Raw genomic sequence first — 56407 nt, 5'->3', positions numbered from 1 at the left:
GCTTCGCTGAGTGTAAAGAGCTCACCGCCTTCCCAGGGTATCTGAAAGGGTTCCGAAGCGCGGCGCTTTTTGATTTCTTGTTTGTTTTCTGCTGGCTGGTCGATGGGTATACCTTCATTTGGTAGTGGTGTGGTTGAATTCATTGTATGGTGGTTTTATCAAAGGGGTTAAGGAATCTAATCTCTACGGGCAAATCCTATCTTTATTTGGAGATAAGGTGGCTTTTAGCTAAGTTTGTATATGATAGTACGCGAAGTAGTTACACCAACCAAACGGCAACTCACTGTCACTGTACCGGACGCGATGATAGGGAAGCCGCTGGAGGTTACCATAAGGGAAAAATCTGCTAAAGACAGCCGTTCCAAAAAGAAAACCATTGCGGAGTTGAAAGCTGAACTGGAGGGTCTTACCGTAAATATGGAAGGTTATCGCTTTGACCGCGACGAAGCCAATGACTATGACTAAAATCGCCTTGGATTCCAATGTAGTCTTATATGCATTGGATGAACAAGAAAGCGGCCGAAAGCAAACTGCCTTAATTTTATTCCAAAACTCACCGTACTTTTCTTCCCAAACCCTTAACGAGGTGCTGAATGTTTGTAGGAAACGCTGGAAGTTCAGTAAGGAAAAATTAATTCGTGTAGCTGATTTCTGATTGGAAAACGGGCGAATTGTACCTGTTGATGCAACACATTAAATCCGCCCATGCCTTGATAACGCGATACCATTTCCAATATTTCGATGCCCTCATTGTTGCATCCGCATTAGCCGCTGGGTGCGAAACACTGTACACTGAAGATATGCAGCATACATTGCTGGTTAATAAGAAACTACACATATTGAACCCCTTTCTTTAATTGTCATCGTCCTCTACTTCATTCCCTTCCCTGCTTGCCGACCGGATATGAATCAAATGTGCCGCCTCTATAACCTTCGTGAGGTATTTATGCAGGTTATACACGTAACTGCTGCCCCTGCTGTCATCTGCGTTTGTAAAATCAATGGCGACGATATACCACCAGTATAACGCATCACGGTATTGGGGCAGGTTTTGATGATTGAAGAAATCACAGATGACGCCATGCGGATATTTCTTTTCGTCGGCATCCAGATGGAACGGGTAATATTCATCACGTTCGAATTTCTTCGGATTGTGATTATTATTAAAATAACCATGCGCGGTGTTGATTTCGTCGGGAAGAAGTGTGTCGCTATTGTTGCACATTTGGCGGTAAAGTTTTTGATCTGGCATGTAGGTGCTGTCCATCAACCGCCGAATAAGTGACAGACCTTCCACCAGATACTCAATGAATTCATAACGGACGAACAATTCTACGAGCTCATCTCGGCTCAATTGAAAACCGGATTTTAGGGCGGCTTGCAGCCATTTATCAAGCTGGTTGCGCCATTCCGGCAGGTTTTCCCAATCGAAAAACTGGTGAATGGCAAGGTAAGGGTTGCCGATTTCCCGCGTGTGCAACCGGCGTGGGAAGTAGTCGTACGGGGTGTGGTTGGCAAAGGGCATAATGTTTCGACTTTAACGTTATTTATCGTTTGATTGGTCCTTTTCCCCCATCACCTCCTTAATCCGGTCTTCCAAAACGGCTTGGTGCCATTCATCGACCATCTTCTGTGCGGTTTCTTCTGCATTTTTGGGATTGGCCAGTATGGTCTTTATCAGCCGTTCTGCGAATTCGCCATATTTGGTCATAATGGCTTCCGACTCCACCTGCGCGATGACGCATTCGAGGACAAAGGTATTCGCCCAACGTGTGGGGGAATAGGGATTGCACATGAAGTCGGCAATGGACACGTTATCGATGAAATCCTGGACGATTTTTTTCGGGGTTAAATTAAAGATGTCACACACCTGTTGGAACTCGTGTGTAATGGTGATTTCTTTCAAATTAGTCATAGTCAAAAGTGGGTTTATTGATTCGTTGATAATTTTCTTCAAGCCGTTCACGGTAGGCGTCAATGCGGTCTTCAAGGTTACGATAGAAGAAGTAACGTGTCCGAAACTCCTGTGTGTCCCATAGAAAAAATTCTTTGAACGGTACTGAGCTCAGATAAGTACTATCCTGTATATTGCCGTAACCGTCCAACACGCGGATGAAAAAAGACATGGCGGGGTTGTGCTCTTCTTGCTTTAAATGGTATCGCGCAAAGAATTCCGCATACGAAACCCGTTTCATCATGGCGTTCAGCAATTCCGTTGGTGTCCGATGGTAGATAAGAGACATTAAAAGGAACTCGCTACTTAAGTTGATTTTCGTTTCCTCGTCGTAGTAAATCACACGTTTGACGTCGAGTCCCTTCGCGTAAATCTCCAGCATTTTACCGGCAAGGACTTTTACTTTATTCCTACGCGCCGAAAAGCTATAATTCCGATTCATGGTTGTTTTGAGCACTTGCTGGAATAGTTTTAGGAAGCGTTCCTGTTGATCAGTTGACAAATGCTTGGCGGGCTTAACTTCCTTTTCTACAAGTGAACGATCTGCCTCCAAAAATGCTTTCGTTGCCATGTCATATTCCGAAGTGTCGTGCATGTGGATATGGGCGTAGCTAAAGTGATTGATGATCAATTGCAAGAAATCAGGCACCGCAATCCCGACCAATTCGCAGGAGACTTTGAAGTCCCTTGGCACATCGATAAATGCTGTTTCAATCTTTGTCATACGTTATCGAACTTTTGGTGAACGAAATCAACCGCATCCGCTAAATCCACCCCGGGATGCAATACGTATCTGTAACTATAACTTCGGCGTTTGGTACGTTTCAGTGGAGCTTTTCCCTTTCGGTCTACAAGTTTTTCCAGTTCGTTTTTGAAGTAGATGGGGTCTATCTGATTTTCTGCCATGTAGTCTAAGTGCCGATAGAGTTGCTGTGCCTCAATTGGTTTGTCAAAAAAACCTTCCAACAGCATGGTATGCAGTGCTTGCTGTGACTGCCTACGATAACGTTGCACAGAATTCTTATATCGGTACTTACCTACTTCCGGATCTTCTTCACTTACTTGAAATAAGGTTATACTCTCGAACTCGCTCTTGTAACATTCCATCCGGTAGAAAATAGTCTCACCCGCCTTCCAGATATGCATTTCATGTCGCAATTCCTTTTCTCCGTGATGTTGAGGTTGGATAAAGGATGCGTGATGGAAAACTTTGCGCAACTGCTGATACAACTCTATACCTAAGTCGAATCTCTTGAACCGCTCCAGATTTGCCACAAAGTCATCATCCTGACCAAGAAGAAAGGATAGTTCCAGGGCGGAGTAGCCCCACGCCATCCGATTGAGCATAATGCAGTAGATAAAACTCGAATAGGTAAGCGAACATTCCGCTGAAAACACGCTTACCTTGTTTTCCTCGAACAGCACACTCATACAGAAACCTCCTGTTCCGGGTCTTTAGCTTTTTCCACTTTGCTTTCCATCTCAGCCCGGACATCTGCACAAAGATTTTCGAAAAAGCTAAATATTTCCTTCGCCTTATCCCGATAGAAAGATTGCGATACTTTTGACAAACCGATTTCCACATTTTTCCACCAGATCATTTCAGGCCATAATACGAGGTGCAAACGCACCTTATCGGTTTTACTCGTCGGATAAATGAAATCCAGCAGCCTTCTGTCCGTTATGCCGCTCCAGTCGATCAGTTCGGCCAAGCTGGCCGTTTTTGGCACATACCCCACCGCACAGCGCAGATAGGTATTAACGCCGATCTCTAACAGATTTCGCAACAACAGTAGTCCGGTATCAATTTTCAATACGGAAGCGTTTTGGATAACCCCAATCAGGTTGCCCATACATGCTTTCGCATTTTCCCATAGCTCAACTACAGCCTTCCGCTCTGTCATCCAATCCGGCTCAGCCAGCGTAAACGCAGGGGAGAAGGTTGACTTCTTGCGCAACACCTGGCCTCTTGTCCAGAGCGTGTAGACGAAGCGATTTCCTTCAGCCAGTTTCTTTCTTACCTGATCTACACTCAGGTACACGACCATCGCGCTTACCTCTCCTACCTCCATGCATTTAAAATGAAACGGCCCTTTGTTTTTCATCAGTACGACCAGGTAAAGCTCAGTTTTCGAACCTTCCCGTTCTTCCGCCTGTTCTTGCTGGAACGGGCTCACTCCCGAAAAACCGCCTGTGTGATAATTCAGCATCATCACCTGCTCAGGCCGGTGCGTTTGATGGATACGATCCAGCAACGCGTTGACATCCTTTTTGTATTGCTCCGGCCATGGAAAGCCGGAAAAGTCCTCACAGGTAAGCTGGGTCGAGGCGGTTGGCGCGGCTGAAGCTCCCGTTGCCTGCTGTGTAGGATTGGTATCAGGCTGCTTTTCGGCTTCCTTAGGCAATTGCTCCCGGTAGGCATGGATGCGTTCCGTCATGGTAGCAACCATTTCATCCATCGTGAATTTCGCCTGTTCGCATTTATCCAACAAAATATTAAATTCATCAAGGGAAATATCGACCGATTCCTGCTTCTTGGCTTTCACATAGCTTTGGTCCAACAGCCGGAGTAGATCGACCGAGTGACTGTCGTCGTACGGAAAAAGGGTTGTAAGCTGTGGTACAAAGCTGCGCACGGACTTCATCAGGTGTTCAATGTTGTGCGATTTTCCTCCATTCATCCCGATGGTCGCCATTAAGCCTTTCAGCCGAAGCTCCAGAAATTGATGCAGCATAAAGGTAGCTTGCCCATATTCACCCTTGATCAAGTAGTTGTCCACGCCCTTACGGAATTCGTCGGAATTCTTGCGGCATTTCGCGTAGTTGAGTGCCGAAAGCTCCAACAAACTGCTTATCACCTTACGTGAAAACAATGGGCTTTTCTTCTTCGGGTCTGCATAGAGTTCGTGCTGTGGCAGGGAAGCATATGTATAATAGAGGCTTCCATGTTTTAACTGATTTTGCCATTCTCCGGTAATGATCATATCAAAGGGAATGGCCTCGGTGTCCGAAAAGCAAAGGGAGACAATGGGTGCCAGGGCCTTCGGCGCAAGCCCCTTCACCGGATTGACGACCAACAGCAGGTGTTGTTGCTCACTATCCAGCGTGGGGTAAGAAAAGAGAAAGATACGGTCTAGGTCCATCCGGGCGGTTAACCGATCGACGAGTTGTAAAATTTGTACAAAATTTCTATACATATAGTAATTTTACCTTAACTAATGATTAGTATATATGACCAAACTGGGTGGAATTTTAGCCAAACGGTCGGTGAATAAGTCGATGGTGGCCAGACGGACAGGATTGAGCAAAGCCCGGATAAATGAACTCACGCTTAACCCATCAACCAAACTACGTGCGGATGAGCTTTACTTAATTGCCAAAGCCATTGATATGGACCCGTGCGAGCTGCTCACACTTTTATATGGCCACCTGACTTTAGTGCCGCAGGTGGATTAAGAAGATGAATCGGTTAAATTGCCCGCTTCCGAACAAAAAATGTTCGATATCGGACACTTTTGATAGCAAACATTCGATTATTTTATTGATTATAAATACGTTGTTTTCTTGGCGCAATAACTGCGGTTGAAAATTCGAGCAGCACATGATTCACAGGCCACCGAACACTAAAAGATGATCAAACAACACCTCAAAACAGCTTGGCGCAACATCATCAAGAACAAGCTGTATGCCCTGCTGAATATTTTTGGATTGGGTTTGGGAATAGCCTGCTGCCTGTTCCTTTTCCTTTACATCACCTTCCATCTCAGTTTCGACAACTACCATCCGCAAGCGGAAACAACCTACCGGCTGGTCAATGAACTGCACTTCGAAACCACAGAATATAGCAAAGGGGCTTCCTACGCCATGTACACGGCATTGAAAAGCGAAATGCCCGAGGTGGATAAGGCTGCTTTCCTGTTGAGCAACCAGGCATTCACCATCCGTATCGGGGAGCAGCTATACCATACCGGTCAGCGGGCTGCGTTGACGTCTTCCGAATGGTTTAAGCTGTTTGACTTCCCTTGGCTAAAAGGGAATCCAAAAGAACTGGATGAGGCCAATACGCTTGCCCTGACACGCAAGGCTGCCAGACAGTATTTTGGTGATACCGACCCCATTGGGCAGGTTGTCCTTGTAGAAAGCAAGCATCCCTTCAAAGTGGTGGGCATCGTCGACGACAGCTGTACCAACACCAGTCTCGGTGCAGAACTGTACCTGTCTTTCACATCCATCAAAACGCTCCAACCGGGCTTGTTTGATGATTTCTTTACTGCTTGGGGATATATCAATTCTTCCAACACTGTATTTGTCTCACTCCACGATACCAGCCAAAAGGATGCCGTCGAACGCCGGTTGAATCGCATGACCGTGCAACATTTCGGAGAGGAAACTGCCCGAATATTTAATTTTAAACTACTGCCCTTAACGGATACGCATTTCGACACGCGATACGGCGGCACGGTGCAACGGCCGCTGCTATTGGTGCTGGCCATCATCGGTGGCTGTATCATGGTGGTTGCGGGCATCAATTATGTAAACCTTTCTATTGCGCACCAAGCCCGCCGGGCTACTGAGATCGGCACCCGCAAGATCCTAGGAGGATCGCGGCGGCAATTGTTTGCCCAGTTTATGACCGAATCCACGTTTGTGACACTGACGGCCTTATGCATAGCCCTTATATTGATTTATTTGATGCTTCCGCTGGCCAACCAGTACCTCTTGTTCAGCGAACCCATCCAAGTACTGTCATGGTACCGGTTCTCGGCATTCTCAATTGGGTTTTGGATCGTCGTAAGCGTTGCCGCTGGCGCATATCCCGCATACCTGCTGGGCAGGCTGAATGTATTTGATGCCTTGAAAAACAGACTTCCGATAAGAAACCGCACCGGCAGACAAGCGTTGGTGGTCCTGCAGAATGTGGTGGCACAGGTCATATTGATGGCCACCATCGTCATCGTGCTGCAGGTGCGCTTTCTGCGCCATACGGATGTGGGCTTCGACCGCGAATCGGTGGTAACGATACCGTTGCCCAAAACGGCCGGTGACGGGCGAGATGCCATTGGCCAGTATCTTGACAGCAATCCCCGCGTGGCGGCGTTCAGTTTCTGTTTCCAACCACCGGCAAGCCGGTCGCGGTACGGGGGAACGGTACGGTTTGACGAAAGGGAAGCGTGGGAAACATGGCCCGCGCGCTATGTGTATGTGGATTCGGCATACGTCCACACATTTGGCATCCAGTTGGTGGCCGGACGCAATATCCGCCAGGATGCCGCAATGCCTGAATACCTCATCAGTGAACTGATGGTATCGAAACTCGGATTTGATAATGCTGATGATGTATTGGGCAAGCCATTGCTTGCCGGGGGGATGAACGATGAAATGAAAGGGGTGGTTGTAGGCGTGATGCGCGATTTCAACACGCAATCCCTGCTGACGCCTATCGAGCCAACCTTGGCGGGTTTTAAAGCGGATATGCAGACCATGCTGGCCGTCAAACTGGCTACAAAAGACGTCACAGGCATTGTAGCTGATTTGCAAGGGCAATGGAAAACCCACTTCCCCGATGCGGTATTCGAATACCATTTCCTCGATGAACAAATTGAGGCCCTGTATGAAAAAGAAATCTTGCAGCAACGGCTTATCTGGATTACCGCCGCGGTTGCCGTCATCATCTGTGTGCTCGGATTGCTGGGCATGGTATCGTTGATGACGCAATTGCGCATCAAGGAAATCGGTATCCGCAAGGTGCTGGGCGCATCGATGGTCGGCATCGTGCGGTTGCTTTCCACAGATTTCGTCAAGCTTGTACTGATCGCCGTAGTGGTGGCCTTACCCGTCGCCTGGTGGATCATGAGCAAATGGCTTGAAGACTTCCCTTACCGCATCGATATCCAGTGGTGGATGTTTGCTTCGGCAGGCGCTGTAGCGGTGGCTATTGCGTTAGCAACGGTAAGCTGGCAGGCTGTGCGGGCCGCGCTGGCCAATCCGGTAAAAAGTTTGAGGGATGAGTGACGAATTTCCCGACCGGTATTCCCGTCGGAGGTGCTGAGGATAAGTGACGATCCTGAAAATTCGTTCTCATCCCTGTAGCAAATGCGCGTTTAGCCGCGTCTAATAGCCAAAAACCAGTATGAGCAAGACGTATACCTTTTTATGTTTATTCAGCGTTGCCCTTTTCGGGGCATGTGAAAAGGGAGATATCGAATACGAAAGCAGCTTTGAACATAGTTATCAAACCTGGCTGAAATTCAAAGCAGCCAACGGCAATACCTACCGATACGAAGTATCGGGCGCCACCTGGGCGGGATCATCCTGGCTGACTACCCTGACCGTCAAAGAAGGAAGGGTGGTGCAACGGGATTTCCGGTATGAGGTGTTCAACGACGTCCGCATGCCGGATGACGGATGGGCGTCGATTCCGATAGCGGAACTTTTGCACGGACTTGGGTTTAATGCCGAAGATTTCCTGGAACAGGAAGGCAAGCCGTTTCATGAGGCCTTGCAATGGACAGAAACGGAAGCCGAGCTGGGACTCCACGAGAAAACACCAGCCAGCCGCTTGCAGACCCTGGATGAGGTATACGAAACGGCCCGCTCGGTATGGCTGAAAAAGCGCGGTGATGCAGAAACTTATTTCGAAGCGAAAAACGATGGCATGATTTCTTCTGCCGGCTTCGTGCCAAACGGCTGCATGGATGACTGTTTTTCGGGCATCCATATCCGTTCAATAGCCACGATTGACTAAATTGAATGTGTGCAATCCTTGCTGTCTTCTACCGTAGCGGAAGACCTAAGGGGCAGCTTTTGCATTAGTGGCTCGACCACTGATACGACCGTTCATCCGCGTCATAGACGGTTTGTCGACTCCTGCAACGCATTGTCGAAAGGCGCCGACTCGGAACATCCATCCGCCTAAATTTGCCGAAAATCAGACAATCATGATCGAAGAAGCAATAGATGCACCGAGCCCCTTTATCGAAATGTTCGGGAGGCTTGCAGAAGCAAACGCCGTCCACCACCAGAATCTTGTAAGTCACTGCGGGGCACCTTCCCGCCTGATTGAACTGGCGGGTTTTGATGAAATAGAAAGCCCAGAGGCACATTTGGTTTCCCTAATTGTTTTAGACTGATGTCAACGCACGATACGAGATGCAAGTGTTTAAAACAGTTGGCAGCAGTCATAGTAGCGTATATGTTCGTTTATATAAGCGATGGATACGGCGCACCGCAGGATACCATTGACCGATACCCGTTGTACATTGACCTCCCCCTACTGGACCTGCCTTTCCAACGGGATGCCGCACGGGCTGGCGAACTGTTTGACAGTTACTCCATGCAACAGGCGCTTGCCGTAACCCAGAACCTACACCGTGTAAACTACCACTTTAACAACAAACTCTGGCATAGCGCCATCCGCCCTGACAGCAGACGCAAGCGGGTGTACAACCGCATTGCTGCCAACGTCACTTCGGGGCTGGTAGACTATGTGTTCACTTATTATGGGGTGGTATTTTCAGCTCAATGGCTGCATGAGGAATTTCATCGAACAGGATTGACTATTCGCGGCATTCCTTCCTATGATGAAACGTATAACCGCTTCAACGGTGGGATAGCCAACGGTTCAGTGAGCCGCGTGAAGGATGAAGATCTCATCCGGCTGAAAAAGGATGCGCCCCGGGAATTGGTGCGCAGCTTCGCCGCCGGGATCGAAAGTGAGTTTTTACTATTGCGGGGGTTACAAAAGGATAATTTCTTCAGTGGTGCTGAGCATGCCAACATCGCATTGAACATCCTGCTTACGAAACACGCCGTCGACTATGTGAACCAATTCAAACGAGGCGACTACAACGCGAGCATCGACAGCATGAACGCGCATGGGCTGGCGGTGGCCGACCGCGACTTTGTGGGATGGGACTTTACACCGTGGGTGTATGACCTGCACCGCCCGGATGAACCGTATGAAGCACGGGGCACACACCCGAGCGGGGTAGGAGTAGACCGGGCTATCAAGACCTCTTCGCTTACTGATGAAGAGTACCGGTATCTCGAAAAGATGGGTAGAATGCAGTACCTCAACTTCCTCTCGCCCTTTATGATCGGCATTAGCCGTATCCGATTAAATGACCAGACCGCATTCAACGTTGCAGTAAGGCATTACCTCAATTCGTTTGGCTACGACCTGACGGCTGATTTTTTTATCGGCCATCGGGATAAACAATACCTCTTCAGCCTTCATGGATACCGCAATAAACATCGCTTACTACCCGGCGTTGAAATGGAACGGAGCCCTTATGTATTTGACATAGGGGGTAAAGACCGAATATTGCTGCAACCGGCGGCGATGCTGTGGCTGCAGCCCAAGGATTTCTATGACCGAGGAGCCAGACCGGGCGGATTGCTCCGTCTACACGGTGCTTATGCGCTTGATAAGACATGGAACATCATCGCGGTGGCAGAAGGAAAGACCGGGGGGTGGGTAGCCGGAAACCCCTATCTCGATTCGAGATTTGGATTCCGATTCGGTGTGTCCGCTTCATTTCATCATGCAAACAAATCAGAATTCAGTTTAAGATGACATTTGTTCTTCCGTCGGAGGTCGTTTCATCGCCAGAAAGAGCAATGTAAGCGGAGCGCAGCCAACCGGTCGAGTGTTCTATCGGCACCTCTTCATAAAAAGCGGCGTAGCGAGCATTCGGCCACCCCGATTTGACGGCGTCAAATGCCTCTGGATGGAGACTGTGCGGTTGTGTAAAATGTAACGATATTTAATTTTCGTTCTTCTTTTATCATCAAAAGGAGCTGATCGTATCGTCATTTATAGGGTGTTAATGCGGATACAAGTTCTCGGTAATCCTTGCGCGTCAGCCCCGGCCCATCGGTAATTTCCCATAGCGCACCCTGAATCAGCGTATAGATAATCTGCCACTCGGGAGTTTCATAATCTTCGTCGAAGAGTTCCTGCGGATTGTAATGCTGGGTAAGCCTTAGCTTGGGGTAGTTTTTCAGCAAATCCAGCAGCTTGCGGATGTTCGGGTCTGTGGTGACCATACCGGGTTCGTACATATCCTTACCGATGGGATAGTCCTGCGTGTCCCACTGCTGATTTTCTTCCCACGGGAAGGCCATGGAATAGTTGAGACACCCCAAGCCGAGGTACACGGTGGTGGTGTCTGCGGGCGTGCTTACGTCTACATAGGTGGGGGGCACTTGGATACGCACGGTTGTCGTGAGGATGCCGTTCTGGGTGCGTCCTTCGTTTTTGAACAGGCAAACGAGCCCTCCCGGTATTTCAACGGTCACCGTTACGTTCAAGCGGTTAATAAAATTTACGTCTGCATAAAATGTGTTCAGGCTCCCGTGCAGCAGTCCAAGGTCCGGATTGAACGGCTTGTCCGGCCGGGCTACTACCTCGATGCCTTCGGGCAGCTGCCAGGGCGTCCCTGCGGGAATGCCTTCCGTATCGCCGAATCCCGGCTGGTCTTTTGATGAAGGGATGACGATATCCCAATCGTTTCCCTCTTCAAGTGGATCAGGCAAGCCCGGCCCCGCTCCTTTGCCGCACCCAGCCAACAGCAACAGCGCCAAGAGGTAACGTGGCATCCTAGTCCTTTTCATTAACGTATTCATACTAGTTTACAATTTGATAAATTCAACCCTTCTGTTTTGTGCCTGGCCCGCCGCGGTTTGGTTGTCAGCCACCGGCTCCAGCTCTCCTTTGCCACTGGTCTCCAGCCTGGCACCGGCTATTTGGTACTGGGCCTGCAGCGCTTCTTTCACCGCGGCAGCTCTCCGCTCACTGAGCGCTTGATTGGCGGCGTCATCACCCACGGCATCGGTGTGGCCCACAATGCGAACACGGATATCGGGATGCTGCGTAAGCACCGCAGCGATGGTTTTGAGCACCCCGGCAGATTCGGGCTTGATGGTGGCCGAACCGGTGTCAAACAAAATGCCTGTGGTGCTGAACCTGCCTTCTTCTACCAGCTTGTGCCGGGTATCTGGCAACCCCTTGGCTATTTTGATGTTGCCGACGTATACGCCTATCTGCTCGTCTTCATAGGGGCTGCTCCCCAGCTGGAAAAACAATTGGTTGAGCTGACCGTCTTTCGGAATGCCCTTGGGTACATCGTATAACTTCTCGCCATCCACCCAGAGGCGCAGCCGCTCCTTTTGCACCTGGATGGCGACATGCGAAGATTTACCATACCACGTGCGGGCTACCTTGTTCTTGTTAGGCGGGCTGTAAAAGTGGCGGGTATACTTCTCATAACTCTCCAGCATCAGGTTGGCGGCATCCGACAACGGCGATATTTCCAGGTAAAATGACTTGTCGCCCTTCGGGTCGGACAGCAGCTTGTTGGCGGTTGTCGACTCGGCCCCGGAAGCCAACAGGCCAAATTTGATTGATGGCGGCAGCCAGCCCTTGAAATCAATTTGCAGCACCATGTCAAACTCCACCGTAAAATCAGGCCCGAATGCCTGCTCGTTGTCCGTCAATACCACGGTGCGCTGCGCCATGCGCAGCCACTGCCCCGGCAGTCCATCCAGCGAGACCACGACCGAGCTGCCGTTGCTGTTCCATCCGGTAGGCAATTCGCCGATGGCCTCCCCGCTGAAGTCGTTGGCATACAGTACCGAATCGCCAGGCACAAAATCATACCTGCTGAAGGCGTGGATGGCAGGCTGCTTGTTGGCCGCCGTATCCGGCCCGGGCGCAGCGGATACGCTGTCTATGCCAGGGGTATCTCCATCCGGCTTAGTTTTTGCCGATTCGATGGCTTTATCCATCCCTTTCGATACCGCCTTGTCGGTCTCGTTCAATACTTTCTGGGTGGCGGTCTGCTCCGCTCGGTTCTTTATTTTGTTCAGAATAGACTGGGCTTGTATAGGAAGGGGCATGGCGCCGAATACGATTCCCATAGCCGCGGCAATCGCCGCTGTTGTTCGTTGTAAACACTTCATAACACAAATCATTAATGGGCACAAAGTTACCTCCGCTGCCTTATCGCCTTTGTCCGTTTCGATGAACCGCAATATAGCGGCATGAACGTACTATAGCTTCGACGAAAGTCATGGAATTTTCCGTCGCTGTTTAAAGCGGTTCATCGACATTATCGGCGGTTCGTCGAAAGCCGTGTTTCATAAACATAAAAAGCGGCGATACTTGTGTCAAAAATGATCATGAAACGCCATAACATATGCTTGCTTACTCTGATGGGGTTCTTTTCGCTCACACTGACGTCGTCTTGCAATAAGGATACGTCTGCACCGTTAGATGAAGAAACGCCGGCCGTTTTTGGTGAGCCGGTGGCCAAGCCAAAAGGCCAACCCACTGCTAATGCCGTTTCAGCGGTTATCGGCACCGCCGGTGGGATTCTCCGATTTAGCGAAGCGGTAAAAGTGGAGGTTCTCCCCGGGGCGGTAGCACAGCCGACAACCTTTGCCATCCAGCCCATTGCTAACACGCTGGACGATGGTTCGACCGCACAGGCATTCAGACTGACGCCAGAAGGTGTTCAATTCAAAAAACCCATCAAGGTGTCATTTCTATATAACCCTGATAACGAACAAAACACCAGAACTCGAATGGTTGCCTTCCAACGGAACGACGGCGTATGGTGCGGCGTACCGACCGTGCTCGATGAACAGCAACACACGTTGACCGTGGAAACAAACCATTTCAGCGACTGGGTATGGTTTGACCAACTATCGCTACGCCGGGAGAAGGCGACCGCAGCAGCCGGAGAAACGGTAAACCTCAAGCTGATGGAACAGGTGCTTGGTGCGCTCATGCCGTCAAGGTCTATTGACAGCGTGCCGCTGGCTGCAATGGACGACATCGGCTTATCAAAAGACGTCACAGTAAGCGGCTGGAAGATCCTGTCCGGCCCTGGTAAACTGGAACCGAAAGTCAATACTCACCTTTTGCACGGTGACGCCATTTACACAGCGCCGACGATGGTCAATGAAGCGACTGATGTAGAAATCCAAGTGGAGGTTGAAAGCAAGAACGGCTACATCAGCGACCCTGCCTCACCCAATGGGCGACGCAAATTCGGAAAAATGATCCTCTTTACAACCATCCGTTTGGTACCCGAAAACTTCGTGCAGCTCAAGCTGAATGGCACGGATCAAGGGTTGCCCCAGACCGGCGATGCCCGCATCGTAAACGGAAGCCTGTATATCCGGGCGAATAACGAGCGGATAAACTTGACCCTCCAATGCAACGGCACCGAACCGGGCACCTATATCGGTGGGTTTGGAACTAACCGGTCGTTCCTTTCGTTGGCCAGGTCGCAAGGGCAAACTCGCCGGTTCTTTAACAATTTCTATCGCTCTTGTGAAACCGAAGAGGAAGTCTTCAACGGCACGGCGGTCATCAGCACGGCGGGGGACTATATTGAAGGGACTTTCACAGGTAGCCTATTTCCCATTGATGTTCAAAACTGTGATCTCCCCGAAGCGACGGCCGTGGAGCTTAAGTTTAAGATTAAACGCAATTGATCATCCATTCAAAAAAAGCCGATATGAAACAAATAAGGACGCATATCAGATGGATTTTTTTTATGCTGGTATTGGGCCTGATCATTCAGTCGCTTACCAACTGCTCAAAGGCCAAAGGTGGGGCCGAAGGCGATGGCAACGGCTCGCCGCAGGCCGGCTACCTAAGCGGGACGGCAAAGGACCAGGCCGGCAATCCGCTGGAAGGCGTACGCATCCTCGTGGACAACAGTATTTTCTTTAACTCCAATCTCTCGACATATACTGATGCTGAGGGCAGGTATAAAATTAAGTTGCCGAGTGGCTCGTGGTATGCCTTTGCTACACATAATGTTAGCTATCAGGGCAACAGTTTTTCGTTGTATCTCCACCCGGAGAATTCTGCCGGATTCGGCGGGGAGGGCGGGGTCCGGAACTTTGTATGGAAGCTATCCGGTACCATGCCACAACCGTTATCCGGCATTTACGGCGGGTTGGTGACCATTGACAACTTTCCCGGAGTCTACATTGACGAAACCGCAATTGATTTCGTCTTCACGCCAGTAGGCACGCTCATTGACGGCAGTGCGGGCGACGTAATACGCCGGCGAGCAGATGATGCTTATCACATCAAGGATATTCCTTTAGGCCGCTATAAACTGAGTGCGACCTATCAAAATAAACCTGTTGAATTCAGGCGATGGAATTCGGACGATGAATTTGCAGCTGAATACGATCTACAATTTAAGCCCCGGATTGCGGAGCATTGTGACAACTGCATGAAACTGGAATATTATTGGGAGCGGTAATCGGGGTATCGGTGTCTTTGCGTAGGCTTATACCGACCAGCACATGGCCTTTCTCATTGAGCTTGTTCTCCTGCTTGCAACCACCACATGTTGCCCTTACAAGATTAATGACTTGATATGATTTAGGTAACGCTTGCCAACGTTGATTTCCTGTCCGTTTTTCATAACCAAATACAACTTGCCGATATCCCGGTAGCAGGCATCGACACGTTCTACATTGACTATAAATGACCGATGCACCCGGATGAATAATGTAGGGTCTAATCTCCGTTCGATATTCCCGATACCCGAGGAACTCAGGAACTCCCCCTGTTCCGTATACACTACGGTGTAGTCGCCTGCAGCCTTGAGGTACCGGATGTCGTTTACCGCAATACATTGCAAGCGGACGCCATCTCCAACAAAGAGGTTTTTACGATAGGATTGAGCCGCAAAGGCGTTGTCCGGCAAACTATCCGCTGTGGGCCGACCAGTCACTCGCTGCAACGCAGCGTCCAGCCGCGCACCACCATACGGCTTCAGCAAGTAATCCAAAGCTTGATGATCAAACGCCTGTAAAGCGTGTAACTCGCTCTGAGCAGTGTAAATAATCTTAGGCAGGTGATCGGCTTGCTGAATCAAAGAAAACGCCTTACCGCCTCCCAACTGCACGTCCAGAAAAAGAACATCTGGCTCCAGTGCATTGACGTAGCGGATGGTTTCATGCTGATTGCCACATTCGCCAACCACACGGAATCCTGGACGACTACCAATATGTTGTCGGATTTGCAGGCGAAACATCGGTTCCGGGTCCGCAATTAAGATTGTATTCATGTCAACGCAAAAGTAAAGGACCGGTTACACCCTGTTCATCGAAGTTATGCCGGAAAAAGCATTTAAGTAGTACTACTCAAACCGACCGTCAACAAAGCCTTTTTCTGCGAACTACTACTGAATTTTGACGTTCCGTGGTTATGATGAAAACTGCAATCGCGTTGCTGCATACTTTTGTGATGAAAAAAATATAAATAAAATGAAGACAATTGCATTACGGGTTTTACTCATATCCATAACGTCTATCGCCATTGGAGCGGGGGCTTGGGAAAGCATCCCTATGACCACCGTGCAGGAATCGCCTTTCGGCAGTCATTATTGGGTGGTTGCATCGTCTACCATCCAGCCAGCCCTTGACGTAGATATGGACGGAAAGCCGGACACAGACCTCCTGATATTGATACCGCCCTGCGAGCGAGACGATGCCGACCGCTACCTAGACGACGGCACCATCTTAACCTCCCGGGGTTCGGCAAGTTGCGAAGCGGACGAAGAAGAGGAAGAGGAAACCGGAACTTGGTCGTATGACCCGACGACAAAGACACTGCTTTTTGAGAAATACGACGGCGGCAAACCTGTTGAAGCCCGCTTAGCGTCTGCATCGGCAAGTCAAATTGTATTAATAACAAACCACCAATCTTCCAAAGGGACGCACACGATCCGCACTACCCTAAAATCCAAGAAGATCTAACCAGCTGTAACATTCCGAACCATCGTTACGTCTATTGAGTAATTTTACGCGAACGACGTGCGCCAATGAAACCGTTTACGCTTCTGTGCTTATCGATTTTTCTACTTGCCGGGGCCAGGGGACAGACCGCCAGACACGATACTACCCGCGTTTATAGCCTGATCGATGTTGCGAAGGAAAAACAACAGCGGGGAGAGGCTGACTCTGCGGAGTACTACTTCAAACAAGCTGGAACGCTTGCCGAAAAACTTGACTTTGATAATGGGCGGTTGGCCTACACGAACAACTACAGCGCTTTCTTATATGAGCAGATCCGGTATGAGGAAGCGTTAGCGGTCGCGAAAGAATTATTGGCACTCAGTCTGAAGCTCAACAACAGGCAACGGGCCGCTTCGGGTTACAATAACATGGCTTTACAATACCAAGCGCAGGGAAAATTGCAGCAAGCCGCGGAAAGCCTGATGAAGGCCTTGGAAATTTCAGCAGAAATCGTCGAACCTTCCGAGAAAGACTTATCGGATCGCCGAAAATACTACAACAACCTGAGTTCGTTACTGCTTGACATGAACGATCTCGACAAAGGACTGAGCTATGCCTGGAAGGCATTCGAAATAGCAGAACAGCTGAAAGATACATTAGCCATGGGTAGGAGTTTGGTCAATGTGATGGTGGCAGAGGCCATGGCAAATCGACTGACCGATGCCGAGGAACACGGCTTACAATACTTGGCCATCGGGCAGTCCTTCGGTGATGTGCAGATGGAGCTGCGAGCGTACTCAAACTTAAGTGACATTTATCGCCGGCAGAAACGGTATCAACTGGCGCTCGATACCTACCAAAAGGCGCAGAGGCTTTTAAAGAAGGCACCACCCGGCAATGAAGTATATATATTAAGCGGAATTTCTTCGGTATACAAAGAAATGGGTCGGCATGCGCAAGCCGACGTGTATTTTGAGAAAGCACTCGCCATTGCTGAAAAGGAGCTTGCTAAACCTCAACTTATTGAATTGTACTTATCGGGCGCAGAAATCAAGGAAGGCATGGGGGATTACAAAGCAGCCCTTTCATTCCGTAAGCAATACGAAAAAATCAACGACTCCTTGCGCAATCAAGAAACCCACCATACGATCCAAGAGCTCGAGGTGAAGTACCAAACAGCTGAAAAAGAAAGGGCACTGGCAGAGCGTGACCTCAAAATCAGCGGGCAGCGAAGCGAGCTGGAGCGCAAGAACACGTGGGTAATTCTATCTATCTTGCTGGTCGCGATATTGGCCTTGACACTGCTTTTCAACAGGCTTATCAGCCGGCAAAAGCTTAAAACCGAGGCTACGGAGCAAGCAAATCGTCTGCTGGAAGCGCAGCTTCAGGGCGAAGAAACCGAACGAGCGCGAACCGCGCGTGAGCTGCATGACGGCGTGGCTAGCATCTTATCGGCTGCGAAACTTCGCATCAATGCAATGGAAGAACAGGATCCGTATGCAAATAGCATGCTTGGCCAGCTGATCGAAACCGCCGTGCAGGAAATACGCAATATTTCCCATAATCTTGCACCTGAAGCCATCCTCGACGAAGGTTTTGAGCATGCCGTACAAGAGTTTTGCCGACGAGTGAACCATCCGGGCATGCAGCTGGAATGTTATGTGGTGGGCGAGTTGCCGAAACTGGGTAAAAATGCCGAACTCTTGCTTTACCGTATCATACAGGAGGCAGTGGCAAACATGGTAAAACACGCGGAGGCTACGGAAGGCATCGTGCAACTTGTGGGCGAAGGCCCGCGGCTTTCCATTACTATCGAGGACAACGGAAAGGGCTTTGATCCGAAAACCCGGAAGGCGACCGGTATTGGGTTGAAAAACCTTGCCTCCAGGATACAGCTGCTGCACGGCAGCCAAGAAGTACACTCCGCTCCGGGAAAAGGGACGTCCATCTACATCGAAATCGATACAGGCAAGGTAGTGCAATCTGCCGGTGCTGGAGTTGAAGCGCAGTATACCGGATAGCGCAATTTAAGTAATGATACGGATACAGTGCAATAATAATTTGCTTTAATTTGCATAAACGTTAGGAAAAAGCCTTTATGATTACCATTGGAATCGTGGACGACCATTCGTTGATTGTGAGCGGACTAGCTCATATGTTGAGCGATGAAACGGATTGCCCCATTCTATTTACCGCGGGCAGTGGCAAACAGCTGATGGCCGAACTGGAGTGCCAGCTACCTGATGTCTTATTACTCGATATCGAGTTACCAGACCGTAACGGGATCGAATTGTGTGCGGCCATCCTCAAGCAACATCCTGCCCTGCCCATTATTGCGCTCACGAATCACGACGAGGTCGTTTACGTAAAGAAAATGATGCGCAGCGGAGCAAGGGGCTATCTCCTGAAAGGTACCGATAAATACAACCTGTTGAACGCCATCCGCACAGTATATGAAGGTCAACAATTTTTGGATCGCCAGATCGAACGGGCCATCCTGGAACAGACCATTTCGGGCAAACGCACATCGGTAGCGATTAAACTTACTAAGCGTGAAAACGAAATCCTGACGTTGATTGCCAATGAATATTCCAACCAGGAAATCGCCGATAAGCTGTTCTTGAGCGTGCGTACGGTAGAATCGCATCGACATAGCCTTAACCAGAAGCTCAATATTAAAACGGCAGCTGGACTGGTGAAAGAGGCCCTGCTCCGGGGGCTGATTTGACCTATTTCTGGCCGAAGGATTTCCGAATCCGGCTTAGGCTGTCTTGGTGAATCGCCAAAAGCGAAGCGATATACTTCAGGGGCACCTGCTGGATCACCTCCGGCTGGGTTTCCATTATTTTCTTATATCGTTCTTCCGCCGTCATGCAGATCGCATCAATCTGGTTGTCCTGCAGCCAGTTCAGCAACCGATCCATGATGGCCAACTCCATGTCGTACATCCTTGGTATTGCCTCTTTCAGCGACGTTGCACTTGCTCTGTCCCACACGAGAACATCGATCTCGGTGAGCGATTCCAGCGCGCAGGTGGATAGTTGCCCGCTCTGGAGATATAACGGCGTGGATAAGAAGTAGTTGTTGGAAACGATACCCAATGTGTGATCTATCCCTTTTTCGATCCGATATAAACGGGCGATACCGCTATTCAGGAAATACAAGGTATTGACCACCTTGCCCTGCTCCATGATAATCGTATGCGGAGGCAATATCCGGTGTTGCGTGTGGGTGGCGATAAGGTTATATTCTGCGGGTGTAAAGAATACCTGATATCGTTGGGCAAAGACACAAACATGTTGAAATAGTTTTCGTGGTACCATTGATAAACGCCGTCGTTTTCAGCTCATTCCGCCTCTAAAATAGAAAAATATCTCGACCGGGGCAATTTCTGACATACGTCAGTTGAACACGGCATTACGCTGTGTTAATTTTGTTCTCCAACGAAAAGACATCATTATGGGAAAACCGACGTTACTTATTGCCGACAAAGATCCTGATTCCCGGGCAAGGCTTCAACTTCTGATCAAAAGCTTTGGGCGCCCTGGCGTATTTTGGGAATGCTGTAATGGTCTGGAAACGCTCCGGTACTTCAACGCTTTGCAACCGGATTTGGTCTTCATGGCCGTAGAGCTACCCGGAAAAAACGGATTCGATGTTCTCGATCAAGCGGCTCATACACCCCCCGTCGTGTTACTTTCCGACTCGCCTGCATATGCCGTAAGAGCGTTTGAATACCATGCCGTGGACTACCTGCTTAAGCCGATTACGGCCGAACGCCTGGCATCGGCGCTGAAACGATCGGAACTGCGGAGTGGGCTTCTGGCCAAACCTGATTATCTAAACGTTCCGAATACCAGCTATTTCTCACGCATTTTGGTAGAAAAGGGGAAACGATTGACCAGCATTCCGGTCAACGAAATTACTCACTTAAAAGCGGACAAGGACTATACTTGGATTTACGCAGTCAACGGCGAGTCCTACCTGAGCATGAAGGGTATCGGCCATATAGAACGGAAATTAAACCCACAATCTTTCATCCGCATCCATCGGTCATACATTGTTAATATCGACTATATTCAAGAGCTATACCGCGACATCAGCAAACTTTTTGTAGCACTTCCTAACGCGGTCGAAATCAATGTTGGGCGGAACTATATGCCTATCATCAAAGAACTAATGTTTTAGCTTTTAGGCTGTTTTTAACGGGTGTTTAACAGGATAGTTTAAAAGGCCTCTTTGCGATAAACTAAGCTGCTAACCGTAAAACTACGCAAATGGATCGTTTGGTATAGCCATGCAAAAATCGATGGGATTAAGCGCCTACTTTTGCCCGAATGTCAGGAATTATTGGTATTAATAAAATGAATAAACAGATGAAAAATCAATTCGTGCTTGGGCTCATGTTCGCCGCGTTAATTGCGGGTTGCAAAAAAGACAAAACCGACAACTCCGCTGCGGGAGCCACTCGGTATCTTCAACGTTTTGTTGTCACCGAAGATGGGCAATCGGTAACTTACTCGCTAACCTATGATGATAAAAACCGATTGGTAACTTACCACAGTCAAGAAGACAGCTATCATTGCAAGGTGACTTATGGCGATAATGACAACCCTTCAACATTTGAAATCGAGTCCGAAGGGACAAAGCAAAACTTCGAAATCACGTATAATAGCGCGGGCGAACCGGTACGTGCCACTTCAAAACTGATCAACCCGGAAACACCCGAGGAGGTATTGGAAACAGAAATTACCTATGAAGTATCCAATGGCAAGGTCACCAAGTTGAATTTTGCTGATGAAGCCGGCTATGAAGCTGTCTATGAATTGACGTATGGTGGCAACAATCTCACTAAAGTCACCTATTTGACCGGAGACGGGGAGCTTGTTCTAACCTGGAAATATGGCACTAAAAAGTCCCCGTTCAGCGCGGCACGGTTTAAATACCTGGTTATTCCAGATTTATTTTCGGTTTTCTCCAGCGAAAACGAAATCATTGAAAGCACGATAGTCCTTGCTGGTTTGGGCACCGTAACGCAGAATGAGGAATACCAATATGATGCCGGGGGATACCCAACCTCATCAACCATAAAGGATGAAGATGGCAGTGTGATACAGACTGCCGTTTACCATTACAAGCCATGATATCATAACCTATACGGTCTGCATATTTCGTCGTAGATGCATTCAGCGGCCAAAAGGGCAGATATCGGAGTCTGCCCTTACTTATTTTCATGCGATATCCGATTTAGCCTAAGCTAATGTTGTTTGCGCAAATACCGTGTGAGGATGACAATGAGCTGCCCATCAACCCTTCCTTCTATCTGTTGGGGATTGTCTTCCACCAATCGGATGTTTCTGACCACTGTGCCAAGTTTGGCACTCAGGCTACTGCCCTTTACATCTAGGGTCTTCGTAAGCACTACCGAGTCGCCATTGTTAAGGACGTTGCCATTGGCGTCCTTATGCACAATCGCTTCGACCGGCTCCGATTGCTCACCCGCCGCCTTGGCCCATTCGAGCGTTTGATCGTCAAGATAGAGTACATCAAGCGCTTCTGCGGCCCAGGCTTCGCCTTTTAGGCGATTGAGCATGCGCCACGCGAGGACCTGCACGGCTGGTATCTCGCTCCACATCGCCTCGGGAAGAAAGCGCCAATCATCGGGCTTAAGTGGTTCGCTACCTTCAATTTGCGCGATGAGCGATTGACAGACCACTACATCGTTTCCCCGTCGATCATCAGGTGGCAAGCGGTACACTGCCACCTCTGCTTGTCTTCCGCATAGTTCACATTTTCCGCCGCTACTGGCCATTAGCTTATCGTTCATGGCGGCAAAGATAGCCATTCCCCGGCACCGAAAAGAAGATGTAAACTCGTTAATCAACCGCGCCGAAGACTTTCTTTAACAGCGACGTGGTTCGGAATAGCGAATTGTCCCGTATGTCACTTTCTTTTTCAGCCACCATCTTGAATACTCCGTTGATGGTTTCGTGTGTGACATACGCATTCAGATCGGTTTCAATCGACTGTCTGGTCAGCCCATTATATTGGCTAATCAGCTGCCCCCACACACGGTCGGCGCCGACTTTGCCCAGAGAACCTTCTACCTTCGGTTTAAAGGCGGCGAACAGTTGTTCGGATGTCTTTCCCATCAAATAGCTGGTTGCTGCAACGCTGTCGCCAAGTAGGATATTTTTGGCGTCGTCAAACGTCATGGATGTGATGGCATTAGCGAAAATTGGCGCACCTTCTTGCACTGCATCTTCAGCCGCCCGGTTCAAAAGTAGTAAACCTTGGTCCGCTAGTTTTCCCAATCCAACGCGACGCAGCGTGGCATCCACCTTTCGAAGCTCCTCCGGCAACAAAATCTTTACCAGCTCATTCCTAAAATAGCCGTCTTCCGCGCCGAGCTTTTGTATCCCTTCTCTCACTCCGATACTTAGCGCCTCTTTCAACGCACCGGAAACTTCCGTAGTAGACAGTCCCGATAAGTCAACGTTGCGCCTGCTGCCGTCCGCTTCCTTATCGCCGCGGCCTTCGTTCACCGCCTTTTTTAACCGGTCAAATATACCTTGAGCAGCGGCCGTAGGACAAGCCAAGAAACCCACGGCAATAACCGCGACAATACATTTTTTGAAAAACGTCATAGTGTTGATGTTAAGCATAGAACAATGTGCCGCTAACTTAGGCATATCAGCGGCCACATGCAAATATAATCCACGTGTAAGTAAAAATATGGCGCTTGCGAGCAATGTTCCGGTTGCGTTCAACAAAACCGCTGGCCAGTGAATCCCGCGCATAAGGTAGCGTCCGAGAAACCAGTTTAACGATCAGAAAATGCACGATCGAAAAAAAATGTGAAAAAATTAATATGATTTTCAGAACCTGAAAAGTTTGGCATCGTTTTGGCAATGATGTAAACAGGTTTAGGTTGATAGCCCCTAACCCCATTGGGGCGGCCGTCCCGAGTAACATCGGGACGGTTTTTTTTGTAAAGCCAACGGCCGATAGTTTGCCTGCAACAAGCGTCGGGCATACCACAGCGCTGCTGTTAGTAACAGCGAAACGACCTCTCAAAAATATGACTAGAGATTATTACATTAAACCGATCAGCCACGCCGGGTACACACCTAGAAGCAGCGTAACCAGCACGGCCACAAGTAGCACCGTCTTATATTCACCCGGCATAACAATTGGATTGCGGTCCATCGGCCGGAAATACATTGCTACGATAACCCGGAAATAATAGAAAATACCCATGGCAGCGTTGATAACTGCAAGGACGATCAACAAGATCTGGTAATCAGCCAGCACACCGGAAAACATCATGAACTTACCAATGAATCCAGCTGTGAGCGGAATTCCCGCCAAGGACAGCATAGCCACAGCAAGCGCAAGCGATAGGTAAGGGTTTTTCTTTGCAAGGCCGTTAAACGCTTCAAAATGATCGCTTCCTGTTGCCCGCTTTACCAAAATCAACGAACCGAAAGCAACAACGGATGCCAAGGAGTAAGCGCCGGCGTATAGCAGAATGGATTCCGCGGAAGCCGAGCCAATAGCAACAATAGCAAACAGCATATATCCCGCGTGTGAGATACTCGAATAAGCAAGCATCCGCTTAAAGCTCTGTTGTACGATGGCTGTGATGTTGCCCACGAAAAGGGTAATCACCGTTATCACCAGCAGAACCGGCATCCAAAAGTCCTGCAGGGGCACAAAGCAGAAATAAAATAGGCGCAAGAAGCCGCCGAACGCCGCCGTCTTAACCACAGTACTCATAAACGTAGTGATCAGTATCGGCGAACCATCGTATACATCGGGCGTCCAAAAGTGAAAAGGCGCCGCGCCCACCTTGAAGGCCAAGCCCACAATCAGCAGTAAGATGCCGGCATAAAACAACGGAGAAATAGTTTGTGGGTTGGCCACAACGTACTCTTTTATCGCAGCCAGATCGAAAGAGCCACTCGCTCCATACAAAAGGGCAATTCCAAACAATAAGAACCCCGTAGAAAACGCGCCCATTAAAAAGTACTTCAAAGCGGCTTCGTTCGAAGCGAAATCTTTCTTCCGTATACCCGCAAGGATATAAAGCGCCACAGACATAATTTCAATCCCGATGAAAAGCATTGCCAGGTTATGGAAGGATACCACAAGCAGCGCTCCAGTCAGCGAAAATAGAATAAGCGCATAGTATTCGGCAATATGTGTACTGGCCGCATCAAAATAATCCCGTGATAGGAAGAGCACCAATCCGGTTATGAAGATACACAATACGGAGAACGCTATGGCATAATGATCAAACAACACCATATTACTGTACAAGGGCTCAGCCTCTCCCCCCCATTGTACCACATAAAGCACTGCGGCAGCCAGTAAGCCCAACAAAGAAACAGGCAGCAGCGTGTTCCGGGCTCTAAACAGTCCCAGATACAACACCAGTATAGCCAATAAAGTCAGCGTAATGATCGCACTCATGTTTTAGTAAGCTTCTTTAGTATTTATTTATCACCCCTACTTTATCTATCAACTCCGTGACCGCAGCTTCCGAAAGGTTCAACAGCGGCTTAGGGAAAATACCGATGCCGATAACCAACACCACGATAATGGAAAGCACAAGCCACTCTGTCCCTTTGACGTCTCCAAAAGTCGTGGTCCGTTCATTCACCTCGCCCAGCATCACCTTTTGATATAGCCGCAACATGTAAACCGCGCCTAAAATCAAGGTGAGTCCTCCAAAAACCGCGTACCAGATGCCGTAGTCATACACACCGAGCAACAGCAAGAATTCGCCGATAAATCCGTTGGTCAATGGCAGTCCCACAGCCCCCATCACAATCACCAAAAACAAGATGGCCAAAGCCGGAGCAGGTTTGGCGATGCCGCCCATGGCCGCCATATCGCGCGTACCCACCCTGCGGGCAACAATATCCAGCGCAAAGAAGAGGCCGACAACGCTTATCCCGTGATTGACCATTTGAATAATGGCTCCCTGTAGACCTTGTACGTTCCACGCAAAGATACCTGCGCCGATCAATCCTACGTGGGCGATGGACGAATAAGCCACCAACCGCTTCACATCCTGCTGCTTAAACGCAATTATAGACGCGTAAACCACACCAATCAAGCAAAGAATCAAGGCTAACTGCCCATAAGCAGCAAAACCTAATGGCGCAACCGGAATCAACCAGCGGATTACGCCATATACCCCCATTTTCAGCATGATGCCCGCAAGCAGCATGGTTCCTGTTGCCGGAGCCTCCGTATACGTATCCGGTTGCCAAGTGTGAAATGGGAAAATAGGCATCTTGATCGCAAAAGCCAGAAAAAACGCCCAGAAGATCCAGCGCTGTGTGCTGGCGTCTAAGGCCAACTGGTAAAACGACGTCAGTTGGTAGTCGTCGGTGGGCACCTGCAAGTGCAGGTAAATAATCGCCGCCAACATAAATAGGCTGCCCAGGAACGTGTAGATGAAAAACTTCAGGTTTACCCGGATGCGGTTTTCCCCGCCCCACAGCGCACAGATGAAGTAAATCGGTATCAGCGCCACTTCCCAACCTACATAAAACGCAAAGGCATCCAGTGCCGTGAAGGTGAGCAACATCCCTGCTTGCATAAATAGCACCAATGCATAAAAGCCTCCTTTGTAATTATAGCTAAAGGACGTCAGGATGATGAGCGGAATCAGACCATTCGTGAGCAAAACCATAGGCAGGCTGATGCCGTCGATACCGATGTGGAAATATATATTCAGCGATGGTATCCAAGCAAACCGCTGCTCGAACTGCATGCTCGCATCGGGCACGAAGTTCAGCAAGAAAGGGATTGTCAGCCCAAGCGACACCAGTGACACGAGCAACGCCAGCTGTCGGGCTGTCCTTGCCTGCTTTACAAAGGCGAGCATTATTGCTCCAAGGACCGGAAGTAACAAAAGTATAAATAGATTGTCCATGTACGCGATATAACTTCGTCTCGATTAACCGTTAAAAATACCGTAGGCAACGATCGCCGCCACGGCAATGACCATCATAAAAATATAGAACCCAACGTTTCCGCTTTGCAGCAGCCGGACGCCTTTGCCCGACTCACCCACGGCTCTGCCAAGGCCGTTGACTATCCCATCAATCCCCAACTTATCCACCGTTCGGTAAAAGAAAACCGCTAAACCATTTAACGGACGCACGATCAGCGTATCGTATATTTCATCAACATAAAACTTGCGGTAAGAAAGCCGGGCCAACAATCCGCGCGCGGCTTCATCCGCAGGCGGAACCGCTGCTTTGGTCACGTATTGCCTATAGGCCACGAGTGCCATCGCCAATGCCACCAAAGCGGACGCAGCCATCAGGAGATACTCTGTGCTGTGCTCCATATGAAATTCGCCGGTCTTTGCCAGAGAATCCGCAAAGACAGGGGCGAGAAAATCAGCCAGCGCATGGCTCCCCCCCAACGCGGCCGGTATATTCAGCAGGCCTCCGATTGCCGCCAATACAGCCAACACGATCAACGGTATCGTCATCGTTGCTGGCGACTCATGCAAATGGCTTTTTTGTTCGGCGGTACCCCTAAACTGTCCGAAAAACGTAAGGAATAACATCCGGAACATATAAAATGCGGTAAACATCGCTCCGATGAAACCGACTACCCATATCAGCTTATTGCTGCCGTATACATGCAGTAAAATTTCATCTTTGGCAAAGAACCCGGAAAGAGGTGGAATCCCGGCAATAGCAATTGTACCGATTAGCATCGTCATAAATGTCACCGGCAACGCCTTCTTCAGGCCGCCCATCTTCCGCATATCCTGCTCGTCGCCCATCGCATGGATCACCGATCCTGCCCCCAAGAACAATAACGCTTTAAAAAAGGCGTGCGTGACTACCAGGAAAAACGCTCCTGTAAAGGCACCCACTCCAAGCCCCATAAACATATACCCCAACTGAGAAACAGTTGAATAAGCAAGCACTTTCTTGATGTCGTTCTGTGAAACCGCTATCGCTGCTGCCAAGAATGCTGTGCAAATACCGATGGCAACGATTACCTGGAGGGTAACGGGCGACAGTGTAAATAAAATGTTGGACCGGGCGATCATGTAGATTCCTGCCGTAACCATTGTCGCTGCGTGAATAAGTGCAGACACCGGCGTAGGCCCAGCCATCGCATCCGGAAGCCAGGTAAACAAGGGAATCTGTGCAGACTTACCGGTAGCTGCCACAAACAGCAGCAGTGTGATCAATAACAACGTCGCATCGCCGGACACCATATTGGCCGCCTGAGGAAATATCCCCGAAAACTCCAATGTTCCGAAGGTCGCGAATATCAGAAACACAGCGATAAGAAAGCCCAGATCGCCGATACGGTTCATTACGAACGCCTTCTTGGCTGCAGACGCATAGGACGAATTTTTGAACCAGAATCCGATCAGCAGATACGAACATAGTCCTACTCCCTCCCAACCGATAAACATGACGATGTAGTTGGATCCGAGCACCAACAACAGCATGAAGAAAATAAACAGGTTCAGAAATGCAAAAAACTTAGCGAATCCAGCATCATGTTTCATGTATCCAATGGAATACACATGGATGAGAAACCCGATGCCGGTAACGATAAGCAGCATGGCGGCACTCAGCGGATCAACTAAAAATGAAAGGGCAATACGCAGATCACCCGCGCTGATCCATTCAAAAACAGATTGGGTAAACGCGCCCGATTCTCCAGCTTGGCGAGCCGCATAGACAACCGAAAAGACGCCGCAGCTCAACAAAAAGGAGACCAGCACCACCCCGCTGCCGATCACACCGACGAGTGACTTTGGCAACACGTTCCTACCGAGTCCATTGATCAAAAAGCCAACCAGTGGCAGCAATGGAATCAACCAGATTAAATCTATCATGCTTCTATGTAGTAGTTCAAATCCTCAAATTGTCCTCAAGTCTCCGTCACCCGCGCAGCCGATTCAGCGCGTTTATGTCTACCGATCGCGTATTGCGGTATACCATCACGATGATGGCCAGCCCCACCGCCACCTCTGCCGCGGCTAAGGCCATGATGAAAAATACGAATACTTGTCCCGACGGGTCGCCACTGTGCGCCGAAAAAGCGGTCAACAGCAGATTCACCGAATTGAGCATCAATTCCACAGACATCATGATGATAATGACGTTGCGACGGATCAACACGCCGATGACACCGATGGTAAAAATTAGGCTGCAAAAAAGGATGTAATGATTTAGCGGTACGCCCTGTATATTTTGTACGACTGTCTCCATTTATGTTTTTTTAGGATCGTTTTTGCCCAGCAATACCGCCCCCACCATGGCGGTTAACAGTAAAATTGACGAGAGCTCAAATGGCAGCAGGAACTCGCTGAACAACACCTTGCCCAGGTTGCCCACCAAACCGATGTCCGGATTCTTTAGTGCGATGGGTTCGGATACTTCCAGCACACGCAACGATCCGGCCAAGGTAACCACCAAGCACATGCCGGCTATCACCCCCATGATTTTTACCAAATTAGACTTCAGTGGCTCGGTATCTTTATTCAAGTTGAGCAGCATCAATACAAACAGAAACAGCACCATAATGGCACCCATATACACAATGAAGTTGACCACGGCCAAAAACTGCGCATTTAACAAAATATAATGCACGGTAAAGGTAAAGAAAGTGATTACCAAATATAATACGCTATGCACCGGATTCTTGGTAAAAATGGTCATCAGCGCAAAGAATATCGAAAGAAAAGCTACGAAATAGAAAACGCTCATTAGGTTGTGGTTTCTTGTTTTTCTTTATAATCAAACCGGGGTTCAACCAATTTGTCCTTACCATAAATAAAATCTTTGCGCACGTAATCCGCGGTCACGTGGGGCCCATCCAGGTAGATGGCTTCCTTCGGACAGGCTTCCTCGCACAGTCCGCAGAAAATGCATCGCAGCATATTGATCTCATACACCGCGGCATACTTCTCTTCGCGGTACAGGTGCTCTTCGCCTTTCTGACGTTCCGCCGAAATCATGGTTATGGCTTCCGCCGGACATGATAGCGCGCACAGTCCGCACGCCGTACAGCGCTCCCGCCCTTGCTCATCGCGTTTAAGCGAGTGCAATCCACGGAAATTTTTCGAGTACGGGCGCTGTTCTTCCGGATAGCGTACCGTCGGGATACGCTTGAAAAAGTGTTTTATGGTAATGGAAAGCCCTTTGAAAATTGCCGGAAGGTAAATCCGCTCCCAGAAATTCATGGGCTTCTGTTCCAATACCTTTTTCCTATTGCTTAACGACTGCATCTTGCCTCCCTATTTATCCCAAAGTTCATTAAAAAAATGTATCATTAATCAAGGTGATGACCCCTGTCAACACGATATTGGCTATTGCAAGCGGGATCAGCATCTTCCATCCCAAGTTCATCAATTGGTCATAGCGGAAGCGGGGAAGGGTCCAACGGATCCACATGAAGAAAAAGATGAACGCAAATATCTTGGCAAAAAACACCAGTACACCGATGATGGTGATCCAGTTTTGCGACAATCCCAGGTCATACATAAACGGGAAATTGTAGCCCCCGAAATACAGGGCGGCCATCAAAGCCGAAGAAACGAACATGTGAATGTATTCGGCAAACATGAACAGTCCAAGCTTCATCGACGAATACTCCACGTTATACCCACCGATCAGTTCCGTCTCACATTCGGGCAAATCAAACGGTACGCGGTTACATTCAGCAAACGCACAGACCAGAAAAATCAGGAAGCCCAAAGGCTGCACCCAGATATTCCAATTGACGAACCCCGCTTGCTGCGCAACAATTTCCTTCAGCGACAGCGATTGGGTGATCATCAACAAAGCGATCAGGGAAAGTCCCAGCGCAATTTCATAGCTGATGCTTTGCGAAGCCGCGCGTACCGCCCCCATCAAGGAAAATTTATTGTTGGATGCCCAGCCTCCCAGCATAATGCCGTATACACTCAGCGCCACTACGCCAAACATGTACAGCACCCCCACATTAATGTCGGCCACCTGCAACTCAATAACCCGTTCACCGATCACCAACTCCTGCCCCCACGGTATGACGGCACTTCCGATACAGGCGGTAATGATGGCAATCGTCGGGCCGATAATAAACAGCGTCTTATGCGCACCTGCAGGAATTATTTCCTCCTTAAAGAAAAATTTCCCACCGTCGCACAGCGGCTGTAAAATACCGAAAGGCCCCGCCCGGTCCGGTCCAAAGCGATCTTGCATGAAGCCGGCCACTTTACGTTCAGCCAGGGTCGAATACATCGCGATTACCAGCGTAATGACGAAGATCAGACTTACCAGTAAAACTTTTTCTATAACGAATGCTAATTCCATATGTTAGACAATAGAAGACAATAGACAACGGACACAAGACAATAGACTTTGGACGACGGACGTTGGTATTTTATCATATCATTACGGTAAAAGCCGTTCCGCGCGCTCAAGCTGCTCCTTATTGGCTGCCTGCAGCGCCAAGTTTTTCTTAATCACCGGAGGCGGGTTCAACTGCTCGTAGTGGTTTGCGGAAATAACCGAAGTAGGCTTCACCTTACGGGGGCCTTCAATGACCCAGTCTGAGGTAGCCTTCTTATCGAAACGGCAGGTATTACAGATGAAATCTTCCACTTCACCGTATTCATCCTTTCTAGCTGTCACCCGCAGCACTTCCTCTCCCTTGTGCCACAAGGTTACTTTACCGCTGCATGTCGGGCAATCGCGATGTGCTTCTACGGGCTTGGTAAACCACACGCGATTCTTAAATCGGAACGTCTTATCAGTCAACGCTCCCACCGGACAAACGTCAATCACATTACCCGAAAACTCATTATCAATGGTCTTTTCAATATACGTTGAAATTTCGGCTGCATCTCCGCGGCCCAAGATACCGTGCACACGCTGCGGAGTCAGCTGATCGGCCACATACACGCAGCGGTAGCACAGGATACAACGCGTCATGTGCAACTGCACTTTGTCTCCAATGTCTATTTTATCGAATGTCCGTCGCTCAAACTCGTAGCGGGTATTGGCCGCTCCATGTTCATAACTCAGGTCCTGCAAGTGGCATTCCCCCGCCTGATCACAGATCGGGCAATCCAACGGATGGTTGATCAACAGCATTTCGACTACGCCGCGCCGTGCTTCCAGCACTTCCGGTGAGGTGACATTAAGCACCTCCATACCATCCATTACCGTAGTGCGGCACGAAGCGACCAACTTGGGCATGGGGCGCGGGTCCTTTTCAGAGCCCTTGCTTACCTTGACCAGGCAAGTCCGGCATTTGCCGCCACTACCTTTCAATTTCGAGTAGTAGCACATGGCGGGAGGTACGATATCCCCACCGATCAAGCGCGCGGCATTCAATATCGTTGTTCCCGGTTCAACCTCCACCGGGATACCATCAATACTTACCTTAAATTTTTCTTCAGCCATCTTTTTTCAGCTATCTTTTTCAGCGTTCAGCCATCGGCTTTGGGCGTTCAGCTATCAGCGTTCGGCCTAATTAAATTCGTTCTCTTACTTTACGCCACCGGCTCCAGCGGGTCGGCATAATGTGCCAAACCATAGTTGCGAACCTGAGCTTCCTGTCCGCTGGTCACGTGCCATTCAAATTCATCGCGAAAATGGCGAATCGCGCTGGCCACCGGCCAAGCAGCAGCATCACCGAGCGGGCAGATCGTGTTCCCTTCAATTTTCTTGGCCACATCCACCAATAAGTCGATATCACTTAGTGATCCATGGCCGTGTTCGATCTTGTGCAGCACTTTCTCCATCCACCCTGTTCCTTCCCGGCAGGGCGAGCATTGCCCGCAGCTTTCATGGTGATAGAACCGTGTGAAGTTCCAGGTGTTACGCACGATACATTGGTCCTCATCAAAAGCGATAAACCCACCCGAACCCAGCATCGTACCACTTTGGAAACCGCCATCGGCCAACGATTCGTAGGTCATCAGCCGCGGCTCACCTTTTGCGGTTTTCAGTATCAGGTTAGCAGGCAAAATGGGAACCGAAGACCCACCGGCAACTACTGCCTTCAGGCGTTTGCCATTGGCTATTCCGCCGCAATATTCATCGGAATAAATAAACTCTTCCACGGGAAGGCCCAATTCGATTTCATAAACTCCCGGTTTATTCAGGTTTCCACCTGCGGATATCAGCTTGGTCCCAGTACTGCGCTCGATGCCGATTTTGGCGTATTCCTCGCCCCCATCGTTGATGATGGGTACCGTCGCGGCGATGGATTCGACATTGTTTACCACCGTGGGGCAATTATAAAGACCAGACACCGCGGGAAAAGGAGGCTTTATGCGAGGGTTGCCCCGTTTACCTTCTAGTGATTCCAATAAGGCCGTTTCCTCACCACAAATATATGCCCCGCCGCCAGGCTGTACATACATTTCCAGATCATATCCGGTTCCCAAAATATTTTTACCGAGAAAGCCGGCATGCTTAGCCTCGGCGATTGCTTTTTCCAATATCCGGATCTGGGGCATCATTTCCCCCCGCACGTAGATGTAGGAAGTATTGGCCCCCAACGCATAACTTGACACGATCATCCCCTCGATCAGGGCGTGGGGGATGTAGGTCATCAAATAGCGGTCTTTAAACGTTCCCGGTTCGGACTCGTCGGCATTGCACACCAGGTAACGGGGCACCCCTTCCGGCTTAGCCAAAAAGCTCCACTTCATCCCGGTAGGAAAGCCAGCTCCACCGCGGCCACGCAGGCCGGATTTCTTTACCTCTTCCACCACCTCCTCAGGGGTCAGCGTTTTCAACGCTTTTTCCACGGCGCGGTATCCGCCCTTCTGGCGGTATACCTCAAAGGTGTTGATGCCCGGTACATCGATATGTGTCAACAATAACTTTCGAGCCATAATCGTCAGCTATAGGAAGTCAGCTGTCGGCATTCAGCCGCCAGCTGACGCCCTTTCCTTTAATTCCTCAATCAATTTGTCTACGCTTTCTTCGCTAAGGTGTTCATAAAATGTGTACTCCGGACCTATCTGCAATACCGGCCCGTAGCCACATGCAGCCAAACACTCAACACCCCGCCAACTAAATAAGCCATCAGGCGTTACTTCGCCTTCTTTCACCCCCAGGCGGCTTTCGATATGCTTCATGATACGCTCGGCACCTACCAAACAGCATGGGCCGGTCCGGCATACCTCCAGCGCATACTTGCCTTGCGGTTGGAGAAAAAACATGGTGTAAAATGTAGACACTTCATACACTTCTATGGGTTCCAACTGCAAATACGCCGCCACGCTATCCATCGCCGGCACGCTCAGCCAGCCGTATTTTGCCTGTACCTCATGCAAAATCGGCAGGAGTGCAGACTTTTGGCGTCCTTTTGGATAGCGCGCCACAATCTCAGCGAACTTGCCCAGCATCTCTTCCGTGAACACCACGGGCTCATTATTTTTCACACTAAGCATCCAATTCTCCTGCTATAATGTTTAAGCTACTTAAGTTGATGATGGCGTCTGACAGTAACATTCCGCTACTCATGGGCGCATACATTTGATAATTGACAAACGACGGCCGTCGGAAATGCAGCCGATAAGGCGATCTGCCCCCATCGCTGATCAGATAAAAGCCCAGCTCGCCATTAGCGCCCTCAACGCAATGGTAAACCTCGGTCTTCGGCGTATCGACCTCACCCATCACAACCTTGAAATGGTAAATCAGCGCCTCCATATTGTTATACACCTGCTCTTTGGGCGGAAGGTAAAAGTCCGGGACATCTGCGTGGAAAACCCCTTTAGGCTCCTTCGCGATCTTATCCAACGCCTGCTCGATGATCTTCAGGCTTTCCCACATCTCATTGTTACGCACCAAAAAGCGGTCATATACGTCACCCTTCGTGCCGACAGGGATGTCGAAATCAAATTCTTCATAAGACGAATACGGCTCATTCACGCGTACATCGTAGTCCACGCCTGTAGCCCGCAAAATCGGGCCGCTCCAGCTATAGCTGAGTGCCGTTTCCGGATCCACCGCGGCTACATTGGCAGTGCGATCGACAAAAATCCGGTTCCGGTTGAAAAGCTCTTCAAATTCTTTCAGCACCGGCGGGAAACGTTTCAGGAACTCGTGAATCTTGGCAAATGCTGTTTCGTTGAAATCACGCTCAAACCCGCCGATGCGTCCAATGTTGGTGGTGAGCCGTGCTCCGCAGATTTCTTCAAAAATCTCGTAGATAAACTCCCGCTCCTGCATGACGTAGAGGAACCCTGAAAAAGCCCCTGTATCCACGCCCAATATACCGTTGCAGATGATGTGGTCGGCAATACGCGAAAGCTCCATCACAATCACCCGCATGTACTGTACCCGCTTGGGCAGCTCGATATCCAGCAGTTTTTCGACCGTCATGTGCCATCCCATGTTATTGATGGGAGATGAGCAATAGTTGAGTCGGTCTGTGAGCGGCGTAATCTGGTAATAAGGCCGGCGCTCGGCGATTTTTTCAAACGCCCTATGGATATATCCGATCGTCGACACACCACTCACAATGCGCTCGCCATCGACCTGCAATACGTTTTGAAACACGCCATGTGTTGCCGGATGCGTTGGCCCGAGGTTAAGCGTAAAAAGCTCATCCTGCGACCCGCTATCGTTGAAAACAGGCTTATTGGGTGATATATTTGAAATCGAGTTGCTCATCGTAAAACCTCATCTGCCGAAGAAATAATCTTTCTTATCTACTTTGTTCGGATCTTCCAGGGGGTGCTCCCTGCGCATGGGAAACACCTCCATGTCGTCCACGTTCAATATGCGACGTAAATCGGGATGCCCTACAAATTGTATCCCGAAAAAGTCATAAGTTTCGCGCTCCATCCAGTTGGCGCCGTCCCACAGCACTGTCGCGGTCGGGATAGCGGGATACTTTCCATCCAGAAACACCTTAATCCGGATACGCACGTTGTTAACCCAGCTGTGTACATGATAGACCACTGCAAACTCCTTATCCAAATCGGGATAATGCACCGCTGTGATGTCCGTTAAATAGCCAAACTGCAATGCGTCGTCCGTTTTCAGAAATTCAAGCACATCTAAAATATGCGTGGCATCCGTTTCAATGGTTAGCAAACCGTAAGGTTCACTTATGTTTTGGATATGTTCGGCAAACCTATCTTGAAGACGCTGCAAAACAGCCTGGTTATCGAGTTTAGCCATTGATATTAATTCCGTATTTTTCGAGCAACGCTTTGTATTCCGGCGACTGACGCCGATTCAGTGATTCATTCTTTACAATTTCCTGCAAACGAATTACGCCATCCAAGATGGCTTCGGGACGTGGCGGACAGCCCGGCACATATACGTCTACCGGGATCACCTCATCAATTCCCTGCAATACCGAATAGGTGTCAAAAATGCCACCGCTGCTGGCACAAGCACCCACGGCAATCACCCACCGCGGTTCGGCCATCTGTGTATACACCTGCCTGAGTACCGGAGCCATTTTCTTTGCGATCGTCCCCATCACCAACAGCATATCCGCCTGCCGCGGCGAAAAACTTGGCCGTTCTGCGCCAAATCTCGCCAAATCATACGTAGACCCCATCGTCGCCATAAATTCAATCCCACAGCAAGAGGTTGCAAACGGCAGCGGCCACAATGAATTTGCCCGGGCCAACCCAATTGCTTTATCTAAAGTGGTCGCAAAAAAGCCCGATCCTTGTACTCCCGGAGGTGCTTCTGCCAATTTAATATCACTCATGCTTACTCCCTTCTTTCATAAAAAAACTCACCAGTATATCAATACAGATGAGTTACAAATTTACGGAATATTGACCGTTTATCGGGGCTATTGTATTATTTAGAAACGTTCTAACGTAGTCTAATCCCACTCAAGGGCCCGTCTTTTGATGATGTAGATAAAACCCAGGAGCAGTAGTCCCATGAAAATAAACATCTCGATCAATCCCGAAAGTCCGAACTCGCGGAAATTGACCGCCCAAGGGTACATAAAAATGACTTCGATGTCGAAAATCACAAACAAAATCGCCACCATAAAGTATTTGATGGAGAATGGCTGGCGGGCATTTCCGATTACTTCCACCCCGGACTCGAATGCCCCAAGTTTATTTTCCGTCCTTACTTTCGGCCCGATGAGGTGCGTTAGAATAATGGTTCCAACGCCAAAACCGACAGCAACGACCAACTGGATCAAAATAGGTATGTAGTCGCTGGGCATGCTTAAAGTTTCCGATTCCATAATACGATCGTTAATAGTGTGCCACAAAGCTAAAAATAAAGCGCTAATTTAGAAAATCAGCGCTTTATTTATATCCGGTGGAATAAAGCTATCGTCCTGAAGAGCCTGTCGAAGCGGCTGATTCTTGCTCCAAAAATTGCAAGGTCTGTTTAGCCCAAGCATTCTCGGGGTCCAACTTCAATATTTCACTAAGCAATTCCCTGCCTTTTTGGTACTCGCCTTGCTTGACATGCGTAACGGCCAATGTGCTATACGCGTCAACCAATTTGGTTTTGTTTTTCTGCACCTCTGCCTCTCCATCAGCTTTCACCAACTCGATAAACTTTTCCAGATAAGGCAGTGCCAACCCCTTCGGATTTTCCTGGTCATCCAAGAACTTGTTAACATTCGCCCGGTTCAGGTAAGCATCCTTGGTGTTCGGTGCTTTCTCTATAACCAGCCCAAAGGCGGTATCCGCACGACGCAACATTGCTTGATCCTCGGGTCCTCCGCGTTGATCAGCCGGCTTTGTCGCTACCGCGTAATAGCCTGCCAACCCAACGTAATAGTTATCGTAGATATAGTTACGGGACGTCGGGGTAGACGCAGGGATATCGAATATCTTCAACGCTCTAGCGTACTGTTTCTTTTCTGTGAAAAACTCGGTACCTACATCGTGCAAGTCGTCCGCAATGGAAGAATCCGCCTTCACCGCCTTTTTAAGCAGCTCGATCCCCTCATTAAACAGGGCTTCATCTTGTGGCCCAGCAAGTTTCAAGTCCACCAAACCCAAGTGCAGGTAGTCACGCGGGATGATCCGGTCGGCTTCCATCCGCGCAAACATCCGATCCAGCGCGTCCTTGGCTTCCTGATACTGCCCCTTTTCGTAGGCCGAATATCCCAGGTAACGCAAGATTTTCGGATTCACGTCCTCCAGCTTCGCCAGCTCCGCCGCTTGCACCTGCAGCTCGTCATAGTCTTTGGCATAGACCAAAAAGTCGGCATAGCGTATGCGGGACTCCACAGAATAATCTGTTTTGTCCATATACTGCTTATAATACTCGACCCCCTGCTTGTTACGAGCATTGTAATCCTCAATGGTAGTCGCGGTATTCGCCCACGCGTGATAAGTTTCTGCCAACTCACGGTAGGTCGGCGCGTAGTCCGGCGCTTCTTCAGCGATCTGTTTCAACCCATCAATAGCTTCCTGCCACGCGTGAGAACCGCGGGTAATAACCTGCATCTGCACCCGGGCGCGTATCAGTGTATTATCCAACACAGCGGCATCTCGGTAGTTCTTGAAGGCCATGCTGGCATTCGACAATCCGAAATATGCATCGCCCAAAGCCAACGAAATCAAGGGGTCTTCTGCGTTCTTCGCCTTTGCTTGATCCAGATACTCTATTGCTTTTTGATAATCGGGTTCGGGGGCATCGATATAAGCCCTTCCGATGTGGTACAATTCCAAATAATCTCGCCGCTTCAATTTCGCGGTAGCCTCAGCAAACTTGGTTGCCGCTGCATTTTTGTCGTCGTTATGCAAATCTACAATACCCTGTCCAACCTTGTTGAGGTTGTTTTTAGGATCAGCTGCCAATCCCTGCTCAAAAACTGTTGAGGCAGAATCCGGGTGATCATTGTATATATGCACAAGTCCTAAATAAAAATAATTTTCCCCATCCTTAGACTTGTTCTTTACCAATGTCTCCAACATCCCCTTGGCCCGGGCGTACTGCTCGGCGTCGATCGCTTTCTTCGCGTCGTCCAAGCTCTGTGCTTGTACTCCCGTCACCACAAAAGCAAGGGATATACCCCATATCATTGCTTTCTTCATCATTTTCATTTTATTTAGTTTTTAACTTATTTACTATTTGATAATCATGTTCACTTTCTGATAAACAACTCCCTTGGAGGCAAGCTGTCCGGCATTAATCCGGACTTCAAGATAATTCGCTGTCCGGACAGTCCGGTCAGAAATGCCGCAAACCCCATGCCCAAACCCCTGCGCGGCTCGGCATTGATCACATAGACCGGTCTAGACAAAGGGTATAAGCCTTCAGCAAGATTAGATTGCGAAGGCTTGTAATATCCATCGCCGCCCGTCTTTCCCGCTTCATTACGTACACCAAGCACTTTTACACCTTCGGCATATTTTCGTAGGCTACTATCTGGCCGAACAATCCAATTAATCCCCAAAACGCCAATGGACTGTGGTGTTTCATACACATGCCTGAGTACATCCGCGTTGGACTTCATGCCATATAAATTGGCGGTAGGCAAGGAGTCGACCCCAGCCAGTTCTTTCAAGAAACGAACCGTGCTGGAATTTGGATTATCAAACACCAACCGGAGCTGCTGCCCGGCCGGTTGCTCGCCCCGCATGATACCAATGAGATCTTCCACCGTCAAGACCGAGTCAGCATTGCTTTGGTTGCCAATCAACGCGACCGCGTCCGTAGCAAACTGATGTATCCGAGGCTGGAACGACCTCGCTTCAAAGAACTTCTTTTCCTCGTCATTCAACAACCGTGTTAAGATGACGACTTCAGCATCACCATTCAATAGCTTAGTGATGATCTGGTTTTCCTGCCCCGTAGACAAGGCCACGTCGGCTTGCCTATACAAATGCTCAAAAACCGCCACCTGCTCTTCCATGATGGGAAGCAATGTCTCATCGGTCAAAACCTGCAGCTGGCCACTTACTATGGTCCGGTTCTCATTCGGCTGCTGGTTATTGCAAGACCACAGCAAAGCAAGCAAACCGATAATGAGCGGTAATAATACTAATTTTTTCATAACAATGAAAAAATATCCGTTATTTTTCCAACCTCTTGCCTTCATCACGATCTATTTTGCCAAAGCCGCACAAAACGGAAAAAAGAATACACGATCAACAATCCGCCAAACAACATCCGGTAGGTACTATCCAATTGAAGCGGAAAACCCTTCCAAAAGATAATCACCGCTCCCAGCGTAAAATAAAAGCCGAACATGAATAGCCCTAAAACAGACAGAAACCGCTTAGTGGGCGATTTCTGTCTGCCATTCCCGTCTCTGTGGTATCGCGACGCCAATTCCTTCCTATTGTTGTAAGTTGAGTCGGATCGGCAAGGTATACGCTACCCGCACCGGACGTCCGTTCTGGATACCTGGCTGCCACTTCGGTGCCTTCTGCAGCAGTTTGACCGCAGCCTCCCCTGTCCCGTATTTCAAGTCCCTCACCACCTTGATGTCAGTCAATTCGCCATTTCGCTCCACAATAAATGACACCTGCACCTGCCCATTCACTCCTGCTTCAATTGCACCTTGTGGGTAGTCATAGTTTTTAGCCACCCATTCCATGAATGCTCTCAGCCCGCCGGGCGGTTCAGGTTGAATCTCCACCGACTGGAAGACATGGTCGCTCGACGTTTCCGTTACCTCGGCATCTATTTCACCTTCGCCCACCGGCAAATCGATGCGTATTTCCGCATTCGGATCGCCTTCGATTGTTTTCGAACCGGGGTCAGCCAGTTTCAATTGCTCCACGGTAGGCGGCTCCTCATCGCGCACTTCCTCTGCCGGCACAACCTTCGGCTCGGGCATCCGCACCTGGTCTACCCTTGGTGGCGGTGGTTCTACCGGTGGCGGTGGTGGTGGCTCTTCCTCATTTACCGGGGGAGGCTCAGAGAGCACCACCTCTGTTTCAATAACCTGCTGCACCGTCTCCGTCGGACCGGTGTCAACCCCCAGCCAACTTGCAATGGTGGGTGCCATCAGCCCCAGTACAAACACCGACGATGCGATTAACAGTCCGATGGTAGTAGCTTTGGGTGCAAGTTTCCGGAGGTCATATGCCCCATATTCCTTGTTCCGCCCTTCGAACACCACATCGAGCCATTCCTTTTTGAAAATATCTAACTTAGAACCAATCATAATCTACTGTTTTGTGGTGATCAATCATTGTACAGGCCGTCCCGCTCCAACACCTCAATTTCCGGCTCACTGATCGTACCGATCATGTATTGTTTGGCGCCGACAATGTTCATCTCATCGAGGATGTCCACCAGATTCCGGTGAGTTGACTTTTCACTGGGGCGTATCACCACAATCAAACCCTGTCCTGTCTGTTGGGGCACTTGCTCCAGCTTCCGCAGCAATACCGGACGGATACCGTCCTTACCGTAGTCTACGATCTCCGGACCTTCAATCGGGTTGCCAAATTCTCCCATATACCATTCGATCCTGTTGTTGGACCCCAGCAATAATGTCAACGTACGCGTATCCGCGATCTCCAGGCGGTCTTCCGGATTGTCCTCATTTTTGTCTGGCATGGCCACATCCATGGCGTTGGGCTTATTCAGTGACGTGGTCAGCATAAAGAACGTGATGAGGAGGAATGCCAAGTCAACCATGGCGGTGAGGTCTACCCGACCGCCCTGTTTCTTGGCTCTTACCTTCCCGCCTTTACTACCGCCGCCACCATCTTGATTTAATTCTGCCATTGCTTAAAATCTTAAACGTTTTAAAACTGCCTCACTAAAAATCCTCTGCCCGCAGGCTGGTGATCAAGCTGAACTTGTTTACGCCTTGGCCTTGAAGAATGTCTATTACTTTCTTGACAGCAGGGTATTTCTCGTTAGCATCACCCCTTATGGATAGCCGGAGGTCTTCATTCTTTAATTCCTTCGTTGCCACACGTGCAGAATAGATCCAATGGTGCAACTGGTTGGAAAGCTCTTTGGTCGTATCTGCCGGAATACCGGGCTGTAACCCTTCACGCACGCGGTCACTGGTCTCCATGTTGATGATTTCCTTCAGGTTTCCCATTGGCACACCAAAAGATTCCATTACCGCAAACTCTGCCTTCTCTTCCGGCGTAAACGGCACCGAATACTTTTCAGACATCAGCTCCAGCGTCCGCGCGCGGACATCCCTACCCATCACACCAAAGAATAGCTTTCCTCCGCCACCCACGGTAATCAACGCCAAGTTTTCGTCCGGTATCTTCACCTGGGTGACAGATGCCGGGGTATCTACCTGCATGGGCTCCGGCTGACGAGCCGTAGCTGTCAATATAAAAAATGTGAGCAACAGGAACGACACGTCGCACATCGCTGTCATGTCTATCGCTGTACTGGCTCTTTTAACTTTTACCCTTGGCATAATCGTACTTTTTTCTACTCGTTATTGATAAGATGCACATTCACCCGGTTTTCCATAAAACCGCATGAAATTTTTCCTATTTGTGATTAGCCGCGTACGTCTGTACAATCGAGAAGCCCGCTTCGTCGATGGAATAGGTCAGTGTATCGATCTTTGAGGTGAAGATGTTGTAGAATACAATTGCAAATGTCGAGGTAGCAATACCTGTTGCTGTACACATCAACGCCTCAGAGATACCATTCGCCAGCTGTGCAGAGTCAGGGGCACCACCGGTAGCCAACGCCGCGAACGCCCGGATCATCCCGGTAACTGTACCCAACAGTCCTGTCAGTGTACCAATGGAAACCAGCGTTGCCATAATGGTCAGGTTTTTCTCCAGCATCGGCATCTCTAATGCAGTTGCTTCTTCGATCTCCTTCTGTATGGCTACCGTCGCTTGCTCGCTGTCCAGGTTGGGATTGGCTGATACGTCTTTATATTTCAACAATCCTGACTTGATGACGTTTGCCACAGAACCTTGCTGCTTGTCGCACTCAGTGATGGCCGAGTCGATGTTGCCACCGCCGATCAGTGATTGTACTTTGCGTACAAAATTGCCTACGTTGCCTTTACCAGAAGCTCTGCCGATTACGATAAAGCGCTCAATGGCAAACATAAATACCATCAGGAACAATGCCAATAGAATCGGAATCACCGGACCACCATGGTACATCATGCCGAAATAATTACCCGGCTTCGGCTGATTCTCCCGGTTGTTGTCAATAAAGTTGGACGGGTCACCTAAAATGAATTGATAAACACATGCCCCGACTATAAAGCAGAAAATAATTGCCAGACTCGCGAAAACATTCGACGTCGAATTGCTTTTTTCTTGATTTGTTTTACTTGTTTTTGGTGCGTTTGCCATTTTTTTAATTTTTAGATTTTAATGTTGTTAAACTATGATTTTTAAGTAATTTGTGCAATTTAAGTCAGTCATTAACCAGGCATTGGCCAAAGCAAATATAGTGTTTTATACTAAAACCAAAATGTTTGTCAATAACTGTTTAGTAACTTTCTTTCTACCAAGGAGTGCGCAGCAGCAGCATCAGCACACCCTAAACAAACATCGCTTCTGTAATCCCAAAGCAATTTTTTTACAATGAAAACTATTTTTTTTTGTAATTGCAAATTAAACATTCAAATAAATAGGTTTTAGCCGCCGGCAGGCTTGACCCGGTATCCTTCATCTGCCAGCAACTGCACCACGCGCTGCTTGAAATCGCCTTGGATGATGATTTCGCCATCCTTGGTACTCCCGCCTACCCCGCACCGCTGCTTCAGCCGTTTGCCCAGGGCTTCCAGGTCTTCAGCACTGCCCACAAAGCCCTTCACCAAGGTCACCGTTTTCCCGCCACGCATTTTCCTGTCCAGCATCACCCGCAGATTTTGCTGCTGCACCGGCAATGTTTGCGCACCATCCGCATCGGCGCCCTGATACGCAAAGTTTTCATCGGTAGAATAGACTACACCCTGATAGCGCTGTTTCTTCTTCATGTTTTAGTAAACGGTTGTTTTGCAAATAAATTGCGCTGACCATAAAACCATTCAGCAAAGTATACGCAGCGTACCCGGGTTAACGGCGATGGATAATACCGTATCCATCTCTTTCGGTTCGCCATCCACATGCACGGCATCTGCCGCTTCCCGCTCAATACGGATCTGCTTGCCGGGTATGATTTCGACATATTCGGACTGATCAGCTGTTTTATTGAACAAGTGGAAAATCATCATGGGGATCGTATACAATGGAAATCTGTGAACAATGCACACGTCTAATATGCCATCTGTCACGGATGCCTGCGGTGCCACATAAGCGTTATTGCCGTATTGGGGCGAATTGGCGACACTGATCAAAAACGCTTCGCGCTCGAAAAGCTTTCCGTCGATATCCAGCACATACCGTTTTGGCTTATAGGTGCTGATCTCGCTCAGCACGGCCTTGAGGTATCCCATGGGGCCCCTGATGTTGTCGTTTGCAAAGCGGTCGCTTACCGAAGCATCGAAACCAATACCCGCCACATTAAAAAATGACAGGCCATTTATTGTCCCGCTATCGATGGTCATGTCTTCAAACCGGTTCAGCCGCCGCACGGCAGCACGTTCGTTTAAGGGAATGCCTAAATACAGTGCCAGGCCATTTCCGGACCCCTCCGGAACGATTCCCAGGACCGTATCGGTGCCATTCAGCGCCGAGGCAATCTCATTGATGGTACCGTCTCCGCCCACAGCCACCACGACATCGACCCCGTCCGTCACGGCCTGTTCGCCCAATTGACGTGCATGACCAGGATATTCGGTAAACGTAAATTGGGCATCATAGATCGCCAAGTCAAGATCCTCGAGCGCCCGCTTTTCAAAATTCTTCTTCCTTTTCCCTCCGGATATTGGATTAACAATGAATAGTATCCGCTTTTTCCTGTTCATATCAATGGCCACGTTGCCCCTGCAAATGTATCAGCAATAGTGAGATATTTAATAAGCGTTGCAACAATTTATTGAAATTTAATATAAAGGAAATAATGGGGGGTATCCAAGCCCGCACGGGCAAAGTCGGCCGGTATGGGAAGGGGCTGCTGAAACTAATACTTAAGATACAGATTATATAAGACGCATAGATCGTCCTCTGTGAGCTTCGGGCTGACATCGTGCTGTATATAATGCAGCTTAAACGCCCTGATGGCCGCTTCAAGGTTGCTGGTGTCGTATCCGATAATCCGTAGCGCATCCACCGGATTGAAGTTTTCAGGCGGTGCCACCAGGCTTTGGTCCGGCCAAAGTCCGAAGCCACGCTCGGCCAACCGATTCCATGGAAAAAAGGCACTCGGATCCACTTTCCGCGCGGGGGCAATGTCCGAATGCGCAATGAAATTAGCCGCTGGGATATTGTATTTCCTTTTCAGGGTATCCAACAGATTCAGCAGGCTATAAATCTGCGGTTCGGAAAAAGGTTCGTTGCCGTTGTTATCCAGCTCAATACCTAACGATACGGAGTTTAGGTCGGTCACGCTGCCCCATTTGCCGGCACCGGCGTGCCACCCCCGCACATAGTCGTTGAGCATCTGATATACTTCGCCGTTGCGGCCAATCACGTAGTGTGCACTTACCTGCGAATGCGGCACGGTGAATGTGCGCAGCGTCTGCTCCAGGCTGTCCTGCGCGGTATGATGGATGATTACGTAATTCGGCTTTCGCAGGTTGAAATGAATGGCGCCGGCCCAATGCGCTCTTCGCCTTGGTTGTATAGCCTCCGTTATCACCACAGCGCCCGAGGTATCATAGGTCGCAATGAGTCCGGGGGTGGCGTAAGGAAGGGGCCGCCGCACCTCCTCGGTGAGCGCTTTTATTTGCCGCTTGTACTGTTTGTTGGTTTGTGCGTACCGGTTTGTGGTGCACGCGGAAACGAAAACTGCGGCTAGTGCAATCAAGATAGCCACACGCCTAGCAAGGACCCGTTGGCTTTTCATGATTAACGGGGCATTTTAAACAATAGCCCCAGTGCCAGCATTTGACTGGTTTGAACACTCGGATCGTCAACGCTGTTATAAATCAGCCGTCCGTTTAACGTCACGTTTACCACACGCGTCACACGTGCGGTCAGCCTTGCTTCAAGGTCATGCCTGGGGTCCGAAAGGTCCTTGTATCCGGCAAACAGGTTATACCGACTAAATATATGCAACGTGTTGCTTAGGTTTCTATCGAGCACTGCCGTGAGGTCAAATGCGAGGTCGTTATGGAATCGCCGCTCGTTTTCGACGCCAAACCGTGGGCGCTCGCCTGCCCGTGTCACCAAGCGATCATCCAAAACAAACGTCTGCATGGCAGCCCCGGTACCGAACCGCAGCGAAAACGTATTGTCCGGCTTGTATTCAATCCCCAAGTTTTCAATAAGACGACCCGGTGCCATAAAATTGGAGATGATGGTGTCGATCCGTTCCCTTCCGTCGTCCGTCCTGCTATAACTATAGCCCGCATCAAACTGGCTCTCAAACCTTATCGAGGTGTACACGGACCAGTTCTTGGACACTTTAACGGACAACACATTATCCCAAAAAATCCGGTCACTATTTTTCCGGGGCAGCTGGTCTTTATTTTTTTGTTTACCATACTGGAGGTTCAACTGCGTGGTAAAGGTCGTGTTGTTGCGCTTGTATTCTGATTTGTGATCGATCAGCGCCCCCACCGAGATCGAGTTGACACCACCGGACTGCCAGTTCTCACTGAATGAGGCCTGATTGGCGTTGATACCGAACGACGACCAATGCCGCCAATAAATCACCTTCAGATCCAGTGCAGAAACCGGCAAGGAGACCGGCCGGATGTCAGGCGTCGGCATCTCTACCTTCAGGCTGTTGGTATCGGGTTTCCGCCGCAGCTCGTCTAAATCATAGATTTGGGCGTTGGCCATCGACGCCCCGAGCAGTAAAAAAGTCAGTAAAAAGTACAACTGTTTCATATCTGCGGCTAAATTAACAAATATCGTGCTGTTTTTCCGCCTTATTATTTATCTGCAACAGGCAGTGGCGGCAACCGCCGCGCAGCCGGGTTCTGCCTATACTGGGCCAGCGACGAGCGGATGTAAAAAGTTAGGTTATAATCGTTTGCACTCATCACAAAATAATAAGAAGGGCGATATTGCCGCATGAAGTCCGCCAGTGTCGCTCCTGTAAGCCCGGTAGCGCTGCTCACCAGTTCCGGTGTGAAGCGGTAGTCAATCACCGACTCGCGGTAGTCATGTTCAATGATTTCTTGCAGCCTGCGGGAATTTCTCCCCTCCCGGCTGATCAGCTTATACAACGCATCGATGCTGAGCCCCGCTCCGGTAGGCCCCACCGAAAAAATGGATCCGGCGTCCCCTTTGCTGTAAGCGGTGCTGTACTCCCTTCTGTTTTCTTCCAATCGTTCTTCTGGGCTGCGCCTTGCCACCACAGACACTTCGTCGAGCCATATCGTAGACCGCTCCATGTTAAACAACACGACCTTTTTGTCCGACACGACCAGGGTGTCCGGATAGTATCCCTTGGCCGCAGCAATCAGGATGTCTCCGGGCGTAGCCTTTATGGAAAACTCCCCCCGGGTGTTGTTGTAACCGCCATCATCGTTTGCGGTGTTGTAGATGTATACCTGCGATACTCGTTGTTTGGTGTGTTTGTCAAATACAATACCCTCAATAGCCGTCTGAGCCTGGGACAAACCCCAAGGCAGGATACAGAAAAGTAGCCCAACAACAAAGTAACCCCTTAATTTCACTGTCGTAAAACTACGGTTAAGTTTGCAGTTGACGAAAATTTTAACATCATTTCACCTTTGGGCATAGGTTATTGTGACACAAGAATAAGCTGTCCGACAAACAGCGATTCGGTCTTCAGGCCATTCAAGTCCATTAGTTCGGCAGCGGACATCCCGTACTTGCGGGCAATGGCCGCCAGCGTATCGCCCTGTTTCACTTCATGGATGTCGATGCGCACCGGTGCCTTTGCCTGCGCAACCTGAAGTTCCTCCGGCTTGTTTTCTACGATCTCGGTCTGTACAACTTCCTCGCGCCTTAGTTTTTCGCTCCGGCTTTCCGGGCGATCGTATTGATGCAGTTGGTAGCGTTCAATAAGGTCTATCAACAGATCGGCATAGCGCGGGTTGGTCGCATAACCCGCCGCCTTCAGTCCTTTTGCCCATCCTTTATAATCATCTTTGTCCAGTTCGAAGAGCGCCGCATAGCGTTTGCGGAGAAGAAATTGCGAATGGTCCTTAAACGAATCCTCAGCACGCTTGTACACGCGGAAGCAGTCATTGCGGTGATCATCGTCGTGATAGGCTTTCCCGCCTACCCACTCCGGGGTACATTTGATGCCGAAATGATTATTGGCTTCGCGGGCCAGCTTGCTGTTGCCGTTTCCGGATTCAAGCAGCGCCTGGGCCAGCTTGATGCTGGCCGGGATGCCATACCGGTCCATCTCTTCGATGGCAATGTTCCGATACCGCTCGATATACTCGTATCCCGAAGTGCTGGTATAACCGGTAGTCGACTTGGCCGGTCGCTCTGTCGGTATCCGCGTCGGCGGGGGTGTACGCGTAGGCACCGGGCGCTTGCTTACGCGCGGATTCTGGAGCACCTCGTGCTTGGATAAGCAGGAAGCGAATAGCACGACGGTCGCCAATGCGTATAACGTCCTTTTCATTTCACAGGATCAGTTGCTGTCCAATATGCAGTCGCGAATCGGAAAGCCCATTATTGCGCTGTATCTCCTTCACTGTCGTACCATGTTTCCGTGCAAGGTCATATAGCGTATCGCCGGGTTTTACCGTATACCCTGCCGCCCCATCCGATTCGTCGGCGGCGGCTACTGTGGCATCGCCTTCGGGCCGTTTGTCCAGCTCGTGCAAATTATACCGTTGAATCATGCCAATGACCTTGGAAGACCAGGTCGTGCTGTGCGCGTAACCCGATCGGGCAATCCCCCGTACCCACGCCTTATACTCATGCGGCTGATGTTGCTCAAACAGCCGCTCAGTACTTTTACGCCGCATCAGAAAGTTTATGAAGTCTTGGTACGACTCTTCTACAGATTCATACCCCTTGTATGCCGACTGAATCGCTGTGCTGTTATTGGGGCCCTTGATGCCGAAATGGTTGTTGAGGTATCTTGCCACACGGCTGTTCCCGTGTGCACTTTCATGCATGGCGATAGCCAGTATGATGCTCGCCGGGCACCCATAATCCTCCATATACTGGATTGCAGCATCTTTATACCGTTCAATATATGCTTGGGGAGAAATCCGCTGGGCGAAAGTTTGGATAGTAGTAACTGCGGTAAACAACATCGTAAGGCATAGGGTGATAGCAGTAGTCTTTGTTCTTGTGTTCATATGCTATGTCTTTGCTTCCTTTAACGTTTTCGTAACAAAAACAGCCCATCACGAATGGGAAGAATCAGCTTGTCTACACGTTCATCAGCCGCAAGCTGTTCATTTAATGTTATGATCTGCTGCGTTTGCGTATCGTCGGCGCCGCTTATCACCTTTCCCTTCCACAGCACATTGTCTATCAGAATCAAGCTGCCCGCACGGCTCTTTTCCAGTGCAAGCTCATAATAGCGGCTGTTGTTTTTTTTATCAGCGTCGATAAAAACAAGGTCAAACGGGCCGGCGAGTTGGGGGATTACAGTCTGTGCATCGCCGATATGATAAAGGATCCGGTCTTCTATCCCTGACCGGCTGAAGTAGCCCCGTACGCGATCCTCCAACTCGGCGTTGTTGTCGATTGTATGGACCTCACCGCCGGGCGCGAGGCCTTCTGCCAGGCAGAGCGTTGCATACCCCGTAAAGGTACCCACTTCCAGAATTCGCTTCGGTGATACCAGTTTGCTCAATAGGGCGAGCAGCCTGCCCTGGTAATGGCCTGACAGCATGTGGGGCGCTGTTTCCTTCAAGTGGGTTTCTCTGTTAATCTGCTGCAACAACGCTGGTTCAGCGTCACAGATTCTTTCCAGATAGCTCGCCAATATGTCATCGAACATATCCATCGCACGCAAACATAGCTAAATTGGATGAAAGTGCAAAAGCCGAATTACGCTTTTGCGCCCGTATCGGGGCCACGCCTATCGCCGAAAATACCCTGTAAAAGCAAGGCAAACACCACTACGCCAGCACATCCCACAAGATTCAGCCACAGGAACGCCATTGCATCAAGCCACCACAGCGCCACCACCATTGCCTCGGTAAGTATGGCTGCCCAGAGCACCGCCTGCCCTCCTGCCCGCTTCACATAGAATGCCACGACGAAAATACCAAGAATGGTGCCGTAGAAGAGTGACCCCAAGATATTGACCGCTTCAAGCAGGTTGCCAAGTTTGCTGGCGTATAGCGCAATGATGACGCAGCATATCCCCCAGATCAGCGTAAACGCGCGCGATGCCGACAGATATCCTTTATCGCTGCCCGTTTTATGAGCAAAGCGCTTATAAATATCAATCACCGTAGTGGAAGCCAGGGAGTTGATGGCGCTGGCTGTTGCTCCCATCGATGCCATGAATACGATTGCCACCAGCAGCCCGATGAGCCCTTTAGGGAAATGCTCGGTCACGAACGACAGAAAAATGTAGTTGTTGTCGTTGGTGTCAGCCAGCTTATCGTTTTCCTGCATTAAAGCCACCAGATCCGCCCGCACTGTTTTGGCCCGTTCATCAGCGTGGTGCAGCTGCTTACGAACGTCGGCAATCGCGGCTTCGTCGTCGTTGTCTAGCGCTTCCGTCAACCGGTGGATTTGTTCTTGCTTTTCCTCAAAAATCGACTCATGTTCCGCCTTCAGCGCATCCACATCGGCTGCATAGCTGCTGTTTTCAATTTTATTAAGCTCATATTTGTTGAAGAATATCGGCGGGCTGTTGTACTGATAAAATGCAAACACCAGTATTCCGATGAGCAGTATGGCAAATTGCATGGGTACTTTAAGCAGGCCGTTCATGAGCAGCCCAATGCGGCTGTCGCGTATCGAAGAACCGGTCAGGTAGCGGCCCACCTGACTTTGGTCGGTGCCGAAGTAGGAAAGCTGCAGGAAAAATCCGCCAATGAGTCCACTCCACAAGGTGTATGGGTTGTTCCAGTCAAAAGACAGGTCTATGGCGTTAGCTTTGCCCGACTTGCCGGCGATGTGCAATGCCTTTGCAAAGCCGATATCGGAAGGCAGCATGTAGACGACCAAAACACCCGCCGCTACCAATCCACCGAAAATGATGGACATTTGCAGCACCTGCGTGTAGGAAACCGCCTTGGTGCCGCCATACACTGTATAGATTACCACCAGCGCTCCGATGAAAAGCGTTGTGTAGGTCACGTTGATCTGCAGGATGCTGGAAAGGATGATGGCCGGCGCATAAATGGTGATGCCCGTAGACAATCCCCGCTGAATGAGAAAAAGCAGCGCTGTAAACGCCCGTGTGCGTACGTCAAAGCGCTTCTCAAGAAATTCGTATGCGGTAAACACACGCAGGCGATGAAACATCGGCACAAAGGAGATGCTCAGGATAATCATGGCCAGCGGCAGCCCGAAATAGAACTGCACGAAGCTCATGCCCGAGGAATAAGCCAGTCCCGGCGCCGACAGGAACGTAATTGCGCTGGCCTGTGTTGCCATCACCGACAGCGCCACATGGTACCAGGGCAAGGACTTGTTGCCCAGCAGGTAGCCATCGATGTTTCGGATGCCCCGGCTTTGGTAGACGCCGTAGGCAACGATCAGCAGCAACGTGCAGAACAGCACCACCCAATCCGTCGTACTCATCCGAAATACTTGGTGAATAAGTAAAACAGCAGGATTAATAGCAGCAACCAGGCCACTACGATCCAGTAGAACCGTTTCCAGTTGCGGATAAAGGGTGGCAGTCCCTTATCGGTCATGGGTGCGGCCTTTGAGCACGTTGCTGACAAAAAAGCCAGCGAACAGCAGCCCCACGACGGCGCCAATGACAGTAGCCAGAAAGCTTTCCTGTACAAAACCGCCCGTCAAGCCTCCGAATACCGCGCCGAGCAGGTAGAAATAGCTATTGATGTTTTTTTTACTTGAACGGTCTTCGTGCGCTTCGATGTGATCTTCCATGTCAATACAGTTTTAATCAATTGGGTTTTGCGAGCAAATTTACAAATAATCTGTATGCACCCGGCACACCTGCGGGCAATTGCCTGAAAAAAGCCAGTGATGTATAAACAAAGTTACCTTTACCATAGGGCGTGACCAGCAGTGCACCGTTATGCTGCTCTTCGCCAGGGTCACCCATGCGCAGCGGCCGTTCATACCTGCTGTCCGCCTCGCCGACAAAATACAGTCCGCGTTCCTGTATCCAACCGTCAAAATCCGCTGCCGTGATTTTATTCGGGTAGTTCAATACACGGCTGTCGGGATTGACCACGTTTACCGGCGCCGTTTCGTCCGTGACGCGGCTGCGGCTCAGGCTAAACGAATAGGGGCCGATATCAGCTGTGCGCAAGCCGCCGCTCACGTTGTACTGTACGAGCAGCGTGCCCCCATTCTTGACGTATTCCATCAGGCGCGGCTGCAAATGCCGCATACGGTCGTTCACATTATACAGCCGCACCCCCGTTACGATGGCATCGTATTGCGGCAAATTGCCGGATAGCACATCCTGCTCACTCAGCACATCCACGCGGAGTCCGATCTCCCGCAGGGACTGGGGAATAAGATCACCCGCTCCGGGGAGGTAGCCGATACGCATCGCGGACACACCGGTTTCCACCTTGCTGAGCCGTGCCGCAGCAGGCGGAAACCACGTGATACGCGGGATATGCTCGTACGCGATAGACCGGATCGCCGTGGCCGGTTCTTCGGAGTCGCCATAGCGAAAGAAGACACTCAACGAGTCCGAGAGCGACGCCTCGCCCGCCGGGTATATCGTAAACGAGGACACGGTTTCGTCCGCTTTGGCTGAGAAACTTAGCGAGACCTGCTCGGGCTCTGCCCGCCAGCCACGGGGTAGACGCAACGCTGCGGTGGCCGTTAGCGGCTCCTGTGTATGTGCGGTAAATACCACCTCGAGCGTCTTAGGCTCATCACCGTTAAAGACCAGCGCTTTCTGGCCGAGGTTGGCCGTTATACGCGGCGCGATGGCCAGCGGCTCATATACCTCGCCCCGCACAGGGTGCGTATATTTGTGTACGATCGGACGTTCAAAATCAAGCACGCTGCCGTTGATTTGCACCGAGATGCGCGTGCTGGGTATATCGTGGCTTCCCGGACGGCCCACATCTTCCCGGCTTTCTACCGCGAAACTGCCGAGGCTGTGGGGCTGGCGCAGCCAATACGGCTGAGTGATGGATGTAGCATCAAACACCGACGCCACCTCATGCAGTTCGTTAAACGTCAACGGGGTGCCGTCAACCACTACGTCAACGTCGGGTCGCCGTACGATAAATGCGGTGTTGACAGGGATCTGCTCTCCCACGGCAAATTGTGCCACCGGAGCATAGCTTTCAAACCATATTCCGCCACAGGCCAGTATCAGGTCCTTTATCTCTGCTGTCTTTTGCGCCCTCCAATACGCATCTTCCACGCGGTTTACCGTTTCCAGCAGTTCAAGGAGGCCATTGATGGATTTCTCCGGATGTTCCATATCAAACGCCTCGTCGATGGCAGCAACCAGCCGCGAAATTCGTTCACTGCCGGCCACCCGCTTCCACGACGTCTCGATGCCTTCAAAAAGATCCCGCTGAGGTCTGTCGCCTGCCAACACCTCAAAGCGTTCGATATTGTTGCCACGTTGGCGGGCTGCCCCGAAGCCCTGGCTTTTATGTTTCGACCGACTGTCCGCTGCTATTTCACCATAAGACAGGCCAAGGAACGGATTATAATCACCGATATTCATCAGCAGATGAGCTGTCGATGGGGGTGACCCCTGGAAAAAACTCGACGTATTCCACAGCAAGCGTTTGGCTTGCCATACCGACACGTCGTTGAGCTGTTCAGGAAACCGATTAGGGTCTGCTGCAGCGCTGAACGCCTCGATGGCCAACAACGCAGACGCCTGGTGGTGCCCATGGCCGCCCCGTTCGTCGGGAGGAAAGCGGGTTACTATGACATCCGGCTTGAATTTTCGGATCACCCACACCGCATCGGCAAGGATGCTATCTCGCCCCCAGATGCGGAATGTCTCATCCCACGTTTTCGAAAATCCGAAGTCAACGGCGCGCGAAAAAAATTGTTCACCACCATCTACCCGCCGCGCAGCGAGCAGCTCGTTGGTGCGGATCAGGCCAAGCTCCTCCGCCTGTTCAGTGCCGATCAGGTTCTGCCCGCCATCACCGCGGGTAAGTGAGAGGTAGCCCGTCCGGTAAAGCCGCTCCTTGGCGAGCCAAGCGATGAGGCGCGTATTTTCGTCATCGGGATGCGCAGCGAAGTACAATACGGATCCCAATGTATTTAATTTCTTGATGGCTTGTTTAATTTCGCCGGTGTGCTGGGGTTGCAGTGTCTGGGCTGCAGCAGTTGAGAAAATGAAAAGAAAAGAAAAGAAAATTGCACTGTGTTTTTTATTCATGCCCTAAATATAATGTATAAAACGGCTTTTTTCCCCTACGTTCCATACAATTTTTACATACAAAAGCCGCCCCGATGCGCATCGGGGCGGCTTTTGCAAATTAACAATTAAAAAATCATTTAAATCTTAAAACCACTGCAACAAGCATCAAAATAGCAAATTGCTTCACAGCATTCAGAAATCTGGCTTTAAGAAGCTAACCTTTAACAACGGTAAAGATACGAAAATGTCTGCGTCATCAGATCGCAAGTCTCGCAAAATTTTCCACAAAAAGCGCGTTGCCAACATTTCTGGTGAACACGTAATCAGTCTTTCAGCCCTTATCAATAGAACCAAGTACGCGCTTCATGAATGCGTTCAGCGCATCCTTCCGATCCATTCCACCTTTTACCAGTTTGTCCACTTCGATCGCGCCGTACATGTTCGAAATAAGCTCTCCAATGACGTCCAGTTCCTCGTCTTTCAGCGAAGGCACCTCCGTAAGGGCTTCGAGCGTCTCGATGGCTTCGAGCACATAATCCTGGTCGTTCTGCTCAATGAACTCAGCGAGGTGCTTAATTATGGGTAACTTCATTCAGCAATTCGATTAAGGGATCAAATTTATTGGTCTGCACCTGATTGACCAGCTGGCCACCTTTAAATGCCGCGAACGTAGGCAAGTTGGTTACATTGGCCAATTGCCGCGACTGCGGATAGCGCTCAGCATCAGCAATAACGAATGCGACCTGTCCATTTTCCGAAGCCAGTTTCTTAAACTTCGGTTTCATGATCTTGCAGTTGCCACACCACGTGGCGGAGTATTGAACCAATACCACATCGTTTTCCTTTACGATATCGGCAAGGTTATCGTTTTCAAGTTCCTGTAACATAATATTCCTTTTTAGCAACCACAAAATGCACATCAGGTGCACCTTGTGGTTATGTGATGGATGTTCCGTTGGCTGTATTAGCTCAACGAGACCTGGCTGGCTAGGTAGCTGGCTACGCCGTCGCGGGTGGCATGCATGGCGTCTTTGCCTTCCTCCCAGTTCGCTGGGCACACTTCGCCAAACTTCTGCACATGTGCATATGCGTCAATTAGGCGGAGGTATTCTTTCACGTTGCGGCCCACGGGCATGTCATTTACACTCTCGTGGAACACCTTGCCATTCTCATCGATAAGGTAGGTCGCACGGTAGGTCACGTTTGAGCCCTCGAAGATGTATCCGAATTCTTCACTTTCCTTTTCTTCTCCCTCTAATATACCCAGCACCCGGGAAAGGTTGCGATTGGTATCGGCGAGGATGGGGTAGGTAACCCCTTCGATGCCACCGTTATCTTTTGCGGTGTTCAGCCAAGCAAAGTGCACTTCGTTCGTATCGCAAGAGGCGCCGATGACGATGGTATTGCGCTTCTCAAACTCAGGCAGAGCCTCTTGGAAAGCATGCAGCTCGGTAGGGCATACGAAGGTGAAATCCTTCGGATACCAAAACAATAACACTTTTTTTCCGTTTTTCGCAGCTTCTTCAAAGACGTTGATGGACAAGTTGTCACCGAGGTGATCGATTGCATCAACCGTAATGTTTGGGAATTTCTTTCCTGTAAAACTCATAGTAATAAACCTTAAAATTTTGTTGATGCAAAGGTAAGCTTTATTACGATCAACGCGTATCGCTTTTGTCAATGGGCTATATAGAATGTCTATGGCAAAATCATTTTCGATTATTTGCCTAAAATCGTACTTTTGCAAATTGACTATTTAGCGGCCCTGTAGTTCAACGGATAGAATACCTGCCTGCCGGCAGGCAGGGAAGTTTCCTAAACTTTAGACATGTATTATGTGTATGCCATTAGGAGCGAGCGGGACGGGAGGATATATGTTGGAATTACCTCAGACATTGAGCGGCGGGTGCTTCAACATAATAAAGGAAAAACNAGTCTGGCATAGGTAAAGAATTTTTGAAATCTTTGCAAACAAATAATGGCCCTGTAGTTCAACGGATAGAATACCTGCCTGCCGGCAGGCAGGGAAGTTTCCTAAACTTTAGACATGTATTATGTGTATGCCATTAGGAGCGAGCGGGACGGGAGGATATATGTTGGAATTACCTCAGACATTGAGCGGCGGGTGCTTCAACATAATAAAGGGAAAACAAAATCGACCAAGGGCTACGTCCCTTGGAAGCTGATCTATGCTGAAGAGGTTATTGATAGGCTGAAAGCGAGAGAAAAAGAAATCTATTTTAAGTCTGGCATAGGT

At 49.7% G+C, this 56407-nt stretch carries 61 protein-coding genes (1 of these 61 cut by a window edge); 15 read left to right on the top strand and 46 right to left on the bottom strand.

What is annotated here, in order from left to right:
- On the bottom strand, positions 1-143 hold the start of the coding sequence (locus ACFOET_RS00330) for a DEAD/DEAH box helicase (protein ID WP_379018370.1). It extends 3346 nt beyond the left edge of the window; 143 of the gene's 3489 nt are visible here — the first part of the coding sequence; the start codon lies at positions 141-143; the stop codon falls past the left edge of the window.
- A 97-nt stretch (positions 144-240) separates the two neighbouring features.
- Here ACFOET_RS00330 and ACFOET_RS00325 point away from each other — a divergent pair, with 97 nt between their 5' ends.
- A complete protein-coding gene (locus ACFOET_RS00325; RefSeq protein WP_379018368.1) occupies positions 241-465 on the top strand; it encodes a hypothetical protein in 225 nt (74 codons plus the stop codon).
- Between the two features lie 388 nt (positions 466-853).
- Here ACFOET_RS00325 and ACFOET_RS00320 read toward each other — a convergent pair whose 3' ends face one another.
- From ACFOET_RS00320 to ACFOET_RS00300, 5 genes are read right to left on the bottom strand one after another with little or no spacing between them, the layout of a single operon-like run.
- Entirely contained in the window at positions 854-1525 is a 672-nt protein-coding gene (locus tag ACFOET_RS00320) for a hypothetical protein (RefSeq protein ID WP_379018366.1), read from the bottom strand.
- 18 nt (positions 1526-1543) lie between these two features.
- On the bottom strand, positions 1544-1915 hold the full coding sequence (locus ACFOET_RS00315; RefSeq protein ID WP_379018364.1) for a hypothetical protein: 372 nt from the start codon (positions 1913-1915) through the stop codon (positions 1544-1546).
- Positions 1908-2678 (bottom strand): hypothetical protein, encoded by a 771-nt coding sequence (locus ACFOET_RS00310; protein WP_379018362.1) that lies wholly within the window; start codon positions 2676-2678, stop codon positions 1908-1910. Before ACFOET_RS00310 ends, ACFOET_RS00315 begins: the two co-directional genes overlap by 8 nt.
- Positions 2675-3385, bottom strand: coding sequence for a hypothetical protein (locus ACFOET_RS00305; RefSeq protein ID WP_379018360.1), 711 nt, complete (start codon positions 3383-3385; stop codon positions 2675-2677). Before ACFOET_RS00305 ends, ACFOET_RS00310 begins: the two co-directional genes overlap by 4 nt.
- Positions 3382-5097, bottom strand: coding sequence for a HEPN domain-containing protein (locus ACFOET_RS00300; RefSeq protein ID WP_379018358.1), 1716 nt, complete (start codon positions 5095-5097; stop codon positions 3382-3384). The genes ACFOET_RS00305 and ACFOET_RS00300 overlap by 4 nt, the downstream gene beginning before the upstream one ends.
- Before the next feature lie 88 nt (positions 5098-5185).
- Between ACFOET_RS00300 and ACFOET_RS00295 the strand changes: the two genes are divergently transcribed.
- The 5 genes from ACFOET_RS00295 to ACFOET_RS00275 all read left to right on the top strand — a co-directional run bounded on the left by ACFOET_RS00295 (position 5186) and on the right by ACFOET_RS00275 (position 10529).
- Positions 5186-5410, top strand: a complete 225-nt coding sequence (locus tag ACFOET_RS00295; RefSeq protein WP_379018356.1) for a helix-turn-helix domain-containing protein — start codon at positions 5186-5188, stop codon at positions 5408-5410.
- 174 nt (positions 5411-5584) lie between these two features.
- On the top strand, positions 5585-7966 hold the full coding sequence (locus ACFOET_RS00290) for an ABC transporter permease (RefSeq protein ID WP_379018354.1): 2382 nt from the start codon (positions 5585-5587) through the stop codon (positions 7964-7966).
- 118 nt (positions 7967-8084) lie between these two features.
- Complete coding sequence (locus ACFOET_RS00285; protein ID WP_379018352.1) at positions 8085-8699, top strand: hypothetical protein; 615 nt, start codon at positions 8085-8087, stop codon at positions 8697-8699.
- A 193-nt stretch (positions 8700-8892) separates the two neighbouring features.
- Positions 8893-9084 carry a hypothetical protein gene (locus ACFOET_RS00280; RefSeq protein WP_379018350.1) on the top strand — a complete coding sequence of 64 codons (192 nt, stop codon included), beginning with the start codon at positions 8893-8895 and terminating at the stop codon, positions 9082-9084.
- A gap of 62 nt (positions 9085-9146) precedes the next feature.
- Entirely contained in the window at positions 9147-10529 is a 1383-nt protein-coding gene (locus tag ACFOET_RS00275) for a hypothetical protein (protein ID WP_379018348.1), read from the top strand.
- Positions 10530-10765: 236 nt separating this feature from the next.
- On the opposite strand, the gene ACFOET_RS00270 is transcribed toward ACFOET_RS00275, so the two are convergent.
- Positions 10766-11569, bottom strand: coding sequence for a hypothetical protein (locus tag ACFOET_RS00270; RefSeq protein WP_379018346.1), 804 nt, complete (start codon positions 11567-11569; stop codon positions 10766-10768).
- 18 nt (positions 11570-11587) lie between these two features.
- Positions 11588-12916, bottom strand: coding sequence for an OmpA family protein (locus tag ACFOET_RS00265; protein WP_379018344.1), 1329 nt, complete (start codon positions 12914-12916; stop codon positions 11588-11590).
- A gap of 219 nt (positions 12917-13135) precedes the next feature.
- On the opposite strand from ACFOET_RS00265, the gene ACFOET_RS00260 reads away from it, so the two are divergent.
- Both ACFOET_RS00260 and ACFOET_RS00255 read left to right on the top strand, forming a co-directional pair.
- Positions 13136-14458, top strand: coding sequence for a hypothetical protein (locus ACFOET_RS00260; protein WP_379018342.1), 1323 nt, complete (start codon positions 13136-13138; stop codon positions 14456-14458).
- A 23-nt stretch (positions 14459-14481) separates the two neighbouring features.
- Complete coding sequence (locus ACFOET_RS00255; RefSeq protein WP_379018340.1) at positions 14482-15243, top strand: carboxypeptidase-like regulatory domain-containing protein; 762 nt, start codon at positions 14482-14484, stop codon at positions 15241-15243.
- Positions 15244-15339: 96 nt separating this feature from the next.
- Here the strand turns inward: ACFOET_RS00255 and ACFOET_RS00250 are convergent, their stop codons facing one another.
- Entirely contained in the window at positions 15340-16056 is a 717-nt protein-coding gene (locus ACFOET_RS00250; protein ID WP_379018338.1) for a LytR/AlgR family response regulator transcription factor, read from the bottom strand.
- Positions 16057-16255: 199 nt separating this feature from the next.
- Here ACFOET_RS00250 and ACFOET_RS00245 point away from each other — a divergent pair, with 199 nt between their 5' ends.
- The 3 genes from ACFOET_RS00245 (at position 16256) to ACFOET_RS00235 (ending at position 19454) form a co-directional block, all read left to right on the top strand.
- Positions 16256-16747 carry a hypothetical protein gene (locus ACFOET_RS00245; protein WP_379018336.1) on the top strand — a complete coding sequence of 164 codons (492 nt, stop codon included), beginning with the start codon at positions 16256-16258 and terminating at the stop codon, positions 16745-16747.
- A 65-nt stretch (positions 16748-16812) separates the two neighbouring features.
- The gene (locus ACFOET_RS00240; RefSeq protein ID WP_379018334.1) at positions 16813-18747 is read left to right on the top strand and encodes a tetratricopeptide repeat-containing sensor histidine kinase; all 1935 of its coding nucleotides are present in this window, start codon (positions 16813-16815) and stop codon (positions 18745-18747) included.
- Between the two features lie 77 nt (positions 18748-18824).
- Positions 18825-19454: a response regulator gene (locus ACFOET_RS00235; protein WP_379018332.1), complete on the top strand. Its 630-nt coding sequence runs from the start codon at positions 18825-18827 to the stop codon at positions 19452-19454.
- 1 nt (position 19455) lies between these two features.
- Here ACFOET_RS00235 and ACFOET_RS00230 read toward each other — a convergent pair whose 3' ends face one another.
- The gene (locus ACFOET_RS00230; RefSeq protein ID WP_379018330.1) at positions 19456-20049 is read right to left on the bottom strand and encodes a Crp/Fnr family transcriptional regulator; all 594 of its coding nucleotides are present in this window, start codon (positions 20047-20049) and stop codon (positions 19456-19458) included.
- A gap of 136 nt (positions 20050-20185) precedes the next feature.
- Here ACFOET_RS00230 and ACFOET_RS00225 point away from each other — a divergent pair, with 136 nt between their 5' ends.
- Together ACFOET_RS00225 and ACFOET_RS00220 are read left to right on the top strand one after the other, a co-directional pair.
- Positions 20186-20914 (top strand): LytR/AlgR family response regulator transcription factor, encoded by a 729-nt coding sequence (locus tag ACFOET_RS00225; protein ID WP_379018328.1) that lies wholly within the window; start codon positions 20186-20188, stop codon positions 20912-20914.
- A 188-nt stretch (positions 20915-21102) separates the two neighbouring features.
- Positions 21103-21870 carry a hypothetical protein gene (locus ACFOET_RS00220; protein ID WP_379018326.1) on the top strand — a complete coding sequence of 256 codons (768 nt, stop codon included), beginning with the start codon at positions 21103-21105 and terminating at the stop codon, positions 21868-21870.
- Between the two features lie 113 nt (positions 21871-21983).
- Here ACFOET_RS00220 and ACFOET_RS00215 read toward each other — a convergent pair whose 3' ends face one another.
- The 36 genes from ACFOET_RS00215 to ACFOET_RS00040 all read right to left on the bottom strand — a co-directional run bounded on the left by ACFOET_RS00215 (position 21984) and on the right by ACFOET_RS00040 (position 55759).
- Complete coding sequence (locus ACFOET_RS00215) at positions 21984-22553, bottom strand: PhnA domain-containing protein (RefSeq protein WP_379018324.1); 570 nt, start codon at positions 22551-22553, stop codon at positions 21984-21986.
- Positions 22554-22602: 49 nt separating this feature from the next.
- A complete protein-coding gene (locus tag ACFOET_RS00210) occupies positions 22603-23373 on the bottom strand; it encodes a DUF4197 domain-containing protein (protein WP_379018322.1) in 771 nt (256 codons plus the stop codon).
- A gap of 448 nt (positions 23374-23821) precedes the next feature.
- A complete protein-coding gene (locus tag ACFOET_RS00205) occupies positions 23822-25201 on the bottom strand; it encodes an NADH-quinone oxidoreductase subunit N (RefSeq protein WP_379018320.1) in 1380 nt (459 codons plus the stop codon).
- A 16-nt stretch (positions 25202-25217) separates the two neighbouring features.
- Complete coding sequence (locus ACFOET_RS00200; protein WP_379018318.1) at positions 25218-26675, bottom strand: complex I subunit 4 family protein; 1458 nt, start codon at positions 26673-26675, stop codon at positions 25218-25220.
- 24 nt (positions 26676-26699) lie between these two features.
- Positions 26700-28619 (bottom strand): NADH-quinone oxidoreductase subunit L, encoded by a 1920-nt coding sequence (nuoL, locus tag ACFOET_RS00195; RefSeq protein WP_379018316.1) that lies wholly within the window; start codon positions 28617-28619, stop codon positions 26700-26702.
- Positions 28620-28665: 46 nt separating this feature from the next.
- A complete protein-coding gene (gene nuoK, locus ACFOET_RS00190) occupies positions 28666-28995 on the bottom strand; it encodes an NADH-quinone oxidoreductase subunit NuoK (protein ID WP_379018314.1) in 330 nt (109 codons plus the stop codon).
- Complete coding sequence (locus tag ACFOET_RS00185) at positions 28996-29493, bottom strand: NADH-quinone oxidoreductase subunit J family protein (protein WP_379018312.1); 498 nt, start codon at positions 29491-29493, stop codon at positions 28996-28998.
- Complete coding sequence (locus tag ACFOET_RS00180) at positions 29493-30014, bottom strand: NuoI/complex I 23 kDa subunit family protein (protein ID WP_379018310.1); 522 nt, start codon at positions 30012-30014, stop codon at positions 29493-29495. The genes ACFOET_RS00185 and ACFOET_RS00180 overlap by 1 nt, the downstream gene beginning before the upstream one ends.
- A 28-nt stretch (positions 30015-30042) precedes the next feature.
- A complete protein-coding gene (nuoH, locus tag ACFOET_RS00175) occupies positions 30043-31080 on the bottom strand; it encodes an NADH-quinone oxidoreductase subunit NuoH (protein WP_379018308.1) in 1038 nt (345 codons plus the stop codon).
- A gap of 81 nt (positions 31081-31161) precedes the next feature.
- Positions 31162-32175 (bottom strand): 2Fe-2S iron-sulfur cluster-binding protein, encoded by a 1014-nt coding sequence (locus tag ACFOET_RS00170; RefSeq protein ID WP_379018306.1) that lies wholly within the window; start codon positions 32173-32175, stop codon positions 31162-31164.
- A gap of 89 nt (positions 32176-32264) precedes the next feature.
- A complete protein-coding gene (gene nuoF, locus ACFOET_RS00165; RefSeq protein ID WP_379018304.1) occupies positions 32265-33617 on the bottom strand; it encodes an NADH-quinone oxidoreductase subunit NuoF in 1353 nt (450 codons plus the stop codon).
- A gap of 33 nt (positions 33618-33650) precedes the next feature.
- Positions 33651-34178: an NADH-quinone oxidoreductase subunit NuoE family protein gene (locus ACFOET_RS00160; RefSeq protein ID WP_379018302.1), complete on the bottom strand. Its 528-nt coding sequence runs from the start codon at positions 34176-34178 to the stop codon at positions 33651-33653.
- On the bottom strand, positions 34171-35406 hold the full coding sequence (locus ACFOET_RS00155) for an NADH-quinone oxidoreductase subunit D (protein WP_379018300.1): 1236 nt from the start codon (positions 35404-35406) through the stop codon (positions 34171-34173). Before ACFOET_RS00155 ends, ACFOET_RS00160 begins: the two co-directional genes overlap by 8 nt.
- 9 nt (positions 35407-35415) lie before the next feature.
- Complete coding sequence (locus tag ACFOET_RS00150) at positions 35416-35919, bottom strand: NADH-quinone oxidoreductase subunit C (RefSeq protein WP_379018298.1); 504 nt, start codon at positions 35917-35919, stop codon at positions 35416-35418.
- A complete protein-coding gene (locus tag ACFOET_RS00145) occupies positions 35912-36463 on the bottom strand; it encodes an NADH-quinone oxidoreductase subunit B (protein WP_379018296.1) in 552 nt (183 codons plus the stop codon). Before ACFOET_RS00145 ends, ACFOET_RS00150 begins: the two co-directional genes overlap by 8 nt.
- A gap of 120 nt (positions 36464-36583) precedes the next feature.
- A complete protein-coding gene (locus tag ACFOET_RS00140) occupies positions 36584-36961 on the bottom strand; it encodes an NADH-quinone oxidoreductase subunit A (RefSeq protein ID WP_379018294.1) in 378 nt (125 codons plus the stop codon).
- An 88-nt stretch (positions 36962-37049) separates the two neighbouring features.
- A complete protein-coding gene (locus tag ACFOET_RS00135) occupies positions 37050-38777 on the bottom strand; it encodes a tetratricopeptide repeat protein (RefSeq protein WP_379018292.1) in 1728 nt (575 codons plus the stop codon).
- A gap of 47 nt (positions 38778-38824) precedes the next feature.
- The gene (locus tag ACFOET_RS00130) at positions 38825-39736 is read right to left on the bottom strand and encodes a PstS family phosphate ABC transporter substrate-binding protein (protein ID WP_379018290.1); all 912 of its coding nucleotides are present in this window, start codon (positions 39734-39736) and stop codon (positions 38825-38827) included.
- Between the two features lie 285 nt (positions 39737-40021).
- Positions 40022-40855: an energy transducer TonB gene (locus ACFOET_RS00125; RefSeq protein WP_379018288.1), complete on the bottom strand. Its 834-nt coding sequence runs from the start codon at positions 40853-40855 to the stop codon at positions 40022-40024.
- A gap of 20 nt (positions 40856-40875) precedes the next feature.
- Entirely contained in the window at positions 40876-41424 is a 549-nt protein-coding gene (locus tag ACFOET_RS00120) for an ExbD/TolR family protein (protein ID WP_379018286.1), read from the bottom strand.
- 34 nt (positions 41425-41458) lie between these two features.
- Positions 41459-42085 (bottom strand): ExbD/TolR family protein, encoded by a 627-nt coding sequence (locus ACFOET_RS00115; protein ID WP_379018284.1) that lies wholly within the window; start codon positions 42083-42085, stop codon positions 41459-41461.
- Positions 42086-42161: 76 nt separating this feature from the next.
- Entirely contained in the window at positions 42162-42992 is an 831-nt protein-coding gene (locus tag ACFOET_RS00110; protein ID WP_379018282.1) for a MotA/TolQ/ExbB proton channel family protein, read from the bottom strand.
- 287 nt (positions 42993-43279) lie between these two features.
- Entirely contained in the window at positions 43280-43621 is a 342-nt protein-coding gene (locus ACFOET_RS00105) for a translation initiation factor (protein WP_379018280.1), read from the bottom strand.
- A 51-nt stretch (positions 43622-43672) separates the two neighbouring features.
- Positions 43673-44551, bottom strand: coding sequence for a diacylglycerol/lipid kinase family protein (locus ACFOET_RS00100; protein WP_379018278.1), 879 nt, complete (start codon positions 44549-44551; stop codon positions 43673-43675).
- Positions 44552-44706: 155 nt separating this feature from the next.
- Positions 44707-45591, bottom strand: a complete 885-nt coding sequence (locus ACFOET_RS00095) for an N-acetylmuramoyl-L-alanine amidase (RefSeq protein WP_379018276.1) — start codon at positions 45589-45591, stop codon at positions 44707-44709.
- 2 nt (positions 45592-45593) lie between these two features.
- Positions 45594-46580, bottom strand: a complete 987-nt coding sequence (locus ACFOET_RS00090) for a DUF3078 domain-containing protein (protein ID WP_379018274.1) — start codon at positions 46578-46580, stop codon at positions 45594-45596.
- 44 nt (positions 46581-46624) lie between these two features.
- Positions 46625-47374, bottom strand: a complete 750-nt coding sequence (locus ACFOET_RS00085) for a peptidase associated/transthyretin-like domain-containing protein (RefSeq protein WP_379018272.1) — start codon at positions 47372-47374, stop codon at positions 46625-46627.
- A gap of 68 nt (positions 47375-47442) precedes the next feature.
- On the bottom strand, positions 47443-48300 hold the full coding sequence (locus ACFOET_RS00080; protein WP_379018270.1) for a glucosaminidase domain-containing protein: 858 nt from the start codon (positions 48298-48300) through the stop codon (positions 47443-47445).
- A 1-nt stretch (position 48301) separates the two neighbouring features.
- The gene (locus tag ACFOET_RS00075) at positions 48302-48988 is read right to left on the bottom strand and encodes a glucosaminidase domain and LysM peptidoglycan-binding domain-containing protein (protein WP_379018268.1); all 687 of its coding nucleotides are present in this window, start codon (positions 48986-48988) and stop codon (positions 48302-48304) included.
- 20 nt (positions 48989-49008) lie between these two features.
- On the bottom strand, positions 49009-49644 hold the full coding sequence (locus ACFOET_RS00070) for an O-methyltransferase (protein WP_379018266.1): 636 nt from the start codon (positions 49642-49644) through the stop codon (positions 49009-49011).
- A gap of 44 nt (positions 49645-49688) precedes the next feature.
- A complete protein-coding gene (locus ACFOET_RS00065) occupies positions 49689-51401 on the bottom strand; it encodes a sodium:solute symporter (protein ID WP_379018264.1) in 1713 nt (570 codons plus the stop codon).
- 105 nt (positions 51402-51506) lie between these two features.
- On the bottom strand, positions 51507-51716 hold the full coding sequence (locus tag ACFOET_RS00060; RefSeq protein ID WP_379018262.1) for a hypothetical protein: 210 nt from the start codon (positions 51714-51716) through the stop codon (positions 51507-51509).
- Positions 51717-51732: 16 nt separating this feature from the next.
- A complete protein-coding gene (locus tag ACFOET_RS00055) occupies positions 51733-54168 on the bottom strand; it encodes a PIG-L family deacetylase (protein ID WP_379018260.1) in 2436 nt (811 codons plus the stop codon).
- A 313-nt stretch (positions 54169-54481) separates the two neighbouring features.
- The gene (locus tag ACFOET_RS00050) at positions 54482-54742 is read right to left on the bottom strand and encodes a DUF6952 family protein (protein ID WP_379018258.1); all 261 of its coding nucleotides are present in this window, start codon (positions 54740-54742) and stop codon (positions 54482-54484) included.
- Entirely contained in the window at positions 54723-55037 is a 315-nt protein-coding gene (locus tag ACFOET_RS00045) for a thioredoxin family protein (RefSeq protein ID WP_379018256.1), read from the bottom strand. The genes ACFOET_RS00050 and ACFOET_RS00045 overlap by 20 nt, the downstream gene beginning before the upstream one ends.
- A gap of 77 nt (positions 55038-55114) precedes the next feature.
- Positions 55115-55759 carry a peroxiredoxin gene (locus tag ACFOET_RS00040; RefSeq protein ID WP_379018254.1) on the bottom strand — a complete coding sequence of 215 codons (645 nt, stop codon included), beginning with the start codon at positions 55757-55759 and terminating at the stop codon, positions 55115-55117.
- A gap of 219 nt (positions 55760-55978) precedes the next feature.
- Between ACFOET_RS00040 and ACFOET_RS00035 the strand changes: the two genes are divergently transcribed.
- A complete protein-coding gene (locus tag ACFOET_RS00035; protein ID WP_379018252.1) occupies positions 55979-56095 on the top strand; it encodes a GIY-YIG nuclease family protein in 117 nt (38 codons plus the stop codon).
- A 102-nt stretch (positions 56096-56197) separates the two neighbouring features.
- A partial coding sequence (locus ACFOET_RS00030) for a GIY-YIG nuclease family protein (protein WP_379018250.1) occupies positions 56198-56407 on the top strand: 210 nt, incomplete at its 3' end.

The sequence above is a fragment of the Parapedobacter deserti genome (assembly GCF_042646065.1).
Lineage (GTDB): Bacteria > Bacteroidota > Bacteroidia > Sphingobacteriales > Sphingobacteriaceae > Parapedobacter > Parapedobacter deserti.
This window is presented reverse-complemented; position numbering and strand designations above follow the sequence as displayed.

What these genes read in the sequence shown, in the direction of transcription:
- ACFOET_RS00325 (WP_379018368.1), top strand. Translation starts at nt 241, where the DNA reads ATGATAGTACGCGAAGTAGTTACACCAACCAAACGGCAACTCACTGTC.
- ACFOET_RS00320 (WP_379018366.1), bottom strand. Translation starts at nt 1,525, where the DNA reads ATGCCCTTTGCCAACCACACCCCGTACGACTACTTCCCACGCCGGTTG.
- ACFOET_RS00315 (WP_379018364.1), bottom strand. Translation starts at nt 1,915, where the DNA reads ATGACTAATTTGAAAGAAATCACCATTACACACGAGTTCCAACAGGTG.
- ACFOET_RS00310 (WP_379018362.1), bottom strand. Translation starts at nt 2,678, where the DNA reads ATGACAAAGATTGAAACAGCATTTATCGATGTGCCAAGGGACTTCAAA.
- ACFOET_RS00305 (WP_379018360.1), bottom strand. Translation starts at nt 3,385, where the DNA reads ATGAGTGTGCTGTTCGAGGAAAACAAGGTAAGCGTGTTTTCAGCGGAA.
- ACFOET_RS00300 (WP_379018358.1), bottom strand. Translation starts at nt 5,097, where the DNA reads ATGGACCTAGACCGTATCTTTCTCTTTTCTTACCCCACGCTGGATAGT.
- ACFOET_RS00295 (WP_379018356.1), top strand. Translation starts at nt 5,186, where the DNA reads ATGACCAAACTGGGTGGAATTTTAGCCAAACGGTCGGTGAATAAGTCG.
- ACFOET_RS00290 (WP_379018354.1), top strand. Translation starts at nt 5,585, where the DNA reads ATGATCAAACAACACCTCAAAACAGCTTGGCGCAACATCATCAAGAAC.
- ACFOET_RS00285 (WP_379018352.1), top strand. Translation starts at nt 8,085, where the DNA reads ATGAGCAAGACGTATACCTTTTTATGTTTATTCAGCGTTGCCCTTTTC.
- ACFOET_RS00280 (WP_379018350.1), top strand. Translation starts at nt 8,893, where the DNA reads ATGATCGAAGAAGCAATAGATGCACCGAGCCCCTTTATCGAAATGTTC.
- ACFOET_RS00275 (WP_379018348.1), top strand. Translation starts at nt 9,147, where the DNA reads ATGTTCGTTTATATAAGCGATGGATACGGCGCACCGCAGGATACCATT.
- ACFOET_RS00270 (WP_379018346.1), bottom strand. Translation starts at nt 11,569, where the DNA reads ATGAAAAGGACTAGGATGCCACGTTACCTCTTGGCGCTGTTGCTGTTG.
- ACFOET_RS00265 (WP_379018344.1), bottom strand. Translation starts at nt 12,916, where the DNA reads ATGAAGTGTTTACAACGAACAACAGCGGCGATTGCCGCGGCTATGGGA.
- ACFOET_RS00260 (WP_379018342.1), top strand. Translation starts at nt 13,136, where the DNA reads ATGAAACGCCATAACATATGCTTGCTTACTCTGATGGGGTTCTTTTCG.
- ACFOET_RS00255 (WP_379018340.1), top strand. Translation starts at nt 14,482, where the DNA reads ATGAAACAAATAAGGACGCATATCAGATGGATTTTTTTTATGCTGGTA.
- ACFOET_RS00250 (WP_379018338.1), bottom strand. Translation starts at nt 16,056, where the DNA reads ATGAATACAATCTTAATTGCGGACCCGGAACCGATGTTTCGCCTGCAA.
- ACFOET_RS00245 (WP_379018336.1), top strand. Translation starts at nt 16,256, where the DNA reads ATGAAGACAATTGCATTACGGGTTTTACTCATATCCATAACGTCTATC.
- ACFOET_RS00240 (WP_379018334.1), top strand. Translation starts at nt 16,813, where the DNA reads ATGAAACCGTTTACGCTTCTGTGCTTATCGATTTTTCTACTTGCCGGG.
- ACFOET_RS00235 (WP_379018332.1), top strand. Translation starts at nt 18,825, where the DNA reads ATGATTACCATTGGAATCGTGGACGACCATTCGTTGATTGTGAGCGGA.
- ACFOET_RS00230 (WP_379018330.1), bottom strand. Translation starts at nt 20,049, where the DNA reads ATGGTACCACGAAAACTATTTCAACATGTTTGTGTCTTTGCCCAACGA.
- ACFOET_RS00225 (WP_379018328.1), top strand. Translation starts at nt 20,186, where the DNA reads ATGGGAAAACCGACGTTACTTATTGCCGACAAAGATCCTGATTCCCGG.
- ACFOET_RS00220 (WP_379018326.1), top strand. Translation starts at nt 21,103, where the DNA reads ATGAAAAATCAATTCGTGCTTGGGCTCATGTTCGCCGCGTTAATTGCG.
- ACFOET_RS00215 (WP_379018324.1), bottom strand. Translation starts at nt 22,553, where the DNA reads ATGAACGATAAGCTAATGGCCAGTAGCGGCGGAAAATGTGAACTATGC.
- ACFOET_RS00210 (WP_379018322.1), bottom strand. Translation starts at nt 23,373, where the DNA reads ATGACGTTTTTCAAAAAATGTATTGTCGCGGTTATTGCCGTGGGTTTC.
- ACFOET_RS00205 (WP_379018320.1), bottom strand. Translation starts at nt 25,201, where the DNA reads ATGAGTGCGATCATTACGCTGACTTTATTGGCTATACTGGTGTTGTAT.
- ACFOET_RS00200 (WP_379018318.1), bottom strand. Translation starts at nt 26,675, where the DNA reads ATGGACAATCTATTTATACTTTTGTTACTTCCGGTCCTTGGAGCAATA.
- nuoL (WP_379018316.1), bottom strand. Translation starts at nt 28,619, where the DNA reads ATGATAGATTTAATCTGGTTGATTCCATTGCTGCCACTGGTTGGCTTT.
- nuoK (WP_379018314.1), bottom strand. Translation starts at nt 28,995, where the DNA reads ATGGAGACAGTCGTACAAAATATACAGGGCGTACCGCTAAATCATTAC.
- ACFOET_RS00185 (WP_379018312.1), bottom strand. Translation starts at nt 29,493, where the DNA reads ATGAGCGTTTTCTATTTCGTAGCTTTTCTTTCGATATTCTTTGCGCTG.
- ACFOET_RS00180 (WP_379018310.1), bottom strand. Translation starts at nt 30,014, where the DNA reads ATGCAGTCGTTAAGCAATAGGAAAAAGGTATTGGAACAGAAGCCCATG.
- nuoH (WP_379018308.1), bottom strand. Translation starts at nt 31,080, where the DNA reads ATGGAATTAGCATTCGTTATAGAAAAAGTTTTACTGGTAAGTCTGATC.
- ACFOET_RS00170 (WP_379018306.1), bottom strand. Translation starts at nt 32,175, where the DNA reads ATGGCTGAAGAAAAATTTAAGGTAAGTATTGATGGTATCCCGGTGGAG.
- nuoF (WP_379018304.1), bottom strand. Translation starts at nt 33,617, where the DNA reads ATGGCTCGAAAGTTATTGTTGACACATATCGATGTACCGGGCATCAAC.
- ACFOET_RS00160 (WP_379018302.1), bottom strand. Translation starts at nt 34,178, where the DNA reads ATGCTTAGTGTGAAAAATAATGAGCCCGTGGTGTTCACGGAAGAGATG.
- ACFOET_RS00155 (WP_379018300.1), bottom strand. Translation starts at nt 35,406, where the DNA reads ATGAGCAACTCGATTTCAAATATATCACCCAATAAGCCTGTTTTCAAC.
- ACFOET_RS00150 (WP_379018298.1), bottom strand. Translation starts at nt 35,919, where the DNA reads ATGGCTAAACTCGATAACCAGGCTGTTTTGCAGCGTCTTCAAGATAGG.
- ACFOET_RS00145 (WP_379018296.1), bottom strand. Translation starts at nt 36,463, where the DNA reads ATGAGTGATATTAAATTGGCAGAAGCACCTCCGGGAGTACAAGGATCG.
- ACFOET_RS00140 (WP_379018294.1), bottom strand. Translation starts at nt 36,961, where the DNA reads ATGGAATCGGAAACTTTAAGCATGCCCAGCGACTACATACCTATTTTG.
- ACFOET_RS00135 (WP_379018292.1), bottom strand. Translation starts at nt 38,777, where the DNA reads ATGATGAAGAAAGCAATGATATGGGGTATATCCCTTGCTTTTGTGGTG.
- ACFOET_RS00130 (WP_379018290.1), bottom strand. Translation starts at nt 39,736, where the DNA reads ATGAAAAAATTAGTATTATTACCGCTCATTATCGGTTTGCTTGCTTTG.
- ACFOET_RS00125 (WP_379018288.1), bottom strand. Translation starts at nt 40,855, where the DNA reads ATGATTGGTTCTAAGTTAGATATTTTCAAAAAGGAATGGCTCGATGTG.
- ACFOET_RS00120 (WP_379018286.1), bottom strand. Translation starts at nt 41,424, where the DNA reads ATGGCAGAATTAAATCAAGATGGTGGCGGCGGTAGTAAAGGCGGGAAG.
- ACFOET_RS00115 (WP_379018284.1), bottom strand. Translation starts at nt 42,085, where the DNA reads ATGCCAAGGGTAAAAGTTAAAAGAGCCAGTACAGCGATAGACATGACA.
- ACFOET_RS00110 (WP_379018282.1), bottom strand. Translation starts at nt 42,992, where the DNA reads ATGGCAAACGCACCAAAAACAAGTAAAACAAATCAAGAAAAAAGCAAT.
- ACFOET_RS00105 (WP_379018280.1), bottom strand. Translation starts at nt 43,621, where the DNA reads ATGAAGAAGAAACAGCGCTATCAGGGTGTAGTCTATTCTACCGATGAA.
- ACFOET_RS00100 (WP_379018278.1), bottom strand. Translation starts at nt 44,551, where the DNA reads ATGAACAGGAAAAAGCGGATACTATTCATTGTTAATCCAATATCCGGA.
- ACFOET_RS00095 (WP_379018276.1), bottom strand. Translation starts at nt 45,591, where the DNA reads ATGAAAAGCCAACGGGTCCTTGCTAGGCGTGTGGCTATCTTGATTGCA.
- ACFOET_RS00090 (WP_379018274.1), bottom strand. Translation starts at nt 46,580, where the DNA reads ATGAAACAGTTGTACTTTTTACTGACTTTTTTACTGCTCGGGGCGTCG.
- ACFOET_RS00080 (WP_379018270.1), bottom strand. Translation starts at nt 48,300, where the DNA reads ATGAAAAGGACGTTATACGCATTGGCGACCGTCGTGCTATTCGCTTCC.
- ACFOET_RS00075 (WP_379018268.1), bottom strand. Translation starts at nt 48,988, where the DNA reads ATGAACACAAGAACAAAGACTACTGCTATCACCCTATGCCTTACGATG.
- ACFOET_RS00070 (WP_379018266.1), bottom strand. Translation starts at nt 49,644, where the DNA reads ATGGATATGTTCGATGACATATTGGCGAGCTATCTGGAAAGAATCTGT.
- ACFOET_RS00065 (WP_379018264.1), bottom strand. Translation starts at nt 51,401, where the DNA reads ATGAGTACGACGGATTGGGTGGTGCTGTTCTGCACGTTGCTGCTGATC.
- ACFOET_RS00060 (WP_379018262.1), bottom strand. Translation starts at nt 51,716, where the DNA reads ATGGAAGATCACATCGAAGCGCACGAAGACCGTTCAAGTAAAAAAAAC.
- ACFOET_RS00055 (WP_379018260.1), bottom strand. Translation starts at nt 54,168, where the DNA reads ATGAATAAAAAACACAGTGCAATTTTCTTTTCTTTTCTTTTCATTTTC.
- ACFOET_RS00050 (WP_379018258.1), bottom strand. Translation starts at nt 54,742, where the DNA reads ATGAAGTTACCCATAATTAAGCACCTCGCTGAGTTCATTGAGCAGAAC.
- ACFOET_RS00045 (WP_379018256.1), bottom strand. Translation starts at nt 55,037, where the DNA reads ATGTTACAGGAACTTGAAAACGATAACCTTGCCGATATCGTAAAGGAA.
- ACFOET_RS00040 (WP_379018254.1), bottom strand. Translation starts at nt 55,759, where the DNA reads ATGAGTTTTACAGGAAAGAAATTCCCAAACATTACGGTTGATGCAATC.